Source organism: Streptomyces sp. NPDC057136, assembly GCF_042670885.1.
In the GTDB taxonomy this organism is placed as follows: Bacteria; Actinomycetota; Actinomycetes; order Streptomycetales; family Streptomycetaceae; genus Streptomyces.
The window spans coordinates 56,320-113,990 of the sequence record NZ_JBHUUV010000006.1; the positions used below are offsets into that span (position 1 = coordinate 56,320).

Genomic DNA, 57,671 nt, shown 5'->3' on the forward strand with positions numbered 1-57,671 from the left:
GCTTCCGGACCCCCTCGCGGGCCCGTACAGGCGATTCCCGGCAGGGCGACGGGCATATCTGGCGCAACGGTCACGCGCATTGACACCCTCGCGCGCGAGTGGTGGGCTCGGAGCCCACCGGCGGGACGAGAGGGGCGCGACGTGCAGTTCGGGCGCAGGAAGCATGTGACGGCCGTCGCCGTCGCGGTGATCGGCGGACTGCTCGGTTCCGTCGCCCCGGCCGCGATGGCGGCCCCCGTCGTACCCGGACCCGGTACCGCCGTGCCCGACCGCGTCGACGACTCGCAGCTGCCCTCCGTCTGGCCGCGTCCGCAGACCATCAAGGCGTCCGGTCAGGCCGTGCCCCTCGGTACCGAGGTCACCGTCGTCGCCGACGCGGGCGCCGATCCGTACGCCGTGGACGCCCTGCGGACCGTACTGCGCGACGCGGGCGTCACCACCCTGCACGACGCGCTGCCGGGGCGTGGCCCCGTCGTCCGGATCGGCGGTCCCGGTGCCCTGGACGCCCTGCGGGTCATGCGGGCGCCCGAGCGCGCGGACCTGCCGGCCGGCGGTTACCGCATCGCGGTCGGCCAGGTCGCAGGACGCTCCACCGTCGCCCTGGACGGGGTCGGCGACGACGGCCTCTTCCATGCCGTCCAGACGCTGCGCCAGTTGATCCGCGACGGCGCCGTCGCGGGCGCCGTGGTGCGCGACTGGCCGGGCACGGCCGTCCGCGGGATGGCCGAGGGGTTCTACGGGCAGCCGTGGACCCGCGAGGAGCGGCTCGCGCAGATCGGCTTCATGGGGCGCACCAAGCAGAACCGCTATCTGTACGCGGCGGGCGACGATCCCTACCGTCAGGCCCGCTGGCGCGAGCCGTACCCCGCCGAACGCCGCGCGGACTTCCGCGCGCTGGCGGAGAAGGCGCGCGCCGAGCATGTGACGCTCGGCTGGGCCGTCTCCCCCGGCCAGGCGATGTGCATGACGTCGGACGGTGACATCAAGGCGCTGACCCGGAAGATCGACGCGATGTGGGCGCTGGGCGTACGGGTCTTCCAGCTCCAGTTCCAGGACGTCAGCTACAGCGAATGGCACTGCGACGACGACTCGGACACCTTCGGCAACGGCCCGAAGGCCGCCGCCAGGGCTCAGGCGCGAGTCGCGAGCGCCGTCGACCGGCATCTGGCGGAGCGCCACCCGGACGCGGAGCCGCTGTCCGTGATGCCGACGGAGTACTACCAGGACGGTTCGACGGACTACCGCAAGGCGCTCGCCGCCGAGCTCGACGACCGGGTGCAGGTGGCGTGGACCGGGGTCGGGGTCGTACCGAAGACCATCACCGGGCGGGAGCTGGCCGGAGCTCGGGCCACCTTCCGTCATCCGCTGGTCACCATGGACAACTACCCGGTCAACGACTACGCACAGGACCGGATCTTCCTCGGCCCGTACACCGGCCGGGACCCGGCGGTCGCGAGCGGTTCGGCCGCGCTGATCGCCAACGCGATGGAGCAGGCGTCCGCGTCCCGTATCCCCCTGTTCACCGCCGCCGACTTCGCCTGGAACCCGAAGGGCTACCGGCCGCAGGAGTCCTGGCAGGCGGCGATCGACGACCTGGCGGGCGGCGACGCCCGTACCCGGGCCGCACTGCGCGCTCTCGCGGGCAACAGCGCGGCCTCCGTACTCGGCGGCGCCGAGTCCGCCTATCTGCGTCCCCTGCTCACCGCGTTCTGGGCGTCCCGGTCCGCGAGCGGCACCGTGCGCGACGACGCGGCGCGCGAGCTGCGGGCGGCGTTCACCGTGATGCGGGAGACCCCGGCGCGGCTGACCACCCCGGCTGAAGGGCGGCTGGACGACGAAGTCCGTCCATGGACCGAGCAGCTGGCCCGGTACGGCAGAGCGGGTGAGCTCGCGATCGATCTGCTCCAGGCGCAGGCGAGCGGAGACGGGGCGGGCGCCTGGCAGGCGCAGCTGGCCCTGGAGGGCCTGCGCGAGGAGATCGCGGACGGCGGGGCGACCGTCGGCAAGGGCGTGCTGGGACCGTTCCTGGACCGGGTCCGCAAGGAGTCCGACTGCTGGAACGGCGCCGACCGCGACTCGGGCACCGTCAGCAAGGACGCGAGCAGCTACACGATTCAGCTGGACCGGCCCCGCCCCGTGGACGCCGTGACCGTGATGACGGAGCCGGGCAGCGGCTCCGCCGGCGCGGTCCTCCAGGCCCATGTGCCGGGCGTGGGCTGGCGCGGCCTCGGCCCGCTCTCGGCAGCGGGCTGGACCCAGACGGCGACGAAAAGCCTGCGGGCGGACGCGGTCCGGGTCGTCCTGCCCGCCGTGACCCCGACCTTCACCGGCACCGCGCCCCCGTTCCTCCCGGGCCGTGGCACCGGTACGGCGGGCCCGAAGGTGCGGGCGGTCGTGCCGTGGTTCGGTGACGAGCCGGCGGCCCGCCTGGATCTCGTACGCGGCGAGACGGACGCGGTGATCGGCGGCAGCCCGCAGCGGGTCGAGGCACGGCTGGCCGGGCGGCGCCCCGCCGAGGTGCGGGGCGCGCTGACCGCCGAGGCGCCCAAGGGCATCACGGTGAAGGTGCCGAAGCAGACGACGGTTCCGCGTGGGTCCCGTACCGAGGTCCCCGTGGACATCACGGTCCCGGCGGACACCCCGGCCGGTGAGTACGAGGTGCCGTTCAGTTTCGGCGGCGAGCGCAGCACGCTGACGGTGCGGGCCTTCCCCCGTACCGCGGGCGCCGATCTGGCACGTACGGGCACGGCGTCCTCGTCCGGCGACGAGACCCCGGACTTCCCCGCGGCGGCCGCTTCGGACGGCGACCCCGCCACCCGCTGGTCCTCCCCCGTGGAGGACGGCGCCTGGTGGCAGACGGAGCTGTCCGAGCCGGTGCGGCTGGGCCAGGTGGTGCTGCGCTGGCAGGACGCGTACGCCTCGCGCTACCGCGTCCAGGTCTCCGCGGACGGCCGCACCTGGCGTACGGCGGCGACGGTCCGCGAGGGCAGGGGCGGGCGCGAAACGGTCCGGATGGACGCGAAGGACACCCGGTTCATCCGGATACAGGGCGACGGCCGGGCCACGGAGTTCGGCTACTCGCTGTGGTCGGTCGAGGCGTACGCGGTGGAGGCCGAGTAGCGCGGCCGCCCGGTGGCCGTTCTGTCCTCGAGCGCCGGACGGGCTCAAGGACAGAACGTACGGCTCAGGCCGAGATACCGTCGATCCGGGCCAGCACGTCGTCCGCGCCGAACGGCTGCAGATACGGAAGCCAGCGCGGGTCCCGGTGCCCCGTCCCGATGATCCGCCAGGCCAGACCGCTGGGCGGGGCGGGCGGGTGACGGAGCCGCCAGCCGAGCTCGGGCAGATGGCGGTCGGCCTTGACGTGGTTGCAGCGGCGGCAGGCCGCCACCACGTTGTCCCAGGCGTGCTGTCCGCCGCGGCTGCGCGGAATGACGTGGTCGACGCTGGTGGCCGCGGCGCCGCAGTACATGCAGCGCCCGCCGTCCCGGGCGAAGAGCGCCCGCCGGGTCAGTGGAACGGGCCCCCGGTAGGGGACCCGTACGAACCGCTTGAGGCGGATGACGCTGGGCGCCGGTACAGCACGGGTGGCACTGTGCATGAAGGCGCCGGACTCCTCGAGGCAGATGGCTTTGCTGTCGAGGACGAGGACGAGCGCGCGGTGGAGCGGTACGACGCCGAGCGGCTCGTACGACGCGTTGAGAACCAGGACGTGCGGCACGGTGGATGCCTCCTTGTACGCCGGCGGCGCGTGGCTCGCGCCGGGACGATCCGATCTCAGTCTCTCCTTATGCCTGGTCGAAACGCCACCACGTGCTGGTAACGGGCCGGAGGGATTTTCCCTCACCTCCCGCCCGCTCACGGCCGTGACACCCGGGAACAGGCGCTTCACCACGGCGGCCGCCCGCCCTGTGCGATCGGCCACACCTGCTGTATCCCCGGGTGAGACGTGTCTCTCCCTCGAACACGGCAACGATCCACTCCCATGGCTTCGTTACTGTTGTTGGTCACCCGTCGCCGCTCCTGGAGGTCCCCACCGTGTACTTGTCCGCCCTCCTGGCCGCAGCACCTTCGCCGGAACCGGTCGGTTCGCTGGGGGAAGCCGCCGAGCAGGCAGGCAACGCCGCGGGCTGGGTCGAGGAGAACTGGTCCACCTGGCTGAACACCGGCCTGCGCATCCTGCTCATCGCGGCGATCGCGATCGTTCTGCGCTATGTGATCCGCCGCGCCCTGACCAACCTCATCGAGCGGATGAACCGCAGCGCCCAGGCCGTGGAGGGCACCGCCCTCGGCGGTCTGCTGGTCAACGCCGAGCGGCGCCGCCAGCGCTCGGAGGCAATCGGTTCCGTACTCCGCTCGGTGACGTCGTTCCTGATTCTCGGTACGGCGGGCCTGATGATCCTGGGCGCGTTCCAGATCAATCTGGCCCCCCTGCTGGCCTCCGCCGGTGTGGCCGGGGTCGCGTTGGGCTTCGGTGCGCGCAACCTGGTCACCGACTTCCTCTCCGGCGTCTTCATGATCCTTGAGGACCAGTACGGCGTCGGGGACACGGTCGACGCGGGCGTCGCCTCGGGCGAGGTCATCGAGGTGGGCCTGCGGGTGACGAAGCTGCGCGGTGACAACGGTGAGATCTGGTACGTCCGCAACGGTGAGGTGAAGCGGATCGGCAACCTCAGCCAGGGCTGGTCGACGGCCGGTGTCGATGTGACGGTGCGCCCCACGGAGGACCTGGACCTGGTCCGCAAGGCGATCACCGCGGCGGCGCAGACCATGGCCAAGGAGGACCCGTGGACCGAGCGCCTCTGGGGCCCGGTGGAGGTCCTGGGCCTGGACGCGGTGCTGCTCGACTCGATGACGGTCCGGGTGACGGCGAAGACGATGCCGGGCAAGGCGCTGGGCGTGGAGCGCGAGCTGCGCTGGCGGATCAAGCAGGCCCTGGACGACGCTGGCATCCGGATGGTCGGGACCTTGCCGCTCCAGGCGGGCGGGGAGTCGTCGCCGGATCCGACGGCAGGCGTGGCCGCCCCGTCGGCGTACGCCTCGGCGACCTCGCCGCAGTCGCTGGCCGCGACACCGATAGCGCAGCCGAACCTGACCAAGTAGCAGAAGGACTGCCGCCGGACCCGGTCGAGCGGCAGAAAGTACACCGAAGGGGCGTTCCGCGCGTGCGGTGCGCCCCTTCGGCGTACGGGGTGTTCCAGGTAACGCTTTGATAGCCGCAGGGGTGCGGCCCATTGACGGTCCGGTGACCTGCGCCATACCTTCCTCTCACGAATAGGAAAGTTTCCTAACAGAGGGCAGGTGGACCACCATGGCGGGAACCACGCCGGGGACCCCGGGCACACCTCGGGTCCTGCGCGCCATGAACGACCGGGCCGCCCTCGATCTGCTCCTGGAGCACGGCCCTCTCTCCCGAACCAGGATCGGGAAGCTGACGGGCCTCTCCAAGCCCACCGCCTCCCAGCTGCTGGCCCGCCTGGAGGCCGCGGGACTCGTCATGGCCACCGGCACCAGCGAGGGCCGCCCCGGTCCCAACGCCCAGCTGTACGCCGTGAACGCCCGCGCCGCCCATGTGGCCGGCCTCGATGTGACCGCCGGCCGGATCGTCGCCGCGGTCGCCGATGTGACCGGCGAGACGGTCGGAGAGTTCGAGCTCCGCACGCCCGGCCGGCGCACCGAGGGTGTCGTCCGGCAGGTGGCCGACGCCCTGGACGGCGCGGTCAAGGACGCCGGGCTGACACGCGCCGATGTGCACCGCGTCGTCATCGGCACACCGGGCGCCTTCGATCCGAGTACGGGCCGGCTGCGGTACGCCTCGCACCTGCCCGGCTGGCACTCCCCCACCCTGCTGGAGGAGCTGGCCGCGTTCCTGCCGATGCCGGTCGAGTACGAGAACGACGTGAACCTGGTCGCGGTGGCCGAGCAGCGGCTCGGCGCTGCCCGCGGGCACGAGGACTTCGTCCTGCTGTGGAACGAGGAGGGCCTCGGCGCCGCCCTGGTGATCAACGGCCGGCTGCACCGCGGCTGGACCGGCGGCGCGGGCGAGGTCGGCTTCCTGCCGGTGCCCGGGACACCCCTCGTACGCCAGGTCGTGAAGGTCAACAGCGGCGGCTTCCAGGAGCTGGCGGGCGCCCAGGCGCTGCCGAGAATGGCCACGGCCCTCGGCATCGACACCCCGCATCAGCCGTACGCGGAGGTCGCGGCCGGGCTGCTGGCGCGGGCGGTCGAGGCGTACGAGAGCGACGACGCGCTCACCGAGCTGCTGCGGCAGTACGCCCAGCGGCTCGCCACCGGTCTCGCCTCGGTCACCGCCGTACTCGACCCGGAACTGATCGTGCTCTCCGGTGGGCTCGTCTCATCGGGCGGCGATCTGCTGCGTTCGCTGATCCAGTCCGAGCTCGCGGAGCTCGCCGCGTCCCGGCCCCGTCTCGTCCTCGGTGAGATCGGCCGGCATCCCGTCCTGCGGGGCGCCCTGGAACGGGCCCTCGCGGACACCCGCGACGAGGTCTTCGACACCTCTCGCTGAGCTGCTTTCCCCAGTCTTCCCTCTCCCCATCACCTTCCCCCTGTCCCTGGGAGTCCCGTCATGCGCAGAAGCCGACTGACCACCACCGCCGCTGTCGCCGTCGCCGCGATATCGGTCCTCGCCACCGCCTGTACCGGCCAGGCCGAGCCGGGTGCCACCGACGACCCGAACGCGAAGACGACGATCAACTTCTGGCACGGCTGGAGCGCGCCCGCCGAGGTCAAGGCGGTCACGGACAACGTCGACCGGTTCGAGAAAGCCCACCCGAACATCAAGGTCAATGTCGTCGGCAATATCAATGACGACAAGCTCAACCAGTCGCTGCGCGCGGGCGGTTCGAAGGGCCCCGACGTGGTGTCGTCGTTCACCACGTCCAATGTCGGCAAGTTCTGCTCGTCAGGCGCCTTCGCCGATCTGAAGCCCTTCATCGAGAAGTCGAAGCTGGACCTGGAGAAGACCTTCCCGAAGGTGCTGCTGGACTACACCCAGTTCGAGGGCAAGCGCTGCGCGCTGCCGCTGCTCGCCGACGCGTACGGCCTCTACTACAACAAGGACGCCTTCGAGAAGGCCGGCATCACCGAGCCGCCGGAGACGATGTCCGAGCTGGCCTCGGTCGCCAAGAAGCTCACGGTCGAGAAGGGCGACAGCTACGAGCAGCTCGGCTTCATGCCGACCTTCCACGGCTACGAGACCACCACCGAGCACTACCTCGGTGGCTGGGGCCCGGCCTACTTCGATCAGAACGGCAAGTCCACCATCGCGAAGGACCCGGCCGTCGCCAATATGTTCACCACCCAGAAGAAGCTGATCGACGACCTCGGCGGCTTCGAGAAGCTGGAGAAGTACCGCGCCACCTTCGGTGACGAGTGGGGCGCCAAGCACCCCTTCCAGACCGGTCAGGTCGCGATGCAGCTGGACGGCGAGTGGCGGCTCGGCATGGCCACCGACGCCAAGGTGCCGTTCGAGATCGGCGTCGCGCCGATGCCTGTCGCCGACGACCAGGCCGACAGCTACGGCAAGGGATTCCTGGCCGGCACGATCCTGGGCATCGCTCCGGGCAGCACGAAGCAGAATGCCGCTTGGGAGCTGGTCAAGTTCATGACCACCGACACCAAGGCCGTCGTCGACTTCGCCAACGAAATCCGCAATGTGCCGTCCACGTTCGAGGCTCTGAAGTCCCCGGACCTCAAGTTCGACCCGCGCTTCAAGACCTTCATGGACATCGCGCAGCACCCGAAGTCCAACACCTTTGCGGGTGCGGTGAACGGTGCGACATATCTGAACACCATCCAGGACTTCGGCTACCAGTACGAGAAGGGTGCGGTAGCGGACCTCAAGGCCGGCCTGGAGAAGACCGCCGCGCAGATCGACACCGACATCGCGAAGGCCAAGTAGCCCCCGATGACCACGCACACTCTCCGCTCGAAGCGCAGGCGTTCGGCGCTGCGCACGGCGGCCTTCATGTCGCCCTGGATGATCGGGTTCACGGTCTTCTTCGCGTACCCGATGGTCTCGACCATCTACTTCTCGTTCACGGACTACGACGGCTTCGCGGCCCCGTCCTTCAACGGACTGACCAACTGGTCGTACGTCTTCAACGACTACCCGATGTTCTGGCCCTCGCTGCGCAACACGCTCTGGCTGGTACTCGTCATGGTCACCTGCCGGGTCGTGTTCGGTATCGGCGTCGGCATGCTGATCACCAAGATCAAAACGGCCACGGGGGTCTTCCGCACCCTGTTCTACCTGCCGTATCTGGCACCGCCGGTCGCCGCGACCCTCGCGTTCGTCTTCCTCCTCAACCCGGGGACGGGGCCGGTCAACGCGATCCTCGGCGAGCTGGGGCTGCCGACGCCCGGCTGGTTCAACGACGCCGCCTGGTCGAAGCCGGCGCTCACCATGCTCGCGGTGTGGGGCATCGGCGATCTGATGGTCATCTTCATGGCCGCGCTGCTCGACGTGCCCAAGGAGCAGTACGAGGCCGCCGAACTGGACGGCGCTTCCGCCTGGCAGCGGTTCCGCTTCGTCACGCTGCCGAACATCTCGCCGATCGTGCTGTTCGCCGTGGTCACCGGGGTGATCCAGGCGATGCAGTACTACACACAGCCCCTGGTCGCGGGGAAGGTCGCCTCCGGCGTCATCGGCGGCTCCGGGCAGCAGTTCGAGCCCGGCTATCCCGACAAGTCGACACTGACCCTGCCCCAGCTCGTCTACAACCTCGGCTTCCAGCGCTTCGACTACGGCTCCGCCTGTGTCGTCGCCCTCGTCCTGTTCGCCCTGGCCATGGCGTTCACCGCGCTTCTGATGCGGGGCCGCAACAACCTGATCCAGGCCGGTGACTGAGCCATGACCACCCAACTCCTCGACAAGCCCGCCACCGCGGCGGCACCCGACGCACGCACCCCCGCCGAGCGCACCGCACGCCGCAAGGCGCTGCTGCACTGGATCGCCGTCCACTCGCTGGGGATCGCCGCCGCGCTCTTCTTCGTGCTGCCGTTCGTCTTCGTCCTGCTGACCTCACTGATGAGCGACCAGCAGGCGCTGACCCGGGATCTCACTCCGAACACCTGGGAGTGGGACAACTACCGCAAGGTCTTCAACACCCCGGGATTCCTGACCTGGTGGCGCAACACCCTGCTGTACGCGGGTCTGGGCACGGTCCTGACCGTGCTGTCGTCCGTGCCCGTGGCGTACGCGCTGGCCAAGTTCCGCTTCCGCGGGCGCAAGCTGTCGCTGATGCTCGTCATCTCGATGATGATGCTGCCGCCCCAGGTCGTCATCATCCCGATGTACCTGTTCTGGGCGAAGCAGATGGACCTGTCCGGCACGCTCTGGCCACTGATCATCCCGATGGCGTTCGGTGACGCGTTCTCCATCTTCCTGCTGCGGCAGTTCCTGCTGACCATTCCGAACGAGTACCTGGACGCGGCGAAGGTCGACGGCTGCGGCGAATTCCGCACCCTGATCCGGGTGGTGATCCCGATGGCCAAGCCCGGGATCGCCGCGATCGCCCTGTTCCAGTTCTTCGCCGCCTGGAACGACTACTTCGGACCGCAGATCTACGCCTCCGAGAACCCGGCCGCCTGGACCCTCAGTTACGGCCTGGAGTCCTTCAAGGGCGCGCACCACACCGACTGGAATCTGACCATGGCCGCGACCGTCCTGGTCATGGCCCCCGTGATCCTCGTCTTCTTCTTTGCCCAGAAGGCATTCGTCGAGGGCGTCACACTGACCGGAGTAAAGGGCTGACATGAAGCTCGCAGTAGTGGGTGGCGGGTCCACCTATACCCCTGAACTGATCGACGGATTCGCCCGGTTGCGGGACACCCTGCCGGTCGAGGAGCTGGTGCTCATCGACCCGGCGGCCGACCGCCTCGAACTCATCGGCGGCCTGGCCCGGCGGATCTTCGCCAAGCAGGGCCACCCGGGGAAGATCACCACCACATCCGATCTGGACGCCGGTGTCGCGGACGCCGACGCTGTCCTGCTCCAGCTCCGGGTCGGCGGGCAGGCCGCCCGCAACCAGGACGAGACCTGGCCGCTGGAGTGCGGCTGCGTCGGCCAGGAGACCACCGGGGCCGGCGGCCTCGCCAAGGCGCTGCGCACCGTACCGGTCGTCCTGGACATCGCCGAGCGGGTCCGCCGCACCAACCCGAACGCCTGGATCATCGACTTCACCAATCCGGTCGGCATCGTCACCCGGGCCCTGCTCCAGGCCGGGCACAAGGCCGTCGGCCTGTGCAACGTGGCGATCGGCTTCCAGCGGAGGTTCGCCCGGCTGCTCGACGTGACGCCGGGCGAGGTACATCTCGACCACGTCGGACTGAACCACCTGACCTGGGAACTCGGGGTGCGCCTCGGCGGCCCGGACGGCGAGAACATGCTGCCGAAGCTGCTCGCCGAGCACGGTGGCGCCATCGCCGAGGATCTGCGCATGCCCCGGGAGCTGGTCGACCGGCTCGGCGTCGTCCCCTCGTACTACCTGCGGTACTTCTACGCGCACGACGAGGTCGTACGGGAGCTCGGCACGAAGCCGTCCCGGGCGGCCGAGGTCGCCGCGATGGAGAAGGAACTCCTCGCGCTGTACGGGGACCCGGCACTGGACGAGAAGCCCGCGCTGCTCGGCAAGCGCGGCGGCGCCTTCTACTCGGAGGCGGCCGTGGACCTGGCGGCCTCCCTCCTCGGCGGGGGCGGCTCGTCGGTGCAGGTGGTCAACACGTACAACAAGGGCACGCTGCCGTTCCTGCCGGACGACGCCGTGATCGAGGTGCAGGCCCGTGTCGACGGCACGGGGGCGACTCCGCTCGCCGTTCCCCGTCTCGACCCGCTGTACGCCGGTCTGATCGCCCAGGTGACGGCGTACGAGGATCTCGCCCTGGACGCCGCGCTGCGCGGCGGCCGGGACCGGGTGTTCAAGGCGCTGCTCTCGCACCCGCTGATCGGCCAGTACGAGTACGCCGAAGGTCTCACCGACCGGCTGATCGCCCACAACCGGGAGCACCTCGCGTGGGCGTGAACGTCTCGGTCGTCGCCATCGACGCGGGAAACAGCAAGACCGATGTCGCTCTGATCGGGGCGGACGGCACGGTCCTGTCCACGGCGCGCGGCGGTGGCTTCCAGCCGCCTGCCGTGGGCATCGATGCGGCACTGGACGTGCTGGGCGCGATCCTGCACCGGGCGCTGGCGGCGTGCGGCGGGAGCATCGACCCTCTCGGTCATGTGTCCGCGTGTCTGGCCAACGCCGATCTCCCGGTCGAGGAAGCCGAGCTGACGGAGGCTCTGCTCGCCCGGGAGTGGGCGCGCACGGTGGAGGTGCGCAACGACACCTTCGCGATACTGCGTGCCGGGGTGGACGAGCCGCGGGGTGTGGCCGTCGTCTGCGGTGCGGGGATCAACTGTGTGGGCATGGTGCCGGACGGGCGCACCGCCCGTTTCCCCGCGATCGGCCGGATCTCCGGTGACTGGGGCGGCGGCGCGGGGCTCGCCGAGGAAGCCCTGTGGTTCGCCGCGCGGGCCGAGGACAGCCGCGGTGAACCGACCGAGCTGGTCCGCACGCTGCCGGGGCACTTCGGTCTCGGCTCGATGTACGAACTGATCGAGGCGCTGCACCGGGGGCGGATCCCGCACACCGCGCGGCACGAGCTGACACCGGTCCTGTTCGCCACGAGCGCGGCCGGCGACCCGGTGGCACGCTCCGTGGTGGACCGGCTGGCGGACGAGGTCGTCGCCATGGCCTCGGTGGCGCTGACCCGCCTGGACCTGCTCGACGAGGAGGCGCCCGTACTGCTGGGCGGCAGCGTGCTGACCGCGGGACACCCGCGGCTCGACGAGCGGATCGCGGAACTCCTCGCGTCCCGCGCCCCGAAGGCCGCGATCCGGGTGGTCGCTCAGCCGCCCGTCCTCGGGGCGGGGCTGCTGGGCCTGGACCACACGGGCGCGGCGCCCGAGGTGCACGCCAGGCTGCGTGCGCAGTACGTCTGACGCCGGCCGGGTATGCCCCGGTAGCCCTCAAACGCCGGACGGGCTTGATATTTACGCCCGTCCGGCGTGAGGTGCCCCATGGGTACGGGAACCGATCACTCGTCCCGTACGTGTTCATTGTGGGGAGGCCGATCCGCTTCGGGACGGACGTTTCGGCGCAGGATCCGGGCGTTCCTGGTGTGGATGTCGGTCCCTCGGCCATACTGCTGGCCGGGTACCAGTCCCCCGCTCGGCCGGGGGGCCGTGCCGCAGTCAGTGACCGAGGGGGAGGTCAAGTGACATACCCGCCGAATGGGGGCTCGCTGCGGGAGCGTGCGCCCGTGCAACCGCCCACGTCCATGCCCGCGCAGCGCCAGGGCGCCTGGTCCGGACCGACGGAGCGGCTGCGTGCCGTGGCGACGACCGAACCCGGCCGGCTGCAGATCATCGGGGCCGTACTGGCCCTGCTGGTAGTGACGTTCGGGGCCGTGACGGCTCTGGAGATCTCCGCCAGGTCCGCCGCCGCCGACGATGTGGTGACGCGCAGCCAGCCGCTGAGCGCGGACGCGGCGAGCATCTACCGCTCGCTGGCCGACGCGGACACCATGGCGGCCAGCGGTTTCCTCGCGGGCGCGCAGGAACCCAGAGATGTGCACGAGCAGTACGAGAAGGACATCGGGGAAGCCTCCCGGCTGCTCGTGAGAGCGGCCGCCAGCACGGACGCCTCGACCTCGTCCGGCCAGGAGATCACCACCCTGGCCGAGATGCTTCCCGTGTACACCGGTCTGATCGAGCGGGCCCGGGCCAACAACCGCCAGGGACTGCCGCTCGGCGGCGCCTATCTCCGGTACGCGAACCAGAAGATGACGTACGAGCTGCTGCCCGCGGCCGAGCGGCTGTACAAGGCGGAGACGGGCCGGCTCGCCGAGGACTCGGGCGATGCCCGGCAGTGGCCGTATCTCTCGCTCGGCGCCGGACTCGTGGTGCTGGCCGCACTGGTGTGGATGCAGCGGCGCAACTACCGCAGGACGAACCGGGTCCTCAACCACGGGCTGCTCGCGGCGACCGCCGCGTCCACCGTGGTGCTGCTGTGGCTGGCCGTGGGACACACGGTGGCTCGGGCCGAACTGCGTGCGGCGATGGTTCACGGGCAGGAGTCACTCGATGTCCTCAACAACGCACGGATCAACTCGCTGAAGGCGCGCGCCAACGAGAACCTCACCTTGGTGGCCCGTGGCGCGGTGCTGACGGCGGACGGCCGGAACGACAAGTACGAGACCGACTACACCACGGGCATGAAGGCTCTCGGTGCACAGCTGAAGAGCGCCGAGAAGCTCGCCGACGACTCCCGGGGGAGCAGGCCGGTGGCCGATGCCGTCAGCAGTGTGTCCGAGTGGCAGGGCCGCCACCGCAAGGCCCGTACGACCGACGACCAGGGCGACTACGACGGTGCGCTGAAGCAGATCATCGGCCCGAAGGACTCCACGGGTGAGTCCTTCGAGCAGGTGGACACGGCGCTGCGCAAGGCGCTCGCCCATGAGCAGGGCGAGTTCACCGACGCCGCGAAGGACGGGCGCGGGGCGCTGGGCGGGCTTCCCATCGGGGCCGCCGCGCTCGGTGTGCTGGGCGCGGCCGCCGCCGTCGTCGGGGTCAACCGCAGGCTCTCGGAGTACCGGTGAGAGGGGGAGCGATGGCCAGGGGACGAGACCGGTCCGCGCGCAGCAGGCTGCGCGGCTGGGGCGGTGTGACGGGCATGGCGGCAGCGTGCGCGATCACCGCCTCGCTCACGCTGCTGCCGCTGTCCCACAACGGGGGCGACTCCTTCGGCACGAAGACCGTGGGCCAGGGCGCGACCTCGGCGGTGCAGGCGCGCGCCGACGAGTGCACGGACCCGGAGGCGAGTCTTCAGCCCTCGGGCGCCGACGGGCCGAGCATCGAGAAGATCAAGGAGCGCGGCAAGCTGATCGCCGGTGTCGACCAGAACAGCTTCCGGTGGGGCTACCGCAATCCGGAGACCCGCGAGCTCGAAGGCTTCGACATCGATCTGGTGCGGGCCATCGCGCAGAACATCCTGGGCGACCGGGACGCGGTGATCTTCCGTGCGATACCCACCAACCAGCGCATCGCGGCGCTGGAGAACGACCGGGTGGACGTCGTCGTGCGGACGATGACCATCAACTGCAAGCGGCTGGAGCAGGTCTCGTTCTCGACGGCCTACTTCCAGGCCGGACAGCAGGTGCTGGCCCCGAAGGATTCACCGATCACGGGGTACGACAAGTCGCTGGACGGGAAGCGGGTCTGTTCGGCCGAGGGCTCCACGGCCTTCGAGGCGCTGGAGAACCAGTCGTTCGGTGCGGTGTTCAAGGACGAGGGCGACGGCACCGAGCAGGACAAGGACCAGCTGACCGTGCCCAACCAGCTGGACTGTCTGGTCCGGCTCCAGCTCGGCGAGGTCGACGCGATCGTCACGGACAACGCACTGGCGGCCAGTCAGGCGGCCCAGGACCCGGCCGTCGTCCTCAAGGGCGACAAGCCGTTCACCACGGAGTACTACGGCGTGGCGGCGAAGAAGGGCGCGGACGATCTGGTGGCCCGCGTCAATCAGGTGCTGGTCGACTACCGCAAAGGCGGGGCGGACAGCCCCTGGATGGTTTCCTATCGCGAGTGGCTGGCCACCGGCCTGCCCGGGATAGAGGCGCCGCCGGCGCCCAAGTACCTGAGCAACTGAATCCTCCGGCCCACGGGCCGGACGGCAAGAGCGGAGAGGTGATCGATGGGCGTGGCGGGTTCCTTCCCCGGCTTCGCGGGGAGGCCCCCCGGCCCGGTCCTGGACCGGGACGAGGCGGACCGTGCGCTGGGCCGGCTCGGCGCGGAGCACGAGGCCATCGAGACCTCGCTCCTCGCCCTGCAGGACCATGCGGGCCGCCGGCTCCTGGAGGGCGCCGAGCTGACGGGCGTCACCAAGGACCGCTGGGCCGCCACGGAGCAGTCGATCACGCTGCTGTGGGGGTACTTCGACGCCTACGCGGGTGCGCTCACCGAGGCCCGCGCGGTGCGGGCCCGCAGGCGCTACCCCAACCGGGACGACCTGCTGGCCCTGACCGAGCTGCTGCGCGGCCAGGGCGTCACCGTGGCCAACACGGCGGCCGGGCACGCCCCTGCGGTCACCGGTCCCGCCGTGCTCTCCGAGCGGTTCTCGCTGGAGGAGCTGGTCGCCCGGATGAACGAGCTGTACGCAGGGGCGCTGGACATGGTCGTCGCCTCCGACTCCGTATGGTCCGCGCTGCCCGCCCGGATAGATCTGCTCGCCGCCGAACTGCGCCGTACCGCCTCGCTGGCGCACTCCGTCGGGGTGCGTCCGGGTGAGCATCCGGCCGGTGACGACCTGGAGTCGATCACCGAGGAGCTGACGACGCTCCGGGTGCAGGTGATCTCCGACCCACTGGCGTTCTGGCTGCCGGGCCCCGGCAGCGCGGCGCCCGGCGGCGGCCGGCCGGACACCACGCGTTACGACCGGGCCGCCCGCGCCCTGGAGGACGTACGACGGGAGATCGAGGCGGTACTCGCGGTCCGGCAGGACGCGGAACAGCGTCTGGTCCACCTGCGTGACGTGCTCTCGCGCGCCGACCGCACGCTCGCCGAGGCCCGGTCGGCGCGCGGCGAGGTACTGGCGAAGATCGCCGCATCGGAGGTGCCCGCGGTCAGCGGCCCGCCGACCGCGCTGCAGGAACGGCTGGCCGCCGCGTCCGACTACCGCAGACATGCCCAGTGGCACCGGCTCTCCCCGCTCCTGGAGGCTCTGGAGCGCGAGGCCGAGGACGAACTGCTGCGGGCCCGTGAGTCGTTGACCTCCGTGACGGCGCCGCTCGCGGTCCGCGCGGAACTGCGGGGCAGGCTGGACGCGTACAAGGCGAAGGTGTCCCGGCACGGCCTGGCGGAGGACCCGCTGCTCATCGAGCGGTACGACGCGGCCCGCCGGATGCTGTGGAGCGCGCCGTGCGATCTGCGGGTCGCCGAGCAGGCGGTGCTGCGCTTCCAGCAGGCAGCGGCGGAACTGCTGACCCCGCAGCGGTCGTCAGGCCCGGAGGACCGGCCGGGCGGACGGGGCCGCGCATGAGCACGCATACGGCCGGAATGAGGAGACTTACGGCCGGAAAGAGAAGAACGGGGCCGCCGCGGCGGCGGGGCGAACAGGGGGAGACACCATGAGTACGCAGTGCCAGCGCCCCGCGTGCGAGGGCAATTACGAGGACATGGGCGGCGGTGAGTTGTACTGCGACACCTGCGGTCTGGCTCCGGTCGTGTCGCCAGTGGGGTCTCCCCTGTTCGAGCGCAGCCGAGAACTCGGGGAAGGGATGGTCAGTTCACCGCCGACCGGGATCGCGGGCGGCGGCAGGGGTGGCAGCCGGGGCAGCAACAGCAGTTCGCAGCGGTCGAGTTCGCGTGCCTCGTCGAGGTCGTCGTCGCGCTCTTCCACGTCACGGCGCTCGGTCTCCGGGCGGCTGTCCCGCTCGCTGTCGGGCAGCGCGACGGCCCGTTCGGTGTCGGTGCGCTCCTCGGGCTCGTCGACCGGCGCGTCCGGCCGGGGCCGGCTGGGCGCGGGTCTGGTGCTCGTCCCCGACGTGCCGCGGCCCGATCCGCGGACCGCTGTCATGGAGAACCCCGAGGTCCCGGAGCGCAAGCGGTTCTGTTCGCGCTCCGACTGCGGGGCGCCGGTGGGCCGGGCCCGCGGCGAGCGGCCGGGACGCACCGAGGGCTTCTGCACCAAGTGCGGCCACCCGTACTCCTTCGTACCGAAGCTGCGCGGTGGCGACATCGTGCACGGGCAGTACGAGGTCGCGGGGTGCCTGGCGCACGGCGGGCTCGGCTGGGTCTATCTCGCGGTGGACCGTGCCGTCTCCGACCGGTGGGTGGTCCTCAAGGGCCTGCTGGACACCGGTGACCAGGACGCCATGGCAGCGGCCATCTCCGAGCGGCGCTTCCTCGCGGAGATCGAGCACTCCAACATCGTCCGCATCTACAACTTCGTCGAGCACCTCGACCAGCGGACCGGCTCGCTCGACGGCTACATCGTCATGGAGTACGTGGGCGGCAAGGCGCTCAAGGAGATCGCCAACGAGCGCCGCACACCGGCCGGGAAGCGGGACCCGCTGCCGGTCGAGCAGGCGTGCGCGTACGGCATCGAGGCGTTGGAGGCGCTGGGTCATCTGCACAGCCGCAACCTCCTGTACTGCGACTTCAAGGTCGACAACGCGATCCAGACCGAGGACCAGCTCAAGCTGATCGACATGGGCGCGGTGCGCAGGATGGACGACGAGGAGTCGGCCATCTACGGCACGGTGGGCTACCAGGCGCCGGAGGTCGCGGAGGTCGGCCCGTCCGTCGCCTCCGACCTGTACACGGTCGCGCGGACGCTCGCGGTGCTCACGTTCGACTTCCAGGGCTACACGAACGTGTTCGTGGACTCACTGCCCGACCCGGACAACATCGAGGTGTTCCGGAGGTACGAATCGTTCTACCGGCTCCTCGTGCGGGCCACCGACCCGGACCCGGCGCGGCGGTTCGCCTCGGCGACGGAGATGGCCGAGCAGCTGACCGGGGTGCTGCGTGAGGTGGTGGCCCTTCAGACGGGGCGGCCCCGCCCGGCGCTCTCGACCCTGTTCGGTACGGAACTGCGGGTGACGGACACGGAGTTGTTCGCCGAGCTGACGGGCGATGTGTCGCTGCTCGGTGGCCGGGACACGACGGCCGGTGCCGGTCGTCCCGGTGGCCGGCGGAAGCGGGGGGCGGCTGCCGCGGCGGCTGCACCGGCCGCTCCGGGTGCGGTGGCGGGTGTGCCTCCGGTGGGGGCCGTCGGCGGTCCGCCCGCCGGAGCCCCGGCCGCGTACGGCGCTCCGGGTGCCGCTCCGCTGTCGGCGCCCGCCACGCATGTCCGTGGCGGCGGCGGCACGGGCGGTGCCGGCACGGCGCTCGCCCACGCGCCGACGCACACCGCGATTCCGGCTCCTCGCGCCGCGGCCCCCGGGCCTGGCACGCTCCCCGGGGCGTCCACGGGCGGCGGGCCCCGGCTCGCGGGGTTCGACTCGCGGGCGACCTCGCTCGCGCTGCCGGTCCCCCGGGTCGACGCGAACGACCCGAACGCCGGTTTCCTCGCCGGAGTGATGGCTTCCGCGCCCACCGAACTGATCGCCGCGCTCCAGGCCGTACCCGCGGCCTCACTGGAGACGCGGCTGCGTGAGCTGCGCGCCCGGCTGGAGATGAGTGATCTCGACGCGGGCGCACGGGCCCTGTCCGATCTGGAGGTCCTGCACCCGGACGACTGGCGGGTCGTCTGGTACCGCGGCGTCACCTCGCTGGTGACCGGGGACAACGAGAACGCGGCACTGTCCTTCGACGCGGTCTACGACGCGTTCCCCGGTGAGCCGGCCCCCAAGCTGGCCCTGGGTATCTGCGCCGAGGTGCTGGGCCAGCTGGACAACGCCGCCGAGTACTACCGGCTGGTGTGGACGACCGATCCGAGCTTCGTGAGCGCGGCGTTCGGACTGGCCCGGGTGCAGATCGCCGCCGGGGACCGGGTCGGGGCCGTACGGACGCTGGAGTCCGTCCCGGAGGCATCGATCCACTACACGGCGGCCCGGGTGGCCGCGGTACGGGCACGGCTGCGTGAACGCGCCCCGCAGGAGCCGCTGCTCGACGACCTGTCGGCGGCCGCGGCCCAGGTGACGGGTCTGGCGGGCTTCGGTCTGGACGCGGTGCGGCGTGAGCAGTTGTCGACCGAAGTTCTGGGTACCGCGCTCGACTGGGTACTCTCCGGTAGTCCGGCGGCACCCTCACCGGCCCCGTCGCAGCACACACCTTCGGGCCCGAGGACGCTGCTGGGCAGCGAACTGGACGAGCGGGGCCTCAGATTCGGTCTGGAGCGCTCGTACCGGATACTCGCCCGGCTCGCACAGCGTGGCGACGAGCGGATCGAACTGGTGGAGCGGGCCAACCGTTTCCGCCCCCGGACGTGGGTGTGAAGATGTCACAGATCCACCAGCAGACCTCCTTGTCCAACTGCCCCGGCTGCGAGGAACCGCTGGAGACGGGCGACCTGTTCTGCGGGGCGTGCGGGTACGACCTGTCGGCCGTGCCCTCGCCGCCGGACGACCGGCCGACGATCGCGATCGCCGTACCGGCACCGGGCGGGAGCGAGCCGGGCTCCGACCCGGGCTCCGGTTCGGCTGCGGGTGCGGCCTCCGGTTCGGCTGCGGGTGCGGCCTCCGGTTCGGCTGCGGGTTCGGTCGAATGGCCGGCTGCCTCCGAGGTCGACAGTTCCGACCTGCCCGCCCCCCTTCACCGTGCGACCGATCTGCCGGGCACGGACTCGGGCGGCTCGGCGCTGCCCGCCACGGTGCCCCCCGTACGCCACGACGAGCCGGGCGGGGCATCCCGCTCGGACGACTTCGAACTGGCCGCTCCCGTCGCGCCCGATCCGCGTACCGCCGAGCACACCGCCGCCCCCGCGGCCGGCGGCAAGCTCTGTGTGGCCTGCCGTTCGGGCCATGTGGACACCGACGGATACTGCGAGAACTGCGGTCACGCCCAGCCGCGCGAACGCGATCACATGGAGCAGGAGCTCGGTTCGGTGGCCGCGGTCAGTGACCGGGGTCTGCGCCACCACCGCAACGAGGACGCGTTCGCCGTGTCGTCCACCGCCCTGCCGGACGGTTCCCCGGCCGTCGTCGCGATCGTCTGCGACGGCGTCTCGTCGGCGAGCCGCCCCGACGAGGCATCGGCCGCCGCCGCGAGCACCGCCAACGAGACACTGCTGGAGTCCCTGCCGCGCGGTACACACCCGCAGCAGGCCATGCACGAGGCGATCATCGCCGCGTCCGAGGCGGTCAACGCGCTGGCCGAGGAGCCGGGCGCGGCGATGCAGCACGATCAGCACCGCCATCAGAACGCCCCGGCGTGCACCCTGGTCGGCGCGATCATGGCCGGTGGCCTGCTGGTCATCGGCTGGGTCGGCGACAGCCGGGTCTACTGGGTGCCGGACGACCGCGCCATCGCCCCAGCCCGGCTCACCGAGGACGACTCGTGGGCGGCGCAGATGGTGTCGGCGGGCCTGATGAACGAGGCGGAGGCGTACGCGGACGAGCGCGCCCACGCCATCACGGGCTGGCTGGGCGCCGACGCCTACGAACTGGAGCCGCACACCGCCTCGTTCAAGCCGGACCGTCCCGGCCTGGTCGTGGTGTGCACGGACGGCCTGTGGAACTACGCGGAATCCGCGGTGGAGATGGCCGCCGCCGTGCCCGTGGACGCGCACGAACGGCCTTTGCACGGCGCTCAGGTGCTGGTGGGTCACGCACTCGACGGCGGGGGGCACGACAACGTAACAGTGGCTCTGCTGCCGTTCGTCGTGACGCCCCAGGGGGCAGCACCCCCGTGGAACACCGCCTGAATTCCGCTCGTCCCGTCCCGTACGGTCCCGTCCCGTACGGTCCGTCCCGTACGACCTGATCCGACCTACGTGGAGCCTCAAGGAGCCGATCAGATGGCCAACTTCTCCAAGTCGAACGTGCCGCAGTTCTCCGTCGAGGTGTACCAGAACGAATATCTGCCCGAGGGCGGCCGTGAGGTCAACGGCATCGTCACCGTCACCTCGACGGGCGGGGGCACCACCGGCGGAGTGCCGCTGACCGGGGCGTCCCCGACGCCCTCGCACGTCCCCGCACAGGCGGCGAACGCCGCCGTGGTGATCATGGTCGACTGTTCGGGTTCGATGGACTACCCGCCGACGAAGATGCGCAACGCGCGTGACGCGACGGCGGCCGCCGTCGACACTCTGCGCGACGGCACACAGTTCGCGGTCGTCGCGGGTACGCATGTGGCCAACGACATCTATCCGGGCGGCGGCCGGCTCGCCACCGCCGACCCGCAGACCAAGGCCCAGGCCAAGGACGCCCTGCGCAGGCTGAGCGCGGGCGGCGGTACGGCGATCGGCACCTGGCTCCGGCTGACGGACCGGCTGCTCGGCGCCGCCGATGTGGACATCCGGCACGGCATCCTGCTGACGGACGGCCGCAACGAGCACGAGTCGCCGGAGGATCTGCGGGCGGCACTCGACTCCTGCGCCGGCCGTTTCACCTGTGACGCCCGCGGTGTGGGCACCGACTGGGAGGTGAAAGAGGTCACAGCGATCGCCTCCGCGCTGCTCGGTACGGCCGACATCGTCGCCGACCCGGCCGGGCTGGCCGCCGACTTCACGCAGATGATGGAGAACGCGATGGGCAAGGAGGTCGCGGACGTGGCGCTGCGGCTCTGGACGCCCGTCGGGGTCGAGATCAAGTTCGTCAAGCAGGTGGCGCCAACCGTCGCCGATCTCACCGGCCGCCGCACCGAGGCGAGTCCGCGCGCCGGGGACTATCCGACCGGCTCGTGGGGCGACGAGTCCCGCGACTACCACGTGTGCGTGCAGGTCCCGGAGGCCGGAATCGGCCAGGAGATGCTGGCGGCCCGGGTCTCGCTGATCCTTCCCGATCCCTCGGGCGGCGCTCCGCAGACCCTTTCGCAGGGTCTCGTACGAGCGGTCTGGACGGACGACATGGTGGCGTCCACGTCGATCAACCCGCAGGTCGCGCACTACACGGGTCAGGCGGAACTGGCACAAGTCATCCAGCAGGGGCTCGATGCACGCAAGTCGGGAGACTTCGACGGCGCGACCGCGAAGCTCGGCCGTGCGGTGCAGCTGGCGTCGGCCTCCGGTAACGAGGACACTGCGAAACTGCTTTCGAAGGTGGTCGACGTCGTCGATGCGGCGACCGGTACTGTGCGACTGAAGGCAAAGGTCGCGGAGGCGGACGAGATGACCCTCGAAACGCGCTCCACCAAGACCGTTCGCGTCAAGAAGTAGCGACGCGGCAACCATTACCGAACGAGCATGACGGCCTCCGGGCCGGACGAGGAGAGGGGGAAGCGCCGACATGCCGACCTGCCCGAACGGACACCAGTCGGGTTCCGAGGACTGGTGCGAGGTCTGCGGACACCGCATGGCCGGGGCGGGCGCGCCTGCGGGCGCAGTTCCCCCGCCGCCTCCCCCGCCGCCCGCGCCCGGCTACGGCTACCCGCAGGGCCCCGGCCCCGGGGACCCGACCGCTCGCGCCGAGCTCTGCCCGCAGTGCCGCACCCCGCGTGAGGCGATGGCGCCCTACTGCGAGGAGTGCCGCTGGAACTTCCTCACGAACACGGCGACCTCGTACACCCCGCTCGCCCCGCAGCAGGGCGCTCCGGGCGGACCCGGCGCCCCGGTGCCCGGTCTCAACCTGCCGCCCGGCTTCCAGGCCCAGCAGGGACCGCCGCCGCCGCCGCAGCAGCAGCAGCAGCGGGACCCGTTCGAGTACCAGAGTTCGCGGCCCTCCCAGATGAACCGGCCGGCGGAGCCGCTCTCGTCCGAGCAGGGCGGCCACCCCGGTCCCCCGCCTCCGCCGTCGTTCCAGCAGGGACCGCCGCCCCCGCCGTCCTTCCAGCAGCAGGCGCCGCCGCCCTTCCAGCAGCCGCCGCAGCAGCAGCAGGCGCCGCAGGGGTTCCAGCAGCAGTCCGCACCGCCCGCCCCTGCGCAGCCCCAGGCTCCGCAGACCGGTGGCGACGACTGGCTGCTGCCGCCGCCCTCGCAGGGCCTGGCGCCGCAGCAGCCCGCTCCTCAGCCGCCTGCCCCGCAGCCGCCGCAGGGCTTCCAGCAGCCGATGCAGCAGCCGTTCCCGGGCCAGGGCCAAGGGCCCGGTCAGGGACAGGGTCAGGGTCCCGGTCAGGGGCACGGACCCGGCCAGGGGCACGCCCCCGACCACGGGCAGAACCAGAACCGGAGTCAGCAGTCCACCACCTGGACGGCCGTCATCGCCCCGGACCGCGAGTACTTCCTCGCGATGATGCAGCGCAGCGGCCCCGACGCGACCGGGCTCAACCTGCCCGCGTACTCCCCGGAGCAGCACCTTCCGCTGACCGGTAACCAGATCACCATCGGGCGCCGCAGGCAGAGCACCGGCGAGTCCCCCGACATCGATCTTTCCGTGCCGCCGGAGGACCCGGGCGTCTCGCACCAGCACGCGGTGCTGGTGCAGCAGCCCGACGGCAGCTGGGCCGTGGTCGACCAGAACTCCACCAACGGCACCACGCTCAACACCGCCGAGGACCCGATCCAGCCCTACGTCCCCGTCCCGCTCCAGGACGGCGACCAGGTGCATGTCGGAGCCTGGACGACCATCACGCTCCGTCGCGGCTGAGGTCGTAGGGGGTGGGCCAGGCGTACGGGCCCTCGGGGTCGTCGAGCCAGGCCCACTGCCGGTCCTCCCCGACCGTGATGCCGTACCTCTCCCTCCGGGGGCGCCCCTCGCGCTCCCAGAGGGAGAGTGCCTCGTGCGGATCGAGGGCGCCCGCGGTCAGGGTCAGCAGGAAGCGGAACAGCTCGTTCGCGACGATGCGCCCCGGCAGACCGCCGAGGCGCTGGAGCTGAGCGGGCAGGGGCAACGCCCCGCGCAGCGGCACGAAGTACGCGGGCGTGTCCAGGAACCGCCCCTCCGCACACAGTCCGTGTGCCGTCTCCCGTACGTCGAGCGCGACCAGTCCGGTGGCGAGCGGGGCGAGGATGCGTGCGCCCGGCCGGCACTGCGCGAGCCAGGCCCGCGGTACGCACGGCAGCGCGCAGGTCGCGATGATCCGGTCGTACGGGCCCCGTTCGGGGCAGCCGCGCGCGCCGTCGCCCGTGACCAACGCCGGGCGGTAGCCGGCCGCCGCCAGATGACGGCGGGCCGACTCCGTGATCTCCGGGTCCAGCTCGACCGTGGTCACCGCCGGGTCACCGAGCCGGTGCGAGAGCAGAGCCGCGTTGTAGCCGGTGCCCGCGCCGATCTCCAGCACCGTGTGCCCGTCGCGGACCTCCAGCGCCGCCAGCATCCGGGCCATCAGTGACGGCCTGCTGCTCGACGAGACGAGTACGCCGTCCTTGATACGCGTGGCCAGCGGCTCGTCCTCGTACGCCCCGCGCAGCCAGCGCGCACGCCGGTCGGCATCGGGGTCCTCGCACCACAGCCGTTCCTCCCGGCCGACCGGACCCACGAAGTAACAGGGCACGAACAGATGGCGAGGTACGTCCTCGAAAGCGGCCCGCCAGGCGGGGTCCCGCAGGCCGCCGTCCGCCAGGACGGCGTGCACCATGGCCCACCGCGCCTCGGCGCCGTGGGCCGCGTAATGGTCCGGATGTCCGCCCATGTCTCCACTTTCCCGCTGCGGGGCCCGTGTGGCCAGGAGGCGGGGTCCTAGGACCCCGGTCCTCGGCCGGTGCGTCTGCGACCATGGAGGGGTGACAGAGAATCCGCGCGACACGCTTCAGGAGCAGACCTTCTACGAGCAGGTCGGCGGCGAGGAGACCTTCCGGCGCCTGGTGCACCGCTTCTACCAGGGGGTCGCCGGGGACCCGATGCTGCGTCCGATGTACCCGGAGGAGGATCTGGGCCCCGCCGAGGAACGGTTCACGCTGTTCCTCATGCAGTACTGGGGTGGTCCCCGGACGTACAGCGACGACCGCGGTCATCCGCGGCTGCGGATGCGGCACGCCCCGTTCCGCGTCGACCGCGCCGCGCACGACGCCTGGCTCCGCCACATGCGGGTCGCCCTCGACGAGCTCGGGCTGTCCGCCGAACACGAGCAGCAGCTGTGGGACTACCTGACCTACGCTGCCGCTTCGATGGTGAACACGGACGGCTGACCATCCGGAATCCGGTGCTCCGCGGCCGGATATCGGTCACGATCCCATCAAGGTGCACCCGTAAGCGGTTTCCATAACCCGGTGCTCTCTGAAAGCATCCCTGCAAGCGTCGGGGGGCGTGCATACACAGGGGACTGGGGGGTCAGGTGACGGGGTTCGTCTTTCTGCGGGTGAGGGCGCACCGGCTCCTGCTCGCCGCCGCCGTACTGGCGGTGCTGCTGACCACCTCCGTACTGGCCGCGCTCACCGCGTTCTCCGGCTCCGTCGGCGATGCCGCTCTGCGGCACTCGCTCACGCATCGCTCGGCCGCCTCCGCCTCGCTCGTCATATCCGCCCAGGTGGACCGCGAGCAGCGCGAGGAGGCCGACGCCGCGGCGCGCAAGGCGGCCCGCGACTCCTTCGCCGGGCTGCCCGTGAGCGTACGGAAGCTGGAGCACTCCGGGCCGTACGCCCTGCCGCGCAGCCTCCAGGACCCGGCTGCCCGGCGCGGCGACCCCGATCTGACCCAGTTCGCGTCACTGGACCACAGCCGGGTCCAGCTCACCGCCGGCCGCATGCCCGACGGTGAAAGCGGGAAGGCCGGCGGGCCCGTGCAGGTCGCGCTGCCCGGTACCGCCGCCGAGATCCTGAAGGTGAAGCCGGGCACCCGGCTCACCCTCACCGACCGGCTGGGCGACAAGCCGCTGGAAGTCCTGATCACCGGTCTGTACGAGGCCGCCGACCAGGCCGATCCGTACTGGCAGCTGGACCCGCTCGCCGGACGCGGAATCCGCAAGGTCGTCTTCACCACCTACGGTCCGCTGCTCACCGATCCCGCCGTGCTCGGCTCCGGCCGGATCAGCTCGGGCGAGATGTCCTGGCTGGCCGGCGCGGACTTCCGTACGGTCACGACCGGCCGGATGGACGCGCTGCACCGGGCGTCGAACAGCGGCCCGAAGGCGCTGCTCGCCACCGAGGCGTTCAAGGACGGCGCCTCCGTGCGGACTTCGCTGCCCACGGTGCTCGAGCAGATCGAGAAGGCGCTGCTGGTCTCCCGCTCGACGCTGATGATCGTCGCCGTTCAGCTGGTGCTGCTCGCCGCCTATGCCCTGCTGCTGGTGGCCCGGCTGCTGAGCAGCGAGCGCGGTGGTGAGACGGAACTGCTGCGGGCCCGTGGCGGCTCGCGGGGCCGGATCATCTCGTTCGCCGCGATCGAGGCCCTGATGCTCGCGGTGCCCGCAGCCGTCGTCGCGCCGCTGCTCGCCGGGCCGTTGACCCGGTTGCTCGCCGAACGCAGTGAACTCTCGCGGATCGGGGTGCGGCTGGGCGACACCGCGTCCGGCACCGTATGGCTGGTCGCCGCGGGTGTCGCGCTGGCCTGTGCGCTCGCCGTGGTGGCGCCCGCGCTGTCCTCGGGCGGCACCGGGCGCGGCCGTGCGGCCGCGCTTCCCGCGCCCGTGCGGGCGGGCGCCGACGTGGGCCTGCTGCTGATCGCCGCGGTGGCGTACTGGCAGCTCGACCGGCAGACCGGGGCCTCCGGCAGTGGCGCCCTGAGCGGGGACCAGGAGGGCGAGCTCGGTATCGATCCGCTGCTCGTCGCCGCCCCCGCGCTGGCCCTGCTCGCGGGCACGGTCCTGACACTGCGGCTGCTACCGCCCGCGGCCAAGCTCGCCGAACGCCGCGCCGCGAGCGGCAGGGGGCTGCCCACGGCGCTGGCCGGCTGGCAGTTCAGCCGCCGGCCGCTGCGCGGTGCGGGCCCGGTGCTGCTGCTGGTGCTGTCCGTCGCGATGGGCATGCTGGCGATCGGTCAGAGCGCGTCCTGGGACCGTTCGCAGGGCGACCAGGCCGACTTCGGCTCCGGCGCCTCCGTGCGGATGACGGGGGTGCTGAACCCCGATCCGGCGAAGGCGGACACGTACAGCACGCTGTCCGGAGTGCGCGAGGCCGCGCCCGCGTACCGCACGAGCACGGAGCTGTCGGGCGAACGCACGGCCCAGATCCTCGCGTTGGACACCGCACACGCCGACGAGCACCTGATGCTGCGTGACGATCTGGCCGATGAGTCCCCGGCGAAGCTCCTGCACTCGCTGGCTCCGCCACGGACCGACCGGCCGGGGCTGGTGCTGCCGAAGGGCGGCACACAGCTGAAGTTCGACCTGCGGATCACCGAAACGGCTGCCAGGAAGGGCGCGTCCCCGTCCGGCCGTACGCCGCAGGTCGGTGTTCTGCTGGAGGACCGCTTCGGTCTGCCGTACCGGGCCCTCGTCGGCCCGGTGCCGGCCGACGGCACGCCGCACACCGTGTCCGTCCCGGTCTCCGCCGCGGCTGGACTGGCCGTGACCGGCTTCGAACTGGACGACAAACCGCCCATCGGCGATTCCGAGGAGCACCGACTGACGGTGACTGCCCTGCGGACCGTGGCCGGCACCGGCGGCGAGCAGCCGGTGCCCGTCCCTGACGGCTTCCGGTGGCAGGCGGCTCTGACGACCGGCGCCCCGGGTGAGGACCAGCCGGCCCACGAACTGAAGCCGACGGCACCCGCCGGGACCGCGCTGTCCCTCGCCTACAACACCGGCTTCATGTCCGCGGCGGACGCGGCTTTCCTTCCGCCGACGAACAGCGTCCGTATCGCCGCCGTCCGCCCGAAGGCCCCGGCGCTGAACGCCGTCGCCACGGACGCGTTCCTGAAGGCGTCGGGCGCGAAGAAGGGCCAGAGCATCGATGTGCCGCTGGGCGGTGAGCAGATGCGCGTGAAGATCGTGGACGTGGTCAGGCAACTGCCCACGACCGGCCCGGCCGCCGCCGCTGCCGGTTCGTCGAGTGCGAGCGGGGACGGTGGGGCGCTGCTGCTCGATCTCAAGGCCCTCGCCCAGGTGTTCGCGCAGGAGTCGGCCTCGCTCCTCAGTCCCACCGAGTGGTGGCTGAGCACCGGCCCCGGTGACGCGGAGAAGGTCGCCGCCCAGTTGCGCGCCCGGCCCGACACCGACCCGGCACAGGTCCATGTGCGCGACGAGGTGGCCGCGGACCTGGTCGGCGATCCGCTGGGCGCCGGTCCGCAGTCCGCACTGCTGGCCGTCGCCGTGGTCGCCGCCGCGCTGGCCGCGGTCGGCTTCGCGGTGAGCGCCGTCGGCTCCCAGCGCGAACGGTCCGCCGAATTCGCCGTGCTGCGGGCGCTGGGCGCTCCGCGCCGCCAGCTGGCCCGCATGATCGCCGCCGAACAGGGCGTGCTGATCGCCATCGGGCTGCTGGCCGGGCTGGCGCTCGGCGCGGTCCTGACCAGAGCCGTGGTGCCGCTCATCGTGCTGACCGGGCAGGCCGCCCAGCCCGTACCTGCCGTACTGGTGCAGTTGCCGGTCTGGCAGGTCGCCGGCCTGCTGGCCGGCGTCGCCGCGATTCCGCTGCTGATCGTCGCGGCGATCGCACTGCGCCGGGCCGACCCGGCGGTATCGCTGCGCCACCAGGGGGACAACTGACATGAGCGCCGACAAGAACGTCACCTCCGGCCGCGCCCCCCGTGGCCCGGCCGCCTGCGCCCCCTGGGTCCGTACCCGGCTGCGTACCGCTCCCGGCGCCTCGGCCGCGCTCGCCGTGCTCGTGCTGCTGACCGCGTTCCTCGCCGCCGCGTTCCCGCGCTCCGTGGACGCGTACGAGACGAAGGGGCTGCGTCATGACGTCGGCTCCCTGAGTCCGGCACGCAGCCTGCTCGAAGCCACGACGCCGCCCGGGGGGTCGTCACTCGACGAAAGGGCCGATGCGGCGCGCAAGGAGGAGCTGGCCAGGATCCACGGTGAGCTCATGGGCGCGCTGCCCGGCCCCGTAAGCCCCGATGCGCCGCGCTCCTCGTACGGGGTGCACACCACGAACCCGCTCACGGCGAGCGAGCCCTATCTGCCGCGCCCGAACGCCCGGCCTCCGCAGTTCACCTACATCGCACCTTCGGCACTGTCCGAGCACAGCACGCTGAAGTCCGGGCGCTGGCCCGCGGTCCGGGGAACCGTGAGCGCCGCGACCCGGGAGGTGGAGGCGGTCGTCCCGGCCGAGACCGCGGCCGCGCTGAACTTCGAGATCGGTTCGACGGTCGCCGTGCCCACGCACGACGGGAAGCCCCTGACCGTACGCATCAGTGGCACCATCACGCCCCGGAATCCCGGCGACGCCTACTGGTCCGCCGAACCCCTGATGCGCTCCCCGTCCCTGGTCGCGGACCCCGGCGAACCCGTACCCACCTTCTACTGGGTGGCCGCTCTGCTGCTGTCGCCGGACGCCGGACCCGCGCTGCTCTCCACGACGGGCGAGCCGGAGCTGTTCTGGCACATCGCGCCGGACACCTCGCATCTGACGTCGACCGACGCCACCCCGCTCCTGGACGCCGTCGCGTCGTTGGAGAGCGGCCCCGAACTGCTGAAGCTGCGGGACATCGCGGGCCCCACCGTGACGCTGAGCACCGATCTGGACGAGATCCTCGGCGCTCATGAGGCGATGCGGTCCGCGATCAGCCCGGTCGTCGCGGTCGCCGCGGTCGGGATCGGCTCGGTCGCCGGGGTCGTCCTGCTGATGACGGGAGGGCTGACCGCCGCCCGCCGCCACAGGGAACTGTCCCTGCTGCGCTCGCGTGGCGCTTCCCTCGCCGGCATCGGCAGAAGGCTGTTCGCCGAGACGGCCGTGATCGTGCTGCCTTCGGCGGCGCTCGGCCTGCTGCTCGCCCTGCTCCTCGTCGGGGAGGCCCGGCTGTGGCCTGCTGTGGTGGGCGCCGGGGCGGTCGCCGCGCTGGTCTGTGTCGCGCTGCCGCTCCGTACGACGCTCCAGCACCACAGGCCCCAACTGCACGGCGCCCGCGACGACATGATGAATGCCCGGCCCTCACGTCGGCGTACCGTCGCCGAACTGACCCTGCTGGTCCTGGCGATCGGCGCGGTCACCGCGCTGCGCCGCCGGGGCACGGCCTCTGCGGGCGGCACCGACCTGCTGGTCAGCGCCGCACCGGTCCTCGTCGGTCTGATCGCGGCGCTGGTCCTCGTACGGCTCTACCCGCTGCCGCTGCGACTGGCGGCCCGGCCCGTCGCCCGGATGCGGGGTGCGATCGGTTTCCTGTCGCTGGCCCGTGCCGGGCGCTCGTCGGCGAGCGGCACGCTGCCGTTGCTGGCGCTGCTGGTGGCGCTGACCACGGCGGCGTTCGGCGGTTCGGTGCTCGCCGGTGTCGCAGACGCCCGGGACGCCGCGGCCCTGGCGGCCGTCGGTGCGGACGGCAGGATCAGCGGGCAGGGTGACGCGACGCCGGTGACGGACCGTTTCACCAAGGAGGTACGGGCGGCGGGCGGTGTACGGGACGTGGCGCCCGTACAGATCGACTACAGCGTCGTGCTGCCGCCCGGCGAGGGCGGCTCCGAGGGCAACAAGGGGGCGACGCTGGTCGGTGTCGAACCCGGATCGTACGACCGGCTGGCCCGCGCCACCGGCGCCCAGGCGTTCCCGCCGGGGCTGCTGAAGGCCACCGGGCCCTCGGCTCCGCTGCCCGAGGGCGCGCCCTACTCTGCGGACCGGGTACTGCCCGCGATCGCCTCGCCGTCCGTCGCCGAGCGCCTCGGCGACGGGCCGCAGGCCATCGAGACACTGGCCGGGGACTTCAAGGTCCGGGTCGTGGCGGTCCGGGAAACCACTCCCGCGGTGAGCGGTTCCTCCTTCCTGATCGTCAACTCCGCCTCCCTCACCCAGCGGCAGACCACCGCGCTGCTGGTCACCGGGGGCGCGCTGGATACTAAGGCGCTGAAGGCCGCGGTCCACGACGCGGGCAAGGACTTCGTCGTACGCCTGCGGTCCGAGGAGCGCGAGTCGTTCGTCGACACGCCTGTGCAGTCCGGCGCCGAGCGGATCTACGGCGCGGGGATCGTGGCGGGGGCGGGGTACGCGCTGCTCGCCGTCCTGCTGTCGCTGCTCCAGACCGCGCCCGAGCGCACCACGCTGCTGGCGAGACTGCGCACCATGGGGCTGACCACCCGGCAGGGCAGGCGGCTGCTCGCCTTCGAGGCGATGCCGCAGGCGCTGCTGGCCGCCTTCGGCGGTCTGCTCGTCGGCTGGGCGACCATCGCCCTGCTGGCACCGGGCGTCGACCTGGTCTCGCTGGCACTGTCCGGCGCCCGCGGCGCCGATGTACCGCACACCGCTTCACTGCGGGCCGACCTCTGGTCACTGGCGCTTCCGGCGATCGGCGTGGTCCTCCTCGCCGCCGCCGTCGCCGCCGTCCAGGCATGGTGGGCGAGCCGTCGTGGATCGATCACCGAACTCAGGGCAGGAGACACCCGATGACGTCGACGACCGAGACCACCCTGGCGGAGCTCGAACAGCGCGCCGCCGCACACCGCGACCGGCCGTCGTACGGCCACGACGCGCTGATCGCCTGCGACCGGCTGGTGCGCATCTTCACCACGGACGGGGTGGAGGTGCAGGCCCTCCAGGGTCTCGATCTGCTCGTCACCGAGGGTGAGTTGATGGCTCTGGTCGGTGCGTCGGGCAGCGGCAAGTCGACGCTGATGAACATCCTGGCGGGCCTCGACGTGCCCACGGCCGGTTCGGCGAAGGTCGCGGGCTGCGATCTGCTGTCCATGGGCAAGAAAGAACGGCTGCGCTACCGCCGCGACGTGGTCGGCTTCGTCTGGCAGCAGACCGCCCGCAATCTGCTGCCGTATCTCACCGCGATCCAGAACGTCACACTGCCGATGCAGTTGCGCGGCGGCGGCCGGCGCGGCGAACAGGCCGCCCGCGCCGAGTCGTTGCTCCAGATGCTGGAGGTGGCGGACTGCCGCGACCGGCGTCCGCAGCAGATGTCCGGCGGGCAGCAGCAGCGGGTGGCGATCGCGGTGGCGCTGGCCAACTCCCCCTCGGTGCTGCTCGCCGACGAACCGACCGGCGAGCTGGACTCGGCCACCGGGGATCAGGTGTTCGCCGCGTTCCGCCGTGCCAACGAGGAGCTGGGCACGTCGATCGTGATCGTGACGCACGACCAGGCGGTCGCGAGCGAGGTGCGCCGTACGGTCGCGATCCGCGACGGCCGTACGTCCTCCGAGGTGCTGCGGCACACCGAGGTCGACGCGGCGACGGGCCAGGAGTCCCAGGTGGCCCGCGAGTACGCGATGCTCGACCGCGCGGGCCGGCTCCAGCTGCCCGCCGACTACACCGAAGCGCTGGGCATGGAGCACCGGGTGATGCTGGAGCTGGAGCAGGACCACATCGGGGTGTGGCCGGACGGGCGCAAGGAGTAGGACGGGAGGCCGTCCCCCGCGGGGTGCACGGCCTCCGGCGTTCTCCTCGGCGCGCTCAGCGCGCGCTGCCCACCGTCACCGCGAGAGCGCCGAGCCCGCCACCCGGACCGCGGACGATGATCGACCCGAAGGGTGTGCGCAGCCGGAGCCAGGGGCCCGAGGCCAGCAGCGTCACCGGGAAGTCCGGGGCGGCGCGCAGGAAGCCCAGGGACTGGGCGGCGTGGACGGCGCGCAGCGGAAGTTGTGTGGTGCCGACCGTGCGCGACCAGATCTCGCGGCCGATCAGGTCGCGTTCGGACCTGGTCCGGCGGTCCTCGGGCAGCGCTTCGTCGCGGGTACGGAACTCCGCGACAGCGGCCGTGAGTTGGGCGCGCAGGGACATCGGGTCGGGCAGTCCGGGCTGTTCGCGCCAGCCGCCGCGGGGCGGCAGCACACCCGTCCACGGCGGTCCCGTGACAGGCGCGGGGACGGCGCCGGAGCCGGTCGACTCCTCCAGTGATTCGAGGAGTTCACCGGCGGAGACTGTCACGTCGAATTCGTGCGTGCCGGCCAGCCGCGCCGTCCGGATCGCGAGGACCTCGAACGACGGCGGCCGGCCGAACACGGCCAGTGCGCCGCCGCCTGCCTGCAACCGGACGGCCGCTGCCCGGTCGTAGTGGAGCAGCCGGCCGAGGAAGGCGGCGAGATCCGCCGCCTCCCTCGGGTCGGCGAACAGCAGCGACTGCACTGGCACCGTCATGCGGCGGCGGGCTCCTCGGCCAGGAACTCCTGGAGGAAGAGCTTCTCCTCGGCGGAGATCCGCCGGGGCCGCTCCTCGGCCAGGTTGTACGGGACGACAACGGTCGACGCCCGTACGTACACCTGCTCCGGGTCCTTGATCTCGTACGAGATCGTCAGCGAAGCGGCACCGATCTTCGTGACCCACGACTCGACGGTCACCGGAGCGTGCCGGTGGACCAGCGGCCGTACGTAGTCGATCTCGTGCCGGGCCACGACGGACCCGCCCGAGAAGGACGGCGAGCCGTCCCCCGGCGCCAGCCGGAACATGAAGTCGATGCGCGCCTCCTCCAGGTAGCGGAGGAAGACCACGTTGTTCACGTGGCCGAAGGCATCCATGTCCGACCAGCGCAGCGGGCAGCTGTAGATATGACGAGCCAAGACGATCAGCCTCGCGTGAGCTTCTTGTACGTGGCACGGTGCGGGCGGACCGCGTCCGCACCGAGACGCTCGACCTTGTTCTTCTCGTACGACTCGAAGTTGCCCTCGAACCAGTACCACTTGGACTCGCCCTCGTACGCCAGGATGTGCGTGGCGACGCGGTCCAGGAACCAACGGTCGTGGGAGATGACCACGGCCGCACCCGGGAACTCGAGCAGGGCGTTCTCGAGCGAGGACAGGGTCTCCACGTCGAGGTCGTTGGTGGGCTCGTCGAGGAGCAGCAGGTTGCCGCCCTCCTTGAGCGTCAGCGCCAGGTTGAGGCGGTTGCGCTCACCACCGGAGAGGACACCGGCCGGCTTCTGCTGGTCCGGGCCCTTGAAGCCGAACGCGGAGACGTACGCCCGCGACGGCATCTCGACCTGGCCGACGTTGATGTAGTCCAGCTCGTCCGACACGACGGCCCAGAGGGTCTTCTTCGGGTCGATGTTGGCGCGGGACTGGTCGACGTAGGAGATCTTGACCGTGTCGCCGACCTTGATGGCGCCGGTGTCCGGCTTCTCCAGGCCCTGGATCATCTTGAACAGCGTGGTCTTGCCCGCACCGTTCGGACCGATGATGCCGACGATGCCGTTGCGCGGCAGCGTGAAGGACAGGTCGTCGATGAGGACCTTGTCGCCGAAGGCCTTCGAGAGGTTCTCGACCTCGACGACGATGGAACCGAGCCGCGGGCCCGGCGGAATCTGGATCTCCTCGAAGTCCAGCTTCCGCATCTTGTCCGCCTCGGCAGCCATCTCCTCGTACCGGGCGAGACGTGCCTTGGACTTGGTCTGCCGGCCCTTGGCGTTGGAGCGGACCCACTCAAGCTCTTCCTTGAGCCGCTTCTGACGCTTCTCGTCCTTGCGGCCCTCGACCTTGAGGCGCGCCTGCTTCTTCTCCAGGTACGTGGAGTAGTTGCCCTCATAGGCGATGGCACGGCCGCGGTCGAGCTCAAGAATCCACTCGGCGACGTTGTTCAGGAAGTACCGGTCGTGAGTGACGGCGATGACGCAGCCCGCGTACTTCGAGAGGTGCTGCTCCAGCCAGTTCACCGACTCGGCGTCGAGGTGGTTGGTGGGCTCGTCGAGGAGGAGCAGGTCCGGGGCCTCGATCAGCAGCTTGCAGAGCGCGACGCGGCGCTTCTCGCCACCGGAGAGGTTGGTGACGGGCCAGTCGCCGGGCGGGCAGCCCAGGGCGTCCATGGCCTGCTCCAGCTGGGCGTCCAGGTCCCACGCGTTGGCGTGGTCCAGGTCCTCCTGGAGCTTGCCCATCTCGTCCATGAGCGCGTCGGAGTAGTCGGTCGCCATGAGCTCGGCGACCTCGTTGAAGCGCTTGAGCTTGCCCATGATCTCGGCGGCGCCGTCCTGCACGTTCTCCAGGACGGACTTCGACTCGTCGAGCTTCGGCTCCTGCATGAGGATGCCGACGCTGAAACCGGGCGTGATGTACGCCTCGCCGTTCGACGGCTGCTCAAGGCCCGCCATGATCTTCAGTACCGTGGACTTACCGGCACCGTTGGGTCCCACGACACCGATCTTTGCGCCGGGCAGGAAGTTCAGGGTGACGTCATCGAGAATCACCTTGTCGCCGTGCGCCTTGCGCGTCTTGCGCATGGTGTAGATGAACTCAGCCAAGAGAAACCGTCCGGCAGCAATAGAGGTGTGGGCAGATACACCCATCTTGCCTGACGCCTGCCACCGGACGGAAACCCAGTCCGCTCCCCGGTACCCGCCGCGACGCTTCCGCACGGCTCCGGAGACGCGTCGGGCCCGGTACGCAGCTGCGTACCGGGCCCGGTCCTGCGCCCGCTCAGGGTGCGCCGGTGCTCACTCGCTCACTCGCTGTCGCCGTCCGGCTTCTTCCGGCGCAGGAGCAGGACAGCGCCGCCGCCGATGACGACGAGGGCGATGGCGACGCCCGCGATGATCGGGGTGGCACTGGAACCGCCGGTCTCGGCGAGGTCGCCCTCCAGCCCCGTGGAGCTGGTGCCCGTGGACGCCGGGACGGGCTGCCTGGCGCTCTGCGTACCGACACCGCCCTGGTCACCGGCGAGGGCGTCGGATGCGGTCACACAGTCCAGGACCCCCGTGAAGTTCTTCTGCAGCCCGCCGGGCCCGGTGATCGTGAAGTCGTACGCCTGGTCCTCGGCGACCGGGATCGTCACGGTCCTGGTGGCTCCCGCGGCGATCGTGTGCTCGAAGCCCGCCAGCTCGAAGGTGAACGGCGCGTCCCCCTTGTTGCTCGCGGTGATGTCCACGCCGCCCTTGGCGCAGTTCTTCTTCGCGGTGAGGGCGGGAACCGCCCCTGCCCCGGCCCAGGTGGCGGTGGCCTCGGCGGAGACGGTGGACTCGCTGGACCCGGCGAGGATCTGCGTCTGACTCCTGGTGACACCGGCGAAGACCCGGCCGACCGGCACGGAGGTGGTCGCCTGGACGGTCAGCGCGGCCGATGCGTCGGCGGCGTCCTTCGGTATGTCGAAGTAGAGCCGCGCACCGTCGGCCGCCGAGGTGACGGGCTTGCCGTCCTTGTCGGTGATCCGGACACCGCTGGCCGCGTCGGCGGGCGGCGTCAGAGAGACCTGGTCCGCGTTGGTGCGGACGGTGACCGGACCGAGCCGCTCTCCTGCCCGGCCGGAGACCGCGGCGGGCTCCAGAGTCAGGGACGCCCTGGGCTCGGCGGATGCGGAGGCGTGCTTCGCCAGCCAGTCGGCGAGCTTCTCGGCCTGCGGGTCGGCGGCCTCGACGTGCACGTCGTCCGAGTGGCGCCAGATGGCGACCTGCGTTCCGGCGGCCGCGGTCTGCTCGGTGAGCGGTCCCGTGCCTGCCCGGCGGGCCAGCGCCGCGAGGTCGTCGATCCGGGGGTAGGAGTGCTGGAGTATCCAGCGGATCTTCCCGGCGTTCCTGTTGGCCCCGAGCGACGTCTGGTCCCAGGACGTCTCCAGATACTTCGCCTGGTCCTGGGTGGCGTTGTGGATGTCGACGCAGTACGTCTTGAGCTTGCCACCGCCCTCGACGGTCATCTCGAAGAGCCCGGCGGGGATCGTCTGCGTGGTGTTCTTCTTGCCGTTCTCACCCGGGATGCGGAGCACCGCGCGGTCGAAGGTCTTCAGCCCGTCCAGGACCGCGGTCGCGCCGCCCTGGTGCTGAGGGGCGCTCCCGGCCGCCGCGCCGGTCGCGCCGGCAAGGGTGCCGGCCGCGACGAGACCGGTGACCAGCACGGTGGCGGCAAGTCTGACGAGCCCTCTGGCGCGACTCCGTACGGAGCTCGTCGCCGAGGCCGCGGACTGCGTGCCGGACGGCGGAGCGGACGCACAGGACCCGGATGATCCGGAAGACGCCGAGAACGCAGAAAACACAGAATTCCCCTCCGGGCGAGGACCTCGCGCTTGGTGCGCGTGTGGGGATTGCCTCGCCAGCAGACTCAAGTGCCCCATGAATACTGAGGAATCCTAAAGACCGGGCGAAGCACAGTCCCCCGTCATACGGTCGGACAACCATTCCGACTCGGAATCGTTATCGCTCCATCCGGTACCCGCTGCCCATTCAGGACACCGACACCGGCTCCATGGCCGGTTCCTGACGTTCCACCGAATCGTCGCCGGCCTCCGTCTCCTTCGGCGTGCGTGCCGTGAGTGACGGCTCTGCCCTGAGCACCCGCCGGAACGCGGCGGTCCCCCGCGTCAGATCGTGACCCACCGACACCGCCTCGATGTCGACGAAGGTCCTGCGCTGACCATCCCGTTCCTCCTCGCGCACCTTCAAACGGCCGTGCACGACGAGTGGTTCACCGACGGAGACGGAGCCGGACAGATTCACCGCGAGCGTGCGCCAGGCCCACACCGTGTAGAAGCTGGTGTGCCCGTCGGCCCAGACCTGTTTCTCGCGGTCCCAGCGGCGCGACGTCACAGCGAAGCGGAATCGCGCCATTCCGCCGGTGGCCGTCTCCCGGAACTCCACGCCGGTCGCCGCGTTTCCCACCAGCGTCACAAAGGTGTCGTTCATTTTCCCGTCTCCCGTCCAGACTCTGCGTACCGGACCGGTACACGCTCTGTGTACCGGTTCCCGCACTGACTTCATGCTGGACGGAGAACGGAAATCCCGCTGACGCCTGTGGACTACCGGCCGGTTGTGGAAAACTCCGTCACCGCCACGTACCTCTCCCGCACCTCGCGGTAGCGCGCCAGCTCCGCCGATACCGGGTCGAGGACCCTGGCCCGCCCGCACCCGGCCGCCGCGTCGCGCAGCCGTCGCTCCGCCTCCTGCCCGTACCGCCGTGCCGGACCGCGTGCCGCTGCCGCGCACGACCACTCCACGAGCGGCCCGCCGATGATTCCGGCGAGCATCACCAGGGCCGGTGTGACCAGGCCCGGTTCGAGTACGCCGATGATCTGGCCGAGCAGCCAGAGTCCGCCGAAGATCTGCAGCAGGGTCATCGTCGCCTGCACCAGCACCGCCGCGGGCCACCAGGCCGCACGCGGTGGCTTGGCGGCCCGGCCGCCGAGCGGCATGCCCGTGCCTCTGCCGGTCGCCGAGCCCGTGCCAGGGCCCGTGCCCGTGCCCTTGCCCTTGCCCTTGCCCTTGCCCTTGCCCTTGCCGCCTGTCGGCCGGCCCCGGCCCCCGGCGCTCGCGTTCTGGGCCAGTTCGTCCAGGGCCTCGGGCAGCCCCTTCGCCCCGTTCACCGCCGCTTCCCGGACGGCCTGCGCCCAGGGGCCCGGCAGCCCGGCGGACGCGTCGTCCGCCACGGCCCGTACCGCCTGCTCGACCCGCTGCCGGGCGGTGATCTCCTCCTCCGGCGGGGCGGGGGCGAGGGCCTGGGCCATGCGGTCCAGGCCGCCGAGCTGCCGGGTGGACTCGTACCAGCGCCAGAGCCGCAGCCAGGGTGTCCCGCAGGCCCGTCCGGCGTTCCTGCGCCACTCGCGCTCGGCCGCCTGCCCCGCGGCCGCCGCACCGACGGCCTCGGCGAGCCGGTCGGTGAACTCCTCACGCGCCAGCTCACCGAGTCCGGGCCGCCCCTCGGCGACGTACACCGGCCGGAGCTGTGCGGCCGCCGCGTCCACATCGGCGGAGAGCCGGCGTGCGGCGGCCGTGCGTTCCTGCACGAACCGGCCGAGCATCTCGCGCAGTTCAGGCATTCCGTCGCCGGTGAGCGCGGACACGGATGTGACGGTGGCGCCCGGTTCACCGTGCTCCCCCAGGGCCATGCCGTCCTCGTCGAGCAGCCTGCGCAGATCGTCGAGGACCAGGTCGGCGGCCTCCCCGGGCAGCCGGTCGATCTGGTTGAGGACTACGAAGGTGACCTCCGCGTGCCCGGCCAGGGGCCGCAGATAGCGTTCGTGGAGGGCCGCGTCGGCGTACTTCTCGGGGTCGACGACCCAGATCACGGCATCGACCAGCGCCAGCACCCGGTCCACCTGATCCCGGTGGCCGGACGCCGCGGAGTCGTGATCGGGCAGGTCGATGAGGACGAGGCCCTGGAGCGCGGCGTCGGCTTCGGAGCCGCCCTGCTGCGGCCTGCGACGCAGCCGCCCGGGGATCGCGAGCCGGTCCAGGAGCCCTGCGGCCCCGTCGGTCCAGCTGCAGGCGATCGGCGACGCGGTCATCGGCCTGCGCAGCCCGGTGTCGGAGATCTGGGCGCCCGCGAGGGAGTTGAAGAGCGTGGACTTCCCGCTGCCGGTCGCCCCGGCGACGGCGACGACGGTGTGCCGCAAGGAGAGCCGCTGACGGGCCGCGGCCTCGTCGAGTACGCGCCCGGCCTCGGTGAGGGTTTCCCGGTCCAGCCGGGCCCGCGACAGGCCGACGAGGTCGCGCAGCGAGTCGAGGCGCTGGGTGAGCGGTCCCCCGGACGGTGCGTACGCCTCGCCCTGAGGCCCGGCGTCGCCGTCCGGCCCGTCACCGGCGTCGTCGGCCTCCTCGGACGCGGCGCCGGCGCGGCGGGCGATCAGCCCGTCGTCCCAGCGCCCGTGCCGCCCCTCGCCCTTCACCGCCCTCGGGGACCCCTTCTCCAGGCCCTCCTGCGCCCGGTCGTCCTCGCGCGCCCCCCGCTCATCGGCCTCCCCGCCCTCGGGCCCCTGCCCCGGGTTCTGATCCTGACCGTGATCCTGGTCCTGGTCGGTGACGGCGGTCATGGCTGCACCCTCTCCTTCTGCAGTACGGACAGCGCGGCAATCAGCTCGGCCTGCGGTTCCGGGGCCACGTCCAGGGCGTCGAGCGGTGCGAGCCGCCGGTCCCGCTCCCCGTGCATGACCTGGTCGAGATAGGTGGTGAGCAGCGCCCCGCCCTTGTCACGCAGCCGCAGCGCGCCCTGGGCGCCGATCCGCTCGGCGAGCTGCTCCCCCGCGGTGCGGGCGCGGCGCCCGCCGAGCAGGGCGGCGGCCAGCAGCGCGGCCACGGTCTCGCCGTCGGGGGCGATGTTCCGTTCCAGGAGCTGTACTTCCTCCTCGGCCAGCTCTTCGAGCACCCGCCGCCAGCGTCGTACGGCCATGGCGATACGGCCCTGGATGTCCTCGGAAGGCCCCCAGCCGCCGGCTTCCAGGCCCGCGTCCTCGAAGCGGAACGCCCCGGAGGCGGGCTCCTTCCGCCACGTCGTACGGATCTCGTCGTCGGCGGCGGCCACCGCGCACTGGAGCAGCGCCACCAGGCTCTCCACCAGCGCTTCCAGCAGCTCCTCGGCGGAACTGTCCAGGGGATAGCCGCGCCACCGCGTCCGCGCGTCCCCGGCGAGCACGGCGCCGCCCTGGAGCCTGCGGCGGATTCGGGACGCCTCCTTCCGGTACGCCTCCTCGACGACGCCGGTCAGCCGTACCGAGGCCGCGTACTGCGCGGCGACGGCTCCGGCCAGCTCCGGCATACGGACGTTCAGCGAATCCATGACCCCGGACGCCGTGCGCCCGACGGCCTGCTGACGGGCCGCCGGGTCCTGGGCGCGGTGGGTGAGCCAGGTCCGCAGGGGGGCGACGGCGGTGGTGGGCAGCAGACCGCTGCCGCCGCCCGCGGACTCGGGCAGCTCGGGGATGGTGAAGCGGGGGACCTCGCCCAGCCCGGCCCTGGTGAGCAGGGCCGCGTACTGCCGGGAGACCTCGGCGATCACCTGGTGCGGCACCCGGTCGAGGACGGTGACGAGCGAGGCGTCGTACTCCTTGGCCGTGCGCAGCAGGTACCAGGGCACGGCGTCGGCGTACCGGGAGGCGGTGGTCACCATCACCCATACGTCGGCGGCGCAGATGAGTTCCGCGGCGAGTACCCGGTTCCGTACGACGAGGGAGTCGATGTCGGGAGCGTCCAGCAGCGCGAGCCCGCGCGGCAGGCTGACGGCGGTCTCCACCCGCAGCGCCATCCCTTCGTCGTCCCCGCCCGCGGCACCGAGGTCGTCGAGCCCGTCCGGGTCCCTGGCCTGACCCGGCGGCAGCCAGATCCTGGTCAGCTGAGGCAGCACCCGTACCCCGGCGAACCAGTGGTGGTCGTCCGGGTGGCAGACGAGTACCGGCGTCCGCGTCGTCGGGCGCAGCACACCGGCCTGGCTGACCCGGCACCCCACGAGCGAATTCACCAGCGTGGACTTGCCCGCGCCGGTGGACCCACCGATCACCGCGAGCAGCGGAGCCTCGGGGTCCTTGAGCCGCGGCAGCAGATAGTCGTCGAGCTGCGCGAGCAGCTCGACCCTGGTCTGCCGGGCCCGTTCAGCCCCTGGAAGAGGCAGTGGAAGACGCACGGCGGCGACACGGTCGCGCAGGGCGGAAAGTGCGTCGATGAGCTGAGGCCGTACGTCCATGGTCACCACATGTGAAGAATGCCCAATTTTGGCGCCTTTTTGAAGCGTATAGGCACCTCTGCGCGGCGGTTCCACTCTGGGGACAGACGGGACGAGTGGGGCGCAGGCATAACGAGTGCACAACACCCGGGGTGCGAGACGTCAAAAGCGGTGCATGAATCGCACCTACCTGCGATTATCGGTTCGCTTCACCGAACCTCCACATCGTGCCACGCAGGTGAAGCAGTCGGGTCGGGGTGATCGGAGCCCTATCCTTGTCCCGGCAAGGTCAGGACCGGCCGGAACGGCCCCGACCGAAGGGCCCAGGCCACCACCGGCCCCCGTAGCTCAGTGGATAGAGCAGGCGCCTTCTAAGCGCTTGGCCGCAGGTTCGAGTCCTGCCGGGGGCACTTCAGTCCAGCCCATGCCAGGCCCTCCTCCGGGAGGGCCTTTTTGCGAGCCGTGGGGCACGCTAGCGAGCACGGCGTAGAGGCGGCGTAAGGCTGGGCGGACGCACTAGTGGGGAGGGTGGCACTCCGGCTGGGCGGTTCGGCACGGGTTTTGGCGGGTGTTCTTCCCGAAAACTTCCCGAAGCATTCGAGGGAGGCCTCTCTGCGTTCGGCACGGCACGACAACCTTCCAAAGCAGGGTAAAAACGGCATACAGGTTGAAGGAGTGGCTCATAGCCGATCATCCTTGGCGTCATGAGTCTTGCCTCCGCCTCATTCGACGCGCCCTACACGGGCGACTACGCCTACGACTGGGCACTGGTCGACGTGGAAACCTCCGGGCTCGTTGCCAGGCGGGACCGCGTGCTGTCGGTCGCGGTGGTGACGATCGGTCCGGACGGCGAGCAGACCGGGGAGTTCTCGACCCTGCTCAACCCGGGATGCGACCCGGGGCCGGTGGACGTGCACGGGCTGACCGTCGAGCGGCTGCGGGGCGCACCAGCCTTCGACCAGGTCGCCGGGCGAATCGGGGCGATGCTCCAGGACCGGGTCCTGGTCGCCCACAACGCCCAGTTCGACTACGACTTCCTGGCCTACGAGTTTGCCCGCGCGCGGATGTGGCTGCCTGTGTCGCAGCGGCTGTGCACCCTGGCCCTCAACCGCCAGGTGGATCCGCCGACGGACGACATGAAGCTCGGCACCCTCGCTGCCCACTACGGCGTATCGCAGCAGCACGCGCACGATGCGCTGGACGACACCCGGGTGCTGGCCGGGATCCTGCGGGCGTCGCTGCGCGAGGCGGCGCAGCTCGATCTGCCGTTGCCGCTGGTGACCTGCCCACCCCGGGCGGAATCCCAGTTCACGCCGCAGCCGCCCAAGACGCCCTGCGCGTATCGGAACCCGGGACGGCTGACTCCCGGCGGGCCGCTCCAGCAGGGGATGAAGATCGCGATATCCGGTGAGACCGCCCACGCCCGGGCGGAGCTGGTCGGGCGGGCGGTTGCCGCCGGGATGAACATGATGACGTCCGTCAGCCGGCATACCAGCGCGCTTGTCACCAACGAGTCGGGTCCGGGGTCCCATCGCTCAGGCAGCCGAACTCGGATGGCAGGTCTACGCCTCAGCGCCCCTGTTCGGCGGCGCACTTCCCCACCTGGCCACTCCCGAACTCACCGCGCTCCTCAGCCCTGGTCTCACTATCCCCCAGGCATGCCTCCTCGCTGTCGCCTCCTGCCCAGGAGTGACGCGGATTCTGCTCTCCACTTCCGCCCCGGCACACTGGGCGGAGGCTCAACGGGCTCTGCGATGCCCGGTGCGTCCAGTACTCGGTGAACTCCCGTGCGATGTCCGGTCATGTGGGTGCCGGGTCTGCCCCTGCCCAGGACACTCCCAGTCCCGGCGTACCTACCGCTCAGACGGCGCCGACAGCGAACACCGGCAAGGCGGTACGAGACTTCATGCGCCTCACTCTCACATCCCGCACCGCCCAGCGGCGGCGTCCACGCCGCGCTGAAACCCGAACCCGGCGGTCCCTTGGTCCATGCCCGGACACCGCCTTCATGGTCACGCCTTCTTCAGCACCGGAGCAGGCCGCTCCCCCGACCCCCGGACGATGAGGCGGGTGGGGACCGTGATGGTGCGGGCGCGCGAGCGGTCGCCGTCGAGGCGGGCCAAAGCGGTGGTCGCTGCCGTTCTGCCGATTTCCTCGGCATTCTGGGCGACGACGGTCAGGGCTGGTTCGAGGGCTTCGGCGAGGGCCACGTCGTCGAAGGCGACGACAGCGACGTCCTTCCGGCCGGTGCGGGCGAGTTCGGTCACTATGCCCAGCGCGACGATGTTGTTGCCGGCGAACAGGGCGGTGGGGGGATCGGCCAGACCCAGGAGTTGGGATGTGGCGGTGGAGGCCCCGTGCTGGTCGTGGGCGTTGGTGATCAGGGAGCGGTCGGCGGGGAGGCCGGCTTCCTCAAGGGCGGACCGGTAGCCGGCCAGGCGCTCGCGGCGGGTGTAGAGCTTGGTGGGGAGGTCGCCGATGAAGCCGATGCGCCGGTGGCCGTGGGCGACCAGATGGGCCACCCCGTCGTGGGCGCCCGTGCGGTTGGTGCTGACGACGCTGTCCGTGGACAGGCCCGACCCAGGGCGGTCGAGGAAGACGACGGGCAGGCCGGCGGCGCGGTGAGACTTGAGAGGGGAGTGGTCGGCGCCCACGGACGGCACGACCATCAGGACACTGATGCGGCGGGCGAGGAACTTGTCCGTCAAAGCGCGCTCGCGGTCGGGGTCGTCAGCGGAGGAGCCCATGAGCAGGGTCAGGCCGCGGTCGCGGACCGTGTCCTCGATGCTGCTGGCCACGGCTCCGAAGAAGGGGTTGCCGAGGTCGGGGATGACCAGGCCGACGGTGGTGTCGGGCCCGCCGACGCGGATGTTGCGGGCCATGAGGTTCGGCTGGAAGCCGAGCTTGGCCACGGCGGCCAGGACCTGCTGCCGGGTCTGGGCCGAGGCGGGCCCGTCCTCGTTGAGAACGCGGGAGACGGTTTTGGCGCTGACGCCCACTTCTCGGGCGACGTCGGCCAGGGTGGGGCGGCGGTTCGCTGCCATGGAGTAAACGGTCTCCTGTGCTCGTCACTCACGGGTTCCGGCCACGGCCTGGGCCGGAACCTGTGAGTGCTTCAGTCGTACGTCAGTTGGCCTGGACTCCTGCGGCCTTGGCCGCCGCGGAATCCGCCACGACAGTATCTCCGGCCTCGTCGACGGTGAGCGCGCCGGTCATGATGGCGACGACCTCCGCCATGGAGTAGTCGGAGGGCTTGATCACGGCGGCGCGCCTGCCCAGCCGGTGGACGTGGATCCGGTCGGCGATCTCGAAGACGTGCGGCATGTTGTGGCTGATCAGGACGACCGGCATGCCCTTGTCCCGGACGCGGCGGATGAGGTCGAGGACCTGACCGGATTCCTTGACGCCGAGGGCGGCGGTGGGTTCGTCCATGACGACGACGCTGCGGGCCCAGGCGACGGAACGGGCGACCGCGACGGCCTGCCGCTGTCCGCCGGAGAGGGTCTCGACCGACTGGGTCAGCGAGCGCAGGCCAATCTTCAGGTCGGCCATGTGCTCGGCGGCCTCCTCGCGCATGCGCTTCTTGTCGAGCATGCGGAAGACACTGCCGAGGACGCCGGGGCGGCGCAGTTCGCGTCCGAGGAACATGTTCGAGGCGATGTCCATGGAGGCGGCCACGGCGAGGTCCTGATAGACCGTCTCGATGCCGTGGGCGCGTGCGCTCTGCGGCCCGGAGAACTGGATCGGTTTGCCGTTGAGCCGTATCTCGCCCGCGTCGGGGGTCACGGCGCCGGTGAGGGCCTTGATCAGGCTGGTCTTGCCGGCGCCGTTGTCGCCGATGACGGCGAGGACCTCGCCGGGCAGCAGATCGAAGTCGGCGCCGTCGATGGCGGTGACCTGGCCGTAGCGCTTGACCAGACCACGGGCCTGCAGCACGGGCGTGGGGGAGGAGGTGGCGGTCATCGGGCCTTCTTCCGGGAGAGCTGGTCGACGGTCACCGCGAGGATCACCAGGACTCCGGTGATCAGGGTCTGGTAGATGGAGGCAACGCCCATCAGCTGCAGGCCGTTGCGGAAGACGCCGACGATGAGGACGCCGATGAAGGTGCCCAGGACCGAGCCGCGTCCGCCGAAGAGGCTGGTGCCGCCGAGGACCACGGCGGTGATGCTGTCGAGGTTGTCGGTCTGGCCGGCCTGAGGGTCGCCGACTCCGGTGCGGGAGATGAGCAGCAGGGCGGCGATGCCGTAGAGGATGCCGGCCACGGTGTAGACGCCGATGGTCAGCCGGGAGGTGCGGATGCCGTTCAGCCGTGCCGCTTCCGGGCTGTTGCCCAGTGCGTAGACGTGCCGGCCCCAGCCGGTGCTGCTCAGCGTGTAGGCGAGGAGGAGGAACAGGGCGATGGTGACCAGGGAGCCGTAGGTGATGTCGGTGTGGCCGAGCGGAAAGGTCTGCCCGAGGGCCGTCAGCGGGCCGGGCAGGTTGGTGACCGTCTGCTCCTCGGAGTAGATGTGTGTCAGCGCGAAGGCCACGTTGAGCATGCCGAGGGTGACGATGAACGGCGGCAACGGGATCTTCTGCACCAGCAGCCCGTTGAGCAGCCCGAATCCGCCGCAGACGACCAGGCCCAGGGCGATGGCGGCGAGCGGCGGCAGCGAGCCCTCGGCGGCCATCTTGGCGATCACGATGCTGCCGAACGCCATCACGGCACCGCACGACAGGTCGATGCCCGCCGTGAGGATGATCAGGGTCTGTCCGATGGCGAGGGTGCCGACGACCATGACCTGCTGCACGATCAACGAGAAGTTGCCGCCCGTGAGGAACTGGTCGGTCGAGAGCGAGAAGAAGGCGCAAGCCAGGAGGAGGGCGACCAGGGGGCCGGTGGTCGGTGCCGTGAGCAGTCTGCGGGCCGTGGTCGGTGCTTTGAGCTCGGCGTACGGCGTGGTCGTGGCTGTCATGCGGAGTCCTTGTCGGAAGACAGAAGTCGTTGCCCGCCCTGGTCGGAGGGCAAGAGGACAGGCAGGCGGCCGTCCCCCGGTCAGGGAGGAAGGGACAGCCGCCCTGCTGAAGGGAGAGGCGGAGTCGTTCGGGCCTCGGGGGCGGCTCAGCCCCAGCAGTTCTCCAGGCCGTAGGCGGTGTCCTTGGAGGTGATCCCGTCCTGGGCCTTGTCGGTGATCAGGGTGACGCCCGTGTCGGTGTAACCGGACGCCTTCTTGCCGTCCTTGGCGTACGTCACCACGGCCTTGACGCCCTCGGAGGCCATCTTCAGCGGGTACTGCTGGGAGGTGGCGGCGATCTTGCCGTCCTTGACCGCCTCGGTCCCGGTGCAGCCGCCGTCGACGGAGACGATCAGGACGTCCTTCTCCCGGCCCTTGGCCTTGAGCGCGGTGTACGCGCCCAGCGCGGCCGGCTCGTTGATCGTGTAGACGACGTTGATGTCCGGCTCCTTCTGGAGGCAGTTCTCCATCGCCGTCTGGCCCTTGGCCTGGTCGCCTCCGGTGTCCTGGGAGCAGACGATGGAGGAGTCGCCCTCCTCGATGCCGAAGCCCTTCAGGAAGCCGTTGTGCCGCTGGACGCCGACGGCCACACCCGGCGCGAGGTCGAGGGTGGCTATCTTCGCGGTCTTGCCCGTCATGGCGGCCTTGGCGTACTCGCCGATCAGCTCGCCCGCCTTGAGGTTGTCGGTGGCGAAGAGGGCGTCGACCGCGCTCTCCGGCTCGGTCGGGGAGTCCAGGGCGATGACCAGGACACCCTTGGCACGGGCCTTCTCGATCGCGGGCACGATCGCCTTGGAGTCGCTCGGGGTGATCAGGATGCCCTTCACACCCGACGCGACCATGTTCTCGATGGCCGTGACCTGACCGGCGTTGTCGCCGTCGAACTTGCCGGCCGCCGTCATCAGCTTGACGCCGTCGGCCTCCGCGGCCTTCTCGGCGCCCTCCTTCATCTTCACGAAGAACGGGTTGGTGTCGGTCTTGGTGATCAGACCGACCTTGACCTCGCCCGAACCGGAGCCGGCGGAAGTCGATCCGGAGCCGGATCCGCAGGCCGTCAGGGTGAGGGCCGCGACGCCCGCGACAGCGGCGGTTCTGAGGAGGGACGAGGACAGGCGAGTGGTGCGAGACATGATCGACTCCTGTGGGATAGCGGGCGGCACGGGGTCGGGTTCAGAGCATGCTGCCCGGGGTGTCATCGTTGACCTATGTCATCGTTGACACTGCCTGGCGAGGATGATGGACTCCGTCTCCCGGAAACGTCAATGCCCTGCACTTGTCACAAATCGGCAACGCCGGCGGCCCTCACCCGCTCGCAGCCGTCCGGCAGCTGCGCCGCGACGCGTCCGGTTCGCCCGTACGTTCGTCAGAGAAGAGCAGCCCATGAGCCCGCGTCAGATCACCGTCCTGGGAGAGTGCGTCGCGGACGCCTTCGCCGAACCCGGGGGCACCTCGAACGAACTCGCCCTGCGTGTCCTGCCGGGCGGCGGACCTGCGAATACGGCGGTGGCACTGGCCCGGCTCGGCACCCCGGCCCGCTTCCTCGCGCGGTTGTCCGGCGACGTGTTCGGCCGTCTGTTCCGCGCCCACCTGGAGGCGTCGGGAGTGGACCTGTCGTATTCCGTCGAGGCCGCGGAGCCCAGTACCCTGGCCGTGGCGGAACTGGACGCCCAGGGGCAGGCAACGTTCTCCTTCCACGCTCAGAACACGGCCGACTGGCAGTGGACGGCCGAGGAGTTGGCGCGCGTGGACCTGGCCGAAGCCGCCTGCGTGCACACGGGGTCCCTGGCCCTGGTCCGGGAACCCGGCGCGGCTGCGGTCGAGCACTTCCTGGCGGCAGCCGCACACCGCGCGACCATCAGCATCGACCCCAATGTCCGGCCACTGCTGGTGCACCCCGACGTCTACCGCGCCCGGCTGGCGCACTGGTGCGCCCTCGCCGATGTGCTCCGGCTGAGCGAGGACGACCTGGAACTCCTGCTGCCGGGCACCCCGCCCGAGCAGGCATGCGACATCTGGCACGCCGCCGGGGCGCGGCTCGTCGTGATCACACACGGTGCCGACGGCGTCCTGGCCTCGCTCGACGGCGAACGGATTCAGGTGCCCGCCGTGCCGACGCGGGTCGCCGACACGGTCGGGGCGGGGGACTCCTTCACCGCCGGGCTGCTCCATCACCTCGGCGCCCGCGGCCTCCTCGGCGGCCGGCTGACGGAACTCCGCCTCGACGACGTCGCGGAAGCGTGCCGGTTCGCCGTCCGGGTAGCGGCCCTGACCTGCTCGGTCGCCGGTCCCAATCCCCCGTGGCAGAGCCAGCTGGCGCAGCTCGCCGCAGCCGACCGCGCATGACGGGCAGGCGAGCCGCCTGAGCGTGCATTACTTCCGAACCGTTGACGCATTGGCCGGGTTGCCCCCATCATCGGGCACTCGATGTCATCGATGACACATGTCAACGATGACACCCCTTGTCGGGCGCCGTGGACGACGGCGCCGGCAAGACGTCACTTTTCGGTCGGCCCGCGCCGGGCATCAGGCTCCGCAGCACGGACGGCCGCAGCACAGGAGACACCATGAGCTCTGGACGTGTATCCCGGCATACCCGCACACGGATGATCGCGGCAGTGGCGACCGTCTGCGCCCTGTCCGCAGCCCCGCTGGCACCCCAGGCCGTAGCTGCCGACACCCCGCCGTACTCCGAGACCTACCGACCCCAGTTCCACTTCACCCCGGAGAAGAACTGGATGAACGACCCCAACGGCCTTGTGTACTACAAGGGCGAGTACCACCTGTTCTACCAGCACAATCCCAACGGCAACTCCTTCGGCGACATCTCCTGGGGGCACGCGGTGAGCAAGGACCTCGTGCACTGGAAGGAGCTGCCGCTCGCCCTGTCGCACGACGACGAGGAGATGGTGTTCTCCGGCAGCGCGGTCGTCGACTGGGACAACACCACCGGCTTCGGCACGAAGAAGAACCCGCCCATGGTGGCGATCTACACCAGCTACACCAAGGGCACGGGCATCCAGGCCCAGTCGCTCGCCTACAGCACCGACCGCGGCCGCACCTGGACCAAGCACCAGGGCAATCCCGTCATCGACATCGGCTCCAAGGAGTTCCGCGACCCCAAGGTCCAGTGGTACGCGCCGACCAAGAGCTGGCTGATGACGGTGTCGCTGTCCACCGAGCACAAGGTGCGGTTCTACTCGTCGAAGAACCTCAAGGACTGGAAGCTGCAGAGCGAGTTCGGGCCGGCCGGCGCGACCGGCGGCGTGTGGGAGTGCCCCGACCTGTTCCCCCTCGCGGTCGACGGGGACAAGAAGAACATCAAGTGGGTCCTGGTCGTCAACATCAACCCCGGTGGAATCGCCGGTGGTTCGGCCGCCCAGTACTTCATCGGCGACTTCGACGGCAAGAAGTTCACCGCCGACGACAAGGGCACCTACACCCCGCCCACCGGCACCGTGGTCCAGGACTTCGAGAACACCGACTTCGGTACGTGGACGACCACCGGCACCGCCTTCGGCGACGGACCGGCGGCCGGGGCAGTGGCCGGGCAGGGGACCGTCGACGGCTTCGACGGCAAGGGCCTCGCCAACAGCTTCCACTCAGGTGACGGCACCACCGGCACCCTCACCTCACCCGAATTCACCGTCGACAGCTCCTACCTGAACTTCAAGGTCGGCGGCGGACGGCACCCGCACGAGTCCGGAACCGTCATGGAGCAGGGACCGCCGCCCGAGGGCTCGGTCCTCGCCGACTTCGAAGGCGGCAGCTACGGCGACTGGACGACGACCGGAGACGCCTTCGGTACGGCACCGGCCACCGGCACTATCGGCAACCAGCAGGAAGTCTCCGGATTCCTGGGCGACGGCCTGGTCAACAGCTACCTGAACGGCGACACCACCACCGGCACCCTCACCTCGCCCGAGTTCACCATCGACAAGAAGCACATCAACTTCCTCATCGGCGGCGGCAATCACCCTACCGGCTACGCCGACCCCACCGCCATGGAACTCGTCGTCGACGGCGAAGTGGTGCGCAGCGCCACCGGAAGGGACGGCGAGGCTCTCAACTGGGCTTCCTGGGACGTCGGCGATCTCGCCGGCAAGCAGGCGCAGATCAGGATCGTCGACGACAACACCGGCGGCTGGGGCCACCTCAACGTCGACCACATCATGCTCTCCGGCACCCAGGCCCAGCCCGTCTCCCAGGAGACGTCCGTCAACCTGATCGTCGACGGCCAGGTCGTCCACAGCGCCACCGGTGCCAACAGCGAGAACCTGGACTGGGCCTCCTTCGACCTGCGCCCCTACGCAGGCAAGAAGGCGAAGATCCAGATCGTCGACATGAACAATGCCGGCTGGGGCCACCTCCTGGCCGACCGGTTCACCGCCGCCGACAAGCCCGCCAAGTCCGTCGTGCAGCGCGCCGACTGGGCCGACTACGGCAAGGACTACTACGCGGCGGTGTCCTGGGAGAACGCACCGGGCGGCAAGCGATACATGATCGGCTGGATGAACAACTGGGACTACAGCGGCGCCATCCCCACCTCCCCCTGGCGCGGCGCGCAAAGCGCTCCCCGGGAGATGGCCCTGCGCACGATCAACGGCCAAGTCCGGCTCACCAGCAAGCCGGTCGACAGTCTGGAGTCCCTCCGGCAGAAGCGCCCGGCGACGGCGGCCGGCGTCACCGTCAAGAGCACCACAAAGCCCCTGATCGGCCCCGCGGCCAAGGGCAAGGCACTCGACATCGAGGCGACCTTCTCCCTCAAGGACGCCGACCGCTTCGGCCTCAAGGTGCGCACCGGCGCCGACGGCGAGGAGACCATCATCGGCTACGACACCACGACACAGGAGTTGTACGTCGACCGCACCAACTCCGGCGCCGTGGACTTCAACAGCACCTTCCCCGGCATCCAGACCGCGCCGCTGAAGGCCAAGAACGGCAAGGTCAACCTGCGCATCCTCGTCGACTGGTCCTCCGTCGAGGTCTTCGGCGGCAGCGGCGAAGCCGTGATCACCGACCAGATCTTCCCCGACCCCGCCAGCCAGGGAGTCCAGGTCTTCGCCGAGAACGGCTCGGTGAAGCTGGGCAAGGCCGTCGTCTGGCACCTCGACTCCGCCCACGACTGATCCCGACCCCGACCCCGACCACGGAGGACGCCACACCGTGAACAAGACCCTGCTCGCCGAGTTCACCGCCCGCGAGGGAGCGGAGGACGAGGTCGCCCGCCTGATCCTGGAGTACGCCCAGAAGGTGCGAGAGGAAGAGGGCAGTCTCGCCTTCGACGTCTACACCAAGGCGTCCCACCCACGCGCCTTCTGGATCTTCGAGGTGTACCGGGACGAGGACGCCTTCCAGGCCCACCTGAAGGCGCCCTACGGCGGCCCGTTCAACACCGCTCTCGCCCCGCTGATCGAGGAGGACGCCTCGGTGCTGACCTTCCTCAATCCGGTGACCTGACGGTCCCTTGATCCGGTGACCTGACGCCGGCCGGGCCCGCCTCGCGGGCCCGGTCCTTCCCATCGAGAGACGGCCAGGCCGACCTGCCCGGACCGGAAGGTATGGTCTGCAACCACCAGTCGGGGGCTCGCAGTAGGCACGGGGCGGGTCTCCGTGATGGCCCATTACAAGCGTCGCTCCACAGGGCGCTCAAGGAGCCGCCCCGGGACAACTGGACGCGCCTTTCGTCGCGATCACCTGTCATCGTGGCCCCAGGCCGTCGCCATGTGCCGCGACGCACCCGGTCAGACACCCACCACAGGCGCGTTCAACCTCATCGCCCCCGACGGAACGTGGATCTGGAACGAGGGCACGCCTTCCGACATCCCGTCGTGAACGGCACGCGACTCCTCGTACTCGGCCCGCCCCCGTACGCACGCAGTTGGCCCGCCGGCCGTTAGTGACACCGAGACGCCTGGCCCGCCGCTCCCCCAAATATCGGCAGGGCGACGTCTGTTGTTCGTCCTGGTGCCACCTACGGCCTCTCCATATCGGTGAGCATCTATGCAGCGGGTCCGCGGTGGTGTGTAGCGCGGCCCTTTGTTCGTGGGTGTCACGAGGGGGAACAGCGTGCAGCTTCGACGTGTGGGACCGGCGGGCCGTGGGCGAGGGGTGGTGGCCTCTGTGGTGGTGGGGGTCCTGCTCCTTGCGGGCTGCGGCAGCGACGGGGGTGATGATTCGGCTGCGCCGCAGGTGCCCGTACCGGATATCCCGTGTGCTGAGGGCGGGCAGGTACGGGGGTCGGGGTCCACGGCTCAGCAGAATGCGATGAGCCGTTGGATGCAGCAGTACCAACTCGCTTGCCCCGGCGTGCAGCTCGTCTACAACCCGCTCGGATCGGGGGCGGGCGTCGCGCAGTTCCAGCGTGGGGCCAGTGCGTTCGGGGGTACCGACGAGGCGCTGAGTGCGGAGGATGTGGAGGGCACCAAGGAGGTGTGCTCCGGTGGGCAGGCCATCGATCTGCCCATGGTCGGCGGTCCCATTGCCATCGGATACAACGTGCCCGGTGTGACCGGCCTGGTCCTGGACGCTCCGACTCTCGCCCGGGTCTTCGACTCCCGGATCACTCGGTGGAACGATCCGTCGATCCAGCGCCTCAACCCCGGTACTCAGCTGCCGGACCTGCCCGTGGTCCCGTTTCACCGTACGGACGACTCGGGCACCACCCAGAACCTGAACGCGTATCTCAAGGGCGCGGCGCCCGAGAGGTGGCCGTATCCGGCGGGCAAGAAGTGGCAGGCGGTGGGGGGTGAGTCGGCCAGCGGGTCGGATGCGGTCTCCTCGGCGGTGATCCAGACCGATGGTGCGATCGGGTACTTCGAGCTGTCCTTCGCCGTCAAGCGGAAGATCGACACGGTACGTATCGCCACGGGCGCCGCGGAGCCTGTCGCGCCGAGTACGACCAGCGCTTCGGTGGGTATCGCGGAGGCGAGGATCGCCGGGACGGGGAAGGACCTGTCGCTGCGGTTCGACTACGAGACGTCCGCCGAAGGCGCGTACCCGATCGTTCTGGTGACGTACGAGATCGTCTGCGACACGGGCAATCGGCCCGACAGCCTTCCGGCACTCAAGTCCTTCCTCACCTACACCGCCAGCGAGGAAGGACAGGAACAGCTGCATTCCATCCACTACGCGCCGCTGCCCGCGTCCGTGGCGGTGCAGGTACGTGAGGTCGTCAGCACCCTCTCCTGACCCGCGTGCATGCCCGTTCCCGGCGGTCGACCAACACGTCATAGTTCCGGGCCGGGCATATCCTGAAGGGACTCGAAGCTCTCCGATCGCTGGGAGGCGTCATGACATTCGTGCAGGTCATCGACTGCAAAACGAGCAGGGCCGATGAGTTGAACAGCTTGATGGACGCCTGGGTCGACGCGACAAAGGGCAAGCGGACAGCCACGCACTCGATCATGGGACGGGACCGCGCCGACGCCACTCACGTGGTGGAGATCGTGGAGTTCCCCTCGTACGAGGAGGCACAGAAGAATTCGCACCTGCCGGAGACCGACCGGATATTCCGGGAGATGGTGGCCCTGTGCGACGGGGAGCCGTCGTTCATGGACCTCGACGTCGTGCGGGACGAGCAGCTGAACAAAATCGTGGTCCGTAGCCTCTTCGATGACGTGATCAACGCGAGAAACATCGACGCGGTGGACGCGATGTGTACCGCCGGCTACCGGGAGCACGATCCGTCGCTGTCTTCGTACGATGTCGGGCTCGCGCAGGCCAAGGTCGAGAACCGGGAGATCATCGAGGCATTCGAACCGGAGGTCACCATCGAGGGCTTGACTGCCGAGGGTGACATGGTGTGCGCACGGCTGTCCTTCAGGGGGCGCCATGTGGGCGCGTACCAGGGCATGGAGCCCACCGGCCGGGAGATCTCGGGAACCGGCCACGCGACCTTCCGCTGCGAGGGCGGCAAATTCGCGGAAAGCTGGTGGAACTTCGACGACCTCGGTCTGATGCAGCAGCTCGGAGCGATCGACAGCTGATCGACAGCTGATGAGGTGGTAGCCGGCGGCCGGCTTTGCCTGGCCGCCGCCGATCACCACCACGTCGAGGGGAGCGATGCTCAGAGAGCCGGGGCCGTGAACTTCTTGCGCCAGGCCAGGGACACGTAGACGAGCGCGACCAGGACCGGGACCTCGATCAGTGGGCCGACGACGCCGGAGAGCGCCTGGCCGGACGTCACGCCGAAGGTGGCGATGGCCACCGCGATGGCCAGCTCGAAGTTGTTTCCCGCGGCCGTGAAGGCGAGGGTTGCCGTGCGGTCGTAGTTCAGACCGATGGCCTTGCCGAGCAGGAACGTGCCGAACCACATCACCGCGAAGTAGACGAGCAGCGGCAGCGCGATCCGCGCGACGTCCATGGGCTGGGACGTGATGGTCTTCCCCTGGAGTGCGAAGAGGATGACGATCGTGAAGAGCAGGCCGTAGAGGGCCCAGGGGCCGATCTTCGGAAGGAACTTCGCCTCGTAGGACTCGCGGCCCATCTTCTTCTCGCCGATGCGGCGGGTCAGGAAGCCTGCCACCAGCGGAACACCGAGGAAGATGACGACGTTCAGCGCGATCTTCCACATGGAGATGTCGAGGTGCTCGCCCTCGCCGAGACCGAGCCAGCCGGGCAGCAGGTCGAGGTAGAACCAGCCCAGTACGCCGAACGCGATGACCTGGAACACGGAGTTGAGCGCCACGAGGACGGCGGCGGCCTCGCGGTCGCCGCACGCGAGGTCGTTCCAGATGATGACCATGGCGATGCAGCGGGCCAGGCCGACGATGATCAGGCCGGTGCGGTACTCGGGCAGGTCCGGGAGGAAGATCCACGCGAGCGCGAACATGAGCGCCGGGCCGAGGATCCAGTTGATGACCAGCGAGGAGATCATCAGCCTGCGGTCACCGGTGACCGCGTCGAGCTTGTCGTACCGCACCTTGGCGAGCACCGGATACATCATGATCAGCAGGCCGACCGCGATGGGCAGGGAGATTCCGCCGATCTCGACCTTGGCCAGCGCGTCGTTCAGACCCGGGATCAGCCGGCCGAGCCCCAGGCCGAGGCCCATGGCGAGCAGGATCCATACGGCGAGGAAGCGGTCGAGCGTCGAAAGCTTCGCGACGACCGAGGACTCCTCGGGGGGCGCGGTCGCTTGGGTGGGGGTCACGGACAGGCCCTCTTGTTCTCGGCAGCGGTACGAGCGGAGTCGGCCAGGTCGGCGAACTGGCCGGCGAGCTGGGCGATGACGTCCGGGCGGAGCTTGTAGTACGTGAAGCGCCCGCACGGCTCGGTGTCCACGACCCCGGCCTCACGCAGCACTCTCAGATGGTTGGAGAGGTTGGTCTGCTTGGCACCGGTCTCCTCGACCAGATGCGTGGTGCAGAGCGTTTCGCGGGCCAGCAGGGTCACGATCTTGAGCCTGAGCGGGTCGGCCAGCACCCGGATCAGTTCAGTGTCGACTGACGTCATCATGGACTGATACTGTCACATCAGTGGTGACTGACGCCACTGGGTGCTGACATCACCTGTGCCTGATCCCACTGTGAGACAACCGTGAGACAAGAGAGACCTCTGATGTCCGAGAAGCCGTCTGTGCTGTTCGTCTGTGTCCACAACGCCGGCCGTTCGCAGATGGCCGCCGCATGGCTGTCGCACCTGGCCGGGGACCGTATCGAGGTCCGCTCCGCCGGTTCCGCGCCGGCCGGTCAGGTCAACCCCGCCGCGGTCGAGGCCATGCGCGAGGTCGGCATCGACATCACCGCCGAGACGCCGAAGATCCTGACCATCGACGCCGTCAGGGCATCCGACGTGTGCATCACCATGGGCTGCGGCGACACCTGCCCCGTCTTCCCTGGCAAGCGGTATCTGGACTGGACGCTGGAGGACCCGGCGGGCCAGGGCGTCGAGTCCGTGCGGCCGATCCGCGACGAGATCAAGAAGCTCGTCGAGGGGCTGATCGAGGAGATCGCCCCCGCCCCGTCCGCGTGAACGACCGATCCGGGGCGAGGGGCAGCTTCCGCGTCTAGGGCGGGGCCGGGATCGCGAAGCGTACGTCGGCCAGGTCCTCCGAGACCTCCCACAGGCGCCGGACCGTGTCGGCGTCGGTGGCCGCCGGGGCCAGCGGTACCCGCGTCGGCGCGCCGCGCAGTTCCGACGGGCCGTCCGGGCCGATGAACTCGGGTGTGTCCTGCACACGCTGAGACGTGCGGAACCCGGCAAGGGTTGTACGGCGCCCTATCCTCGGGGCCATGAACCCAGAGGTGCGACTCGTGGCGGGCGCGAGCCTGTCGGCCTATGCCGACCGCATTCGCCGCGTGTACGCGGAGGTGTTCTCGGCCCCGCCGTGGGACGAGGACGAGGCGATGGCCGGTCTCTATGTGGAGCGGCTGGCCGATGACGCGCTGCGGCCCGGGTTCACGGCCGCGCTCGCGTGCGACGGGGACACGGTGGCCGGTTTCGCCACCGCCTGGTCCACGCCCGACTCCTTCCCGCAGGACCGCAGTTACGGGGCCGTGGCCGCAGCCCTGGGGCCCGAGCGGACCACCGCCTGGCTGTGCGGCGGACTCGAGGTCGACGAACTCGCCGTCGCCGCACGGGCACGCGGCACCGGGCTGGGCGCGGCACTCCTGGCGGCGGTCACGGACCAGGCCTCGGACGGCCGTTGCTGGCTGCTCACCTCGGTCCGGGCGCAGGGCGCCCTGCGCTTCTACCGGCGGGCCGGCTGGTACGAGCTCCCCGTAGTGGTGCCCGGCAAAGCGGGCCTCACCGTCCTGCTGGGCCCCCGGCACCCGGGTCGCCCGGACCTCGCGTAGCCGGGGTGAGCATCCCCGCAAATGCCCGCGTCCAAGGAAGGAACGCCCCATGCCGAACACACCGAACACGCCGAACACCGACCGTTCCCGCGCTCTGCTCACCCTCGCGGACGAGCCCACCGGTCTGCGCGGGCTGCTGCGTCTGCCGTTCCGGCGGCAGACCTGGACGTACGTGCTGTACGCCCTCCTGCTGCCCCTCGCGCTCAGTCTGATCCTGGTTCTGCAGTACGCCATGAAGGCCGCCCAGGACAACGGTCACCAGGAGCTCGGCGCCGTGATCCTGCTGGCCGTCCTGGTCGTGGTCGCCGTGGTCGGTCCCGGCTTCGAACGGGTACGGGCCCGGTTCTGGCTGGGTGAGGAGATCGGCCGCCGTTCCGGGGGCAACCGTCTTGTCCGCCATGCCGCGTTCTTCGTACTCAATATGCTGGTGGGCGCCCTGGGGTTCCTCGCCGTGGCCGGCTGGCTGATCGTCTCCGCCCGCAACCTCACGTATCCGATCTGGGGCTGGCGTCCCTACCCGGACCCGGCGTGGGGCGGCCCCCACCCGCTCGGTGTGGTCGCCCTGCACTTCGCGGCGGGTGTGGTGACGTTCTTCGTCGGCCCGTGGGTCATCGTGCGGCTGACGAGGTTGCAGGTGCGGCTGGCGCGCGGGTTCATCGGCTCGCTCAGCCAGGCTGACCCGGCTGACCTGCCTGCCCCGGCTGCACGAACGACAGCGCCCATGTCCAACGGGTGACGGCTCACCCGGTCCGGTCCCGCGGCCCCTACAGAACGACAGCGGCCAGCAGGACGAAGGAGGCGACGGAGACAGCCGTGCGGATGCGGTGCAGGGTGTTCCAGCGGGACTCGAACGCCGCGCGGGCCGCACCGTCGTCTCCCCCCTCGGAGCCGACGAGCGCGTTGTTCAGCGGAATGTTCCCGATGATCGTGATCAGGTGGCTGATGACCGCACAGACCAGGGCAGCCAGGACGAGG

The 57,671-nt window shown here is 70.6% G+C and carries 44 protein-coding genes, 1 tRNA gene and 2 pseudogenes (1 of these 47 running past the window's edge); 30 read left to right on the top strand and 17 right to left on the bottom strand.

Annotated elements, in window-relative coordinates; genetic code table 11:
• The first annotated feature begins 141 nt into the window (after positions 1 to 141).
• Positions 142 to 3,120 carry a beta-N-acetylglucosaminidase domain-containing protein gene (locus tag ACFT7S_RS09980; protein WP_382729334.1) on the top strand — a complete coding sequence of 993 codons (2,979 nt, stop codon included), beginning with the start codon at positions 142 to 144 and terminating at the stop codon, positions 3,118 to 3,120.
• 64 nt (positions 3,121 to 3,184) lie between these two features.
• On the opposite strand, the gene ACFT7S_RS09985 is transcribed toward ACFT7S_RS09980, so the two are convergent.
• Positions 3,185 to 3,721: an HNH endonuclease gene (locus ACFT7S_RS09985; RefSeq protein WP_382729336.1), complete on the bottom strand. Its 537-nt coding sequence runs from the start codon at positions 3,719 to 3,721 to the stop codon at positions 3,185 to 3,187.
• Between the two features lie 317 nt (positions 3,722 to 4,038).
• On the opposite strand from ACFT7S_RS09985, the gene ACFT7S_RS09990 reads away from it, so the two are divergent.
• From ACFT7S_RS09990 to ACFT7S_RS10055, 14 genes are all read left to right on the top strand, one after another.
• Complete coding sequence (locus ACFT7S_RS09990; RefSeq protein WP_382729338.1) at positions 4,039 to 5,103, top strand: mechanosensitive ion channel family protein; 1,065 nt, start codon at positions 4,039 to 4,041, stop codon at positions 5,101 to 5,103.
• A gap of 208 nt (positions 5,104 to 5,311) precedes the next feature.
• Positions 5,312 to 6,526, top strand: coding sequence for an ROK family protein (locus ACFT7S_RS09995; RefSeq protein ID WP_382729339.1), 1,215 nt, complete (start codon positions 5,312 to 5,314; stop codon positions 6,524 to 6,526).
• Between the two features lie 60 nt (positions 6,527 to 6,586).
• Entirely contained in the window at positions 6,587 to 7,921 is a 1,335-nt protein-coding gene (locus ACFT7S_RS10000) for an ABC transporter substrate-binding protein (RefSeq protein ID WP_382729341.1), read from the top strand.
• A 6-nt stretch (positions 7,922 to 7,927) separates the two neighbouring features.
• Positions 7,928 to 8,869, top strand: a complete 942-nt coding sequence (locus ACFT7S_RS10005) for a carbohydrate ABC transporter permease (RefSeq protein ID WP_382729343.1) — start codon at positions 7,928 to 7,930, stop codon at positions 8,867 to 8,869.
• Between the two features lie 3 nt (positions 8,870 to 8,872).
• On the top strand, positions 8,873 to 9,775 hold the full coding sequence (locus ACFT7S_RS10010) for a carbohydrate ABC transporter permease (protein WP_382729345.1): 903 nt from the start codon (positions 8,873 to 8,875) through the stop codon (positions 9,773 to 9,775).
• A gap of 1 nt (position 9,776) precedes the next feature.
• On the top strand, positions 9,777 to 11,042 hold the full coding sequence (locus ACFT7S_RS10015) for a 6-phospho-beta-glucosidase (RefSeq protein ID WP_382729347.1): 1,266 nt from the start codon (positions 9,777 to 9,779) through the stop codon (positions 11,040 to 11,042).
• Positions 11,033 to 12,007 carry an N-acetylglucosamine kinase gene (locus ACFT7S_RS10020; protein WP_382729348.1) on the top strand — a complete coding sequence of 325 codons (975 nt, stop codon included), beginning with the start codon at positions 11,033 to 11,035 and terminating at the stop codon, positions 12,005 to 12,007. Before ACFT7S_RS10015 ends, ACFT7S_RS10020 begins: the two co-directional genes overlap by 10 nt.
• Before the next feature lie 275 nt (positions 12,008 to 12,282).
• Positions 12,283 to 13,665, top strand: a complete 1,383-nt coding sequence (locus ACFT7S_RS10025) for a hypothetical protein (protein ID WP_382729350.1) — start codon at positions 12,283 to 12,285, stop codon at positions 13,663 to 13,665.
• Between the two features lie 11 nt (positions 13,666 to 13,676).
• Positions 13,677 to 14,714, top strand: coding sequence for a glutamate ABC transporter substrate-binding protein (locus tag ACFT7S_RS10030; protein ID WP_382729352.1), 1,038 nt, complete (start codon positions 13,677 to 13,679; stop codon positions 14,712 to 14,714).
• Between the two features lie 45 nt (positions 14,715 to 14,759).
• Entirely contained in the window at positions 14,760 to 16,103 is a 1,344-nt protein-coding gene (locus ACFT7S_RS10035) for a hypothetical protein (RefSeq protein WP_382729354.1), read from the top strand.
• An 88-nt stretch (positions 16,104 to 16,191) separates the two neighbouring features.
• Positions 16,192 to 19,005: a tetratricopeptide repeat protein gene (locus tag ACFT7S_RS10040; RefSeq protein WP_382729356.1), complete on the top strand. Its 2,814-nt coding sequence runs from the start codon at positions 16,192 to 16,194 to the stop codon at positions 19,003 to 19,005.
• Positions 19,006 to 19,007: 2 nt separating this feature from the next.
• Positions 19,008 to 20,432: a PP2C family protein-serine/threonine phosphatase gene (locus tag ACFT7S_RS10045; protein WP_382729358.1), complete on the top strand. Its 1,425-nt coding sequence runs from the start codon at positions 19,008 to 19,010 to the stop codon at positions 20,430 to 20,432.
• 93 nt (positions 20,433 to 20,525) lie between these two features.
• Positions 20,526 to 21,884, top strand: coding sequence for a VWA domain-containing protein (locus ACFT7S_RS10050; protein ID WP_382729360.1), 1,359 nt, complete (start codon positions 20,526 to 20,528; stop codon positions 21,882 to 21,884).
• Between the two features lie 70 nt (positions 21,885 to 21,954).
• Positions 21,955 to 23,250 carry an FHA domain-containing protein gene (locus ACFT7S_RS10055; RefSeq protein WP_382729362.1) on the top strand — a complete coding sequence of 432 codons (1,296 nt, stop codon included), beginning with the start codon at positions 21,955 to 21,957 and terminating at the stop codon, positions 23,248 to 23,250.
• Here the strand turns inward: ACFT7S_RS10055 and ACFT7S_RS10060 are convergent.
• Positions 23,231 to 24,235: a methyltransferase domain-containing protein gene (locus ACFT7S_RS10060; protein ID WP_382729364.1), complete on the bottom strand. Its 1,005-nt coding sequence runs from the start codon at positions 24,233 to 24,235 to the stop codon at positions 23,231 to 23,233. The genes ACFT7S_RS10055 and ACFT7S_RS10060 overlap by 20 nt on opposite strands.
• Positions 24,236 to 24,326: 91 nt before the next feature.
• Between ACFT7S_RS10060 and ACFT7S_RS10065 the strand changes: the two genes are divergently transcribed.
• The 4 genes from ACFT7S_RS10065 (at position 24,327) to ACFT7S_RS10080 (ending at position 31,966) form a co-directional block, all read left to right on the top strand.
• On the top strand, positions 24,327 to 24,731 hold the full coding sequence (locus tag ACFT7S_RS10065) for a globin (RefSeq protein WP_382729366.1): 405 nt from the start codon (positions 24,327 to 24,329) through the stop codon (positions 24,729 to 24,731).
• Between the two features lie 146 nt (positions 24,732 to 24,877).
• The gene (locus ACFT7S_RS10070; RefSeq protein ID WP_382729368.1) at positions 24,878 to 28,183 is read left to right on the top strand and encodes an FtsX-like permease family protein; all 3,306 of its coding nucleotides are present in this window, start codon (positions 24,878 to 24,880) and stop codon (positions 28,181 to 28,183) included.
• 1 nt (position 28,184) lies between these two features.
• Entirely contained in the window at positions 28,185 to 31,013 is a 2,829-nt protein-coding gene (locus ACFT7S_RS10075; RefSeq protein ID WP_382729370.1) for an FtsX-like permease family protein, read from the top strand.
• Entirely contained in the window at positions 31,010 to 31,966 is a 957-nt protein-coding gene (locus ACFT7S_RS10080; protein WP_382729372.1) for an ABC transporter ATP-binding protein, read from the top strand. Before ACFT7S_RS10075 ends, ACFT7S_RS10080 begins: the two co-directional genes overlap by 4 nt.
• Positions 31,967 to 32,021: 55 nt before the next feature.
• On the opposite strand, the gene ACFT7S_RS10085 is transcribed toward ACFT7S_RS10080, so the two are convergent.
• The 7 genes from ACFT7S_RS10085 to ACFT7S_RS10115 form a co-directional block, all read right to left on the bottom strand.
• Complete coding sequence (locus tag ACFT7S_RS10085; protein ID WP_382729374.1) at positions 32,022 to 32,705, bottom strand: hypothetical protein; 684 nt, start codon at positions 32,703 to 32,705, stop codon at positions 32,022 to 32,024.
• Entirely contained in the window at positions 32,702 to 33,124 is a 423-nt protein-coding gene (locus ACFT7S_RS10090; RefSeq protein ID WP_382729376.1) for an acyl-CoA thioesterase, read from the bottom strand. Before ACFT7S_RS10090 ends, ACFT7S_RS10085 begins: the two co-directional genes overlap by 4 nt.
• 5 nt (positions 33,125 to 33,129) lie before the next feature.
• Positions 33,130 to 34,794, bottom strand: a complete 1,665-nt coding sequence (gene ettA, locus ACFT7S_RS10095) for an energy-dependent translational throttle protein EttA (RefSeq protein ID WP_382729378.1) — start codon at positions 34,792 to 34,794, stop codon at positions 33,130 to 33,132.
• Positions 34,795 to 34,994: 200 nt separating this feature from the next.
• The gene (locus ACFT7S_RS10100; protein WP_382729380.1) at positions 34,995 to 36,515 is read right to left on the bottom strand and encodes an LAETG motif-containing sortase-dependent surface protein; all 1,521 of its coding nucleotides are present in this window, start codon (positions 36,513 to 36,515) and stop codon (positions 34,995 to 34,997) included.
• 187 nt (positions 36,516 to 36,702) lie between these two features.
• Positions 36,703 to 37,161, bottom strand: a complete 459-nt coding sequence (locus tag ACFT7S_RS10105; protein WP_382729382.1) for a single-stranded DNA-binding protein — start codon at positions 37,159 to 37,161, stop codon at positions 36,703 to 36,705.
• 113 nt (positions 37,162 to 37,274) lie between these two features.
• Positions 37,275 to 39,284 carry a GTPase gene (locus tag ACFT7S_RS10110; protein ID WP_382729384.1) on the bottom strand — a complete coding sequence of 670 codons (2,010 nt, stop codon included), beginning with the start codon at positions 39,282 to 39,284 and terminating at the stop codon, positions 37,275 to 37,277.
• Complete coding sequence (locus tag ACFT7S_RS10115) at positions 39,281 to 40,927, bottom strand: ATP-binding protein (protein ID WP_382729386.1); 1,647 nt, start codon at positions 40,925 to 40,927, stop codon at positions 39,281 to 39,283. Before ACFT7S_RS10115 ends, ACFT7S_RS10110 begins: the two co-directional genes overlap by 4 nt.
• A gap of 316 nt (positions 40,928 to 41,243) precedes the next feature.
• Between ACFT7S_RS10115 and ACFT7S_RS10120 the strand changes: the two genes are divergently transcribed.
• Both ACFT7S_RS10120 and ACFT7S_RS10125 read left to right on the top strand, forming a co-directional pair.
• Positions 41,244 to 41,316 (top strand) — tRNA-Arg (locus ACFT7S_RS10120).
• Between the two features lie 294 nt (positions 41,317 to 41,610).
• A pseudogene (locus tag ACFT7S_RS10125) lies at positions 41,611 to 42,430 on the top strand (exonuclease domain-containing protein); the annotation flags it as partial.
• 488 nt (positions 42,431 to 42,918) lie between these two features.
• Here the strand turns inward: ACFT7S_RS10125 and ACFT7S_RS10130 are convergent.
• From ACFT7S_RS10130 to ACFT7S_RS10145, 4 genes are all read right to left on the bottom strand, one after another.
• Complete coding sequence (locus ACFT7S_RS10130; RefSeq protein WP_382729388.1) at positions 42,919 to 43,950, bottom strand: LacI family DNA-binding transcriptional regulator; 1,032 nt, start codon at positions 43,948 to 43,950, stop codon at positions 42,919 to 42,921.
• 82 nt (positions 43,951 to 44,032) lie between these two features.
• Positions 44,033 to 44,869 (bottom strand): ATP-binding cassette domain-containing protein, encoded by an 837-nt coding sequence (locus tag ACFT7S_RS10135; protein ID WP_382729390.1) that lies wholly within the window; start codon positions 44,867 to 44,869, stop codon positions 44,033 to 44,035.
• Complete coding sequence (locus tag ACFT7S_RS10140) at positions 44,866 to 45,861, bottom strand: ABC transporter permease (protein ID WP_382729392.1); 996 nt, start codon at positions 45,859 to 45,861, stop codon at positions 44,866 to 44,868. Before ACFT7S_RS10140 ends, ACFT7S_RS10135 begins: the two co-directional genes overlap by 4 nt.
• Before the next feature lie 146 nt (positions 45,862 to 46,007).
• Positions 46,008 to 47,030, bottom strand: a complete 1,023-nt coding sequence (locus ACFT7S_RS10145) for a sugar ABC transporter substrate-binding protein (protein ID WP_382729394.1) — start codon at positions 47,028 to 47,030, stop codon at positions 46,008 to 46,010.
• A gap of 250 nt (positions 47,031 to 47,280) precedes the next feature.
• On the opposite strand from ACFT7S_RS10145, the gene ACFT7S_RS10150 reads away from it, so the two are divergent.
• From ACFT7S_RS10150 to ACFT7S_RS10175, 6 genes and pseudogenes are all read left to right on the top strand, one after another.
• A complete protein-coding gene (locus ACFT7S_RS10150) occupies positions 47,281 to 48,243 on the top strand; it encodes a carbohydrate kinase (protein WP_382729396.1) in 963 nt (320 codons plus the stop codon).
• Positions 48,244 to 48,464: 221 nt separating this feature from the next.
• Positions 48,465 to 51,026 (top strand): GH32 C-terminal domain-containing protein, encoded by a 2,562-nt coding sequence (locus ACFT7S_RS10155; RefSeq protein WP_382729398.1) that lies wholly within the window; start codon positions 48,465 to 48,467, stop codon positions 51,024 to 51,026.
• A gap of 37 nt (positions 51,027 to 51,063) precedes the next feature.
• Positions 51,064 to 51,357 (top strand): putative quinol monooxygenase, encoded by a 294-nt coding sequence (locus ACFT7S_RS10160; protein WP_382729400.1) that lies wholly within the window; start codon positions 51,064 to 51,066, stop codon positions 51,355 to 51,357.
• Between the two features lie 252 nt (positions 51,358 to 51,609).
• A pseudogene (locus ACFT7S_RS10165) lies at positions 51,610 to 51,794 on the top strand (hypothetical protein); the annotation flags it as partial.
• Positions 51,795 to 52,026: 232 nt separating this feature from the next.
• The gene (pstS, locus tag ACFT7S_RS10170; RefSeq protein ID WP_382729707.1) at positions 52,027 to 53,088 is read left to right on the top strand and encodes a phosphate ABC transporter substrate-binding protein PstS; all 1,062 of its coding nucleotides are present in this window, start codon (positions 52,027 to 52,029) and stop codon (positions 53,086 to 53,088) included.
• Positions 53,089 to 53,189: 101 nt separating this feature from the next.
• Positions 53,190 to 53,885 carry an ester cyclase gene (locus ACFT7S_RS10175; RefSeq protein WP_382729402.1) on the top strand — a complete coding sequence of 232 codons (696 nt, stop codon included), beginning with the start codon at positions 53,190 to 53,192 and terminating at the stop codon, positions 53,883 to 53,885.
• 80 nt (positions 53,886 to 53,965) lie between these two features.
• Here the strand turns inward: ACFT7S_RS10175 and arsB are convergent, their stop codons facing one another.
• Both arsB and ACFT7S_RS10185 read right to left on the bottom strand, forming a co-directional pair.
• Entirely contained in the window at positions 53,966 to 55,051 is a 1,086-nt protein-coding gene (arsB, locus tag ACFT7S_RS10180) for an ACR3 family arsenite efflux transporter (protein WP_382729404.1), read from the bottom strand.
• Positions 55,048 to 55,356 carry an ArsR/SmtB family transcription factor gene (locus ACFT7S_RS10185; RefSeq protein WP_382729405.1) on the bottom strand — a complete coding sequence of 103 codons (309 nt, stop codon included), beginning with the start codon at positions 55,354 to 55,356 and terminating at the stop codon, positions 55,048 to 55,050. Before ACFT7S_RS10185 ends, arsB begins: the two co-directional genes overlap by 4 nt.
• A gap of 102 nt (positions 55,357 to 55,458) precedes the next feature.
• Between ACFT7S_RS10185 and ACFT7S_RS10190 the strand changes: the two genes are divergently transcribed.
• The gene (locus ACFT7S_RS10190) at positions 55,459 to 55,872 is read left to right on the top strand and encodes an arsenate reductase ArsC (protein WP_382729408.1); all 414 of its coding nucleotides are present in this window, start codon (positions 55,459 to 55,461) and stop codon (positions 55,870 to 55,872) included.
• Between the two features lie 34 nt (positions 55,873 to 55,906).
• Here ACFT7S_RS10190 and ACFT7S_RS10195 read toward each other — a convergent pair whose 3' ends face one another.
• The gene (locus ACFT7S_RS10195) at positions 55,907 to 56,077 is read right to left on the bottom strand and encodes a hypothetical protein (protein ID WP_382729409.1); all 171 of its coding nucleotides are present in this window, start codon (positions 56,075 to 56,077) and stop codon (positions 55,907 to 55,909) included.
• 55 nt (positions 56,078 to 56,132) lie between these two features.
• On the opposite strand from ACFT7S_RS10195, the gene ACFT7S_RS10200 reads away from it, so the two are divergent.
• A complete protein-coding gene (locus ACFT7S_RS10200; RefSeq protein WP_382729411.1) occupies positions 56,133 to 56,696 on the top strand; it encodes a GNAT family N-acetyltransferase in 564 nt (187 codons plus the stop codon).
• Between the two features lie 49 nt (positions 56,697 to 56,745).
• Positions 56,746 to 57,432, top strand: coding sequence for a sensor domain-containing protein (locus ACFT7S_RS10205; RefSeq protein ID WP_382729413.1), 687 nt, complete (start codon positions 56,746 to 56,748; stop codon positions 57,430 to 57,432).
• A gap of 28 nt (positions 57,433 to 57,460) precedes the next feature.
• Here ACFT7S_RS10205 and ACFT7S_RS10210 read toward each other — a convergent pair whose 3' ends face one another.
• Positions 57,461 to 57,671 carry the 3' portion of a DUF1772 domain-containing protein gene (locus tag ACFT7S_RS10210; protein ID WP_382729414.1) on the bottom strand. The gene runs 248 nt beyond the window's last position, so the window shows 211 of its 459 coding nt (coding positions 249–459); the start codon falls outside the window, past its right edge; it ends in the stop codon at positions 57,461 to 57,463.

Bases quoted from the DNA above. Each gene is read 5' to 3' on its own strand.
- ACFT7S_RS09995 (WP_382729339.1), top strand. From the start codon at position 5,312: ATGGCGGGAACCACGCCGGGGACCCCGGGCACACCTCGGGTCCTGCGC.
- ACFT7S_RS10000 (WP_382729341.1), top strand. From the start codon at position 6,587: ATGCGCAGAAGCCGACTGACCACCACCGCCGCTGTCGCCGTCGCCGCG.
- ACFT7S_RS10005 (WP_382729343.1), top strand. From the start codon at position 7,928: ATGACCACGCACACTCTCCGCTCGAAGCGCAGGCGTTCGGCGCTGCGC.
- ACFT7S_RS10010 (WP_382729345.1), top strand. From the start codon at position 8,873: ATGACCACCCAACTCCTCGACAAGCCCGCCACCGCGGCGGCACCCGAC.
- ACFT7S_RS10015 (WP_382729347.1), top strand. From the start codon at position 9,777: ATGAAGCTCGCAGTAGTGGGTGGCGGGTCCACCTATACCCCTGAACTG.
- ACFT7S_RS10030 (WP_382729352.1), top strand. From the start codon at position 13,677: ATGGCCAGGGGACGAGACCGGTCCGCGCGCAGCAGGCTGCGCGGCTGG.
- ACFT7S_RS10035 (WP_382729354.1), top strand. From the start codon at position 14,760: ATGGGCGTGGCGGGTTCCTTCCCCGGCTTCGCGGGGAGGCCCCCCGGC.
- ACFT7S_RS10040 (WP_382729356.1), top strand. From the start codon at position 16,192: ATGAGTACGCAGTGCCAGCGCCCCGCGTGCGAGGGCAATTACGAGGAC.
- ACFT7S_RS10045 (WP_382729358.1), top strand. From the start codon at position 19,008: ATGTCACAGATCCACCAGCAGACCTCCTTGTCCAACTGCCCCGGCTGC.
- ACFT7S_RS10050 (WP_382729360.1), top strand. From the start codon at position 20,526: ATGGCCAACTTCTCCAAGTCGAACGTGCCGCAGTTCTCCGTCGAGGTG.
- ACFT7S_RS10055 (WP_382729362.1), top strand. From the start codon at position 21,955: ATGCCGACCTGCCCGAACGGACACCAGTCGGGTTCCGAGGACTGGTGC.
- ACFT7S_RS10060 (WP_382729364.1), bottom strand. From the start codon at position 24,235: ATGGGCGGACATCCGGACCATTACGCGGCCCACGGCGCCGAGGCGCGG.
- ACFT7S_RS10075 (WP_382729370.1), top strand. From the start codon at position 28,185: ATGAGCGCCGACAAGAACGTCACCTCCGGCCGCGCCCCCCGTGGCCCG.
- ACFT7S_RS10080 (WP_382729372.1), top strand. From the start codon at position 31,010: ATGACGTCGACGACCGAGACCACCCTGGCGGAGCTCGAACAGCGCGCC.
- ACFT7S_RS10085 (WP_382729374.1), bottom strand. From the start codon at position 32,705: ATGACGGTGCCAGTGCAGTCGCTGCTGTTCGCCGACCCGAGGGAGGCG.
- ACFT7S_RS10105 (WP_382729382.1), bottom strand. From the start codon at position 37,161: ATGAACGACACCTTTGTGACGCTGGTGGGAAACGCGGCGACCGGCGTG.
- ACFT7S_RS10110 (WP_382729384.1), bottom strand. From the start codon at position 39,284: ATGACCGCCGTCACCGACCAGGACCAGGATCACGGTCAGGATCAGAAC.
- ACFT7S_RS10115 (WP_382729386.1), bottom strand. From the start codon at position 40,927: ATGGACGTACGGCCTCAGCTCATCGACGCACTTTCCGCCCTGCGCGAC.
- ACFT7S_RS10130 (WP_382729388.1), bottom strand. From the start codon at position 43,950: ATGGCAGCGAACCGCCGCCCCACCCTGGCCGACGTCGCCCGAGAAGTG.
- ACFT7S_RS10135 (WP_382729390.1), bottom strand. From the start codon at position 44,869: ATGACCGCCACCTCCTCCCCCACGCCCGTGCTGCAGGCCCGTGGTCTG.
- ACFT7S_RS10140 (WP_382729392.1), bottom strand. From the start codon at position 45,861: ATGACAGCCACGACCACGCCGTACGCCGAGCTCAAAGCACCGACCACG.
- ACFT7S_RS10145 (WP_382729394.1), bottom strand. From the start codon at position 47,030: ATGTCTCGCACCACTCGCCTGTCCTCGTCCCTCCTCAGAACCGCCGCT.
- ACFT7S_RS10150 (WP_382729396.1), top strand. From the start codon at position 47,281: ATGAGCCCGCGTCAGATCACCGTCCTGGGAGAGTGCGTCGCGGACGCC.
- ACFT7S_RS10155 (WP_382729398.1), top strand. From the start codon at position 48,465: ATGAGCTCTGGACGTGTATCCCGGCATACCCGCACACGGATGATCGCG.
- ACFT7S_RS10175 (WP_382729402.1), top strand. From the start codon at position 53,190: ATGACATTCGTGCAGGTCATCGACTGCAAAACGAGCAGGGCCGATGAG.
- ACFT7S_RS10185 (WP_382729405.1), bottom strand. From the start codon at position 55,356: ATGATGACGTCAGTCGACACTGAACTGATCCGGGTGCTGGCCGACCCG.
- ACFT7S_RS10190 (WP_382729408.1), top strand. From the start codon at position 55,459: ATGTCCGAGAAGCCGTCTGTGCTGTTCGTCTGTGTCCACAACGCCGGC.
- ACFT7S_RS10200 (WP_382729411.1), top strand. From the start codon at position 56,133: ATGAACCCAGAGGTGCGACTCGTGGCGGGCGCGAGCCTGTCGGCCTAT.
- ACFT7S_RS10205 (WP_382729413.1), top strand. From the start codon at position 56,746: ATGCCGAACACACCGAACACGCCGAACACCGACCGTTCCCGCGCTCTG.